Origin of the sequence: Prosthecobacter vanneervenii (assembly GCF_014203095.1) — a bacterium.
Taxonomy (GTDB): domain Bacteria; phylum Verrucomicrobiota; class Verrucomicrobiia; order Verrucomicrobiales; family Verrucomicrobiaceae; genus Prosthecobacter; species Prosthecobacter vanneervenii.
The window spans coordinates 346030-402886 of sequence record NZ_JACHIG010000001.1 but is presented as its reverse complement, the minus strand read 5'-3'; the positions used below and the strand labels follow the sequence as shown (position 1 = coordinate 402886).

The window sequence follows — 56857 nt, the reverse complement described above, 5'->3', positions numbered from 1 at the left end:
TCGAGCGAACCGAGGTGGAGGCCAAGATCGAATTCAAAGTGCCGCTGCAACGCCGCGAGGCCAAGGGTCGCGTGGACGTGGCGCAGGCGCAGATCGAGCGCCTGAACCAGGAGTTGCGCTTTGCTCGTGAGCGGATCGCCGCAGATGTGCGCGATGCCCATAGCGCATTGCACACCGCACACGAGGTGCTGCAGCAGACACGGCGGAACGTGGAACTGGCCCAGCAGCTTGCCAACGCTGAGGCCGAGCGCATGAAGCAGGGTGCCACCGACCTGCTGGCGTTGCAGATCCGTGAGCAGGCCAGCTTTGACGCCAAGGTGCTAGAGGTGGAAGCCCAAGCCGAATATTTCCGTGCCCTGGCCAATTACCGCGCTGCCATAGCGGCAAGGAACTGAGCGGCAGCGCTAGTCCTGAGAAAGTGTCAGCCTACCGCCTGCATTGATTTCGTCCGCCGCCAGATCATGAAGAGCCCCAGCGCTGCTGTCGCTGCGGAGATGAACTGGTAGCCGCTGAGCCCGAGCCAGATCTTGGGCGTGTCGCGCATGAATTCGTGTGCAAAACGGAAGCCCCCGTAGGCAGCAAGGTAGAGGAAAAACAGACGGTCCCGCAGCAGTCCGCGCTTTTGCAACAGCAGGATGATGGCAAGGATGACCACCTGGAACGCGCCCTCGACAAACGGTGCGGGCCAGCGCGTAACGCCATGCACATCCCGCATGGCAAAGACACCGGCCACCGGCCTGCCGAGGCAGCAGCCGTTAACATAGCAGCCCACGCGCCCGAGGAGGATGCCCACAGGCACGATGACGGCAAAGGCATCTCCTGTGGAGCTGCGGTGGCCCACGAGATGCTTCACCCACTCCACCCCGGCATATGCGCCTAACAGGCCGCCGAGCACGGACTTGCCCGTGGCCCAGCGCAGTAAACGGTCCGGCTGCTGCCACTCCAGCCAGCCCTCCGCCAGCAGGTAGGCCACCTTGGCCCCGGCAAAGCCGCCGATCAATGCGCCGAGGTAGATGAGCAGCATCTCGCTCTGGCCTTTCGCCCGCCGGTACCAGAACACCGCGCCGATCACCACGCCCAGCATCATGCACAGGGCATAGACCGGGCTGCCGGGAAGAAACTGATGCTGTGGGGAGGGATTCACAGGGCCTGGCGAGTGTCGGCAAAGCCGGAGTAGTAGCGGCAGAAGGAGTCCAGCTTGCCATCCGGGCGGATCACATGCGTGCAGCAGCGGTCGATGCGGTCCTCGTCCCAGGTCCAGGCATCCATGAAGGGCTTGACCATCAGACGAAAGGCCATGCTGCGCGTCTTTTCCATGGTTTTCAGCAGTTCGCCGAGCGGCTCGTTTTCACAGCCGCACTGGGCCAGGTCTGCCAGCGTATAGTGGATCTTGTCCTGCAAAAAGCCCTGCAGCTTGCTGAAGTCGAGGAAGTCACTCACATGCCACACCTGCCCCTCGCGGCGGATGAGGTAGCCGATGGTGGCGCAGTTGGGGTCTCCGCACGGAAGCGGCGTGAAGTCCTCGTAGCGGAGCTGCCCCTGGGATTGCTCCACGGCTGCCATGAGGATGTCTGCTGTGTTCAGGCGCTGCTTTGCGGTGGGCAAATGATTGCGCCCGCTGAGAAACTCCGGCTGAAAGGTGATGCCGTGGATGTTCGCATCCTCCAGGCCAAAGCGCACGGTCTGCCAAAGATGAGGCAGGTTTTCATGCGTCACGGTCATGGCGAGTGTGACGGGAATGTTTGCCGCGGCAAGATTGGCCAGCGCCTTCTGCTTCACCTCGCGAAGGTCGGCACCGCGCAGAGCCTTGTGCCCGGCCTCCTGCAGTCCATCAAACTGCAGATACACCTGCAGGCCGCCATTGTGGAAGATGGCTCCCAGCTCATGGCTCAGCTCGGGGTCTTTGGCAAAGCGCACACCGTTGGAGTTGATGAGCAGGAAGTCGATCTTCTCATGCGCCTTGGCCCAGCGGCAGAGTTCGGTGAGCTGTGGGTGCAGCGTGGGCTCGCCACCGGAGAGTTGGAGGATTTCGATCTTTCCTTTGCGTGCGATCACGCCATCCACCCGCGCCTGGATGTCCGCCACCGGGATGGCGTCCACCTTGGACCCAATGCCCACGGGCGAATCCGCGTAGCAGGTGGGGCACGCGAGATTGCAGGAGTTGACGATCTCGATCAGCGCCAGGCAGGTGGAGAGCGTTTCGATGGAATTGGTCCCCCGCCCTTCCGCGTTGCGTCCCATCGTGCCGGCGGACGTTCCCTCCGCCGTGCAGCACGCACCGCCGGAGCAGCAGCGGTTTTCCTCCTTGCCCTGTGCCAACCAGTAAAAGCGCGCATCACTGGCAATGCAGGCACTAAACTCTCCATGCGCGATGCAGCGGCGCTTCAGATACACTTTGCCGTCCTGCTGCTCCACCGTGGCCGGGCAAGGCCGGTGGCACTGCGGACAGCGTGAGGTGGTACGTTTGAGCAGTGTTGCGGTCATCGGTGGCTCATGTTGTTCATCATCGACACACAGCCCACAAAAAAGGAGGTTAGCATGAGCAACCAGCCGCCAAACGTCAGCGCCACAGCCATGCAGCCCGAGCGATTCCTGCCAAGTTTGACAGAAGCGACGATGTGCAAAATCAGGATGGCTGCTGCGGCCGTCCAGCATGATGCCACGCTGATCTCAGTAGGCGGCAAACCATTGGAGACAGGCACCGCAGCACCGGGAGCGATCACGGTGGCGATAATCCACGCCAGCCACCAGACACCTTCGGCGGGTGGTGGCGCAGGCTGCGACGACGGTGGGAGCGGAGGTGGGGAGTCGGACATGACCTGAGTTTAGCGTATCGCCATAAGCACGCAGCCAGCGAAAAATGACGCCGCCATGAGCACCCAGCCGCCGACTGCCAGAAAAAAGGACAGACAGGTAAGCTCAGGAGCCAGCCGGATGCATGCCCCCAAATGCAGGCCTAAGCTGGCGCAAACCAGCAGCAGCATGCATACATAAGCGTAGACCGATCCCACACTCAAAAAAAGCCCCGCCACTGATGGCAAGACCATAGTGGAGAGCAGCCATGCCGCCCACAGGCGTCCGGCCTCAGGGGGCACGGGCTTTGCCGGAGAAGGTGGTGGTGCAGATTCTTCGGTCATTGTTCAAGGATGTGTTCTGCCTACGAGGCAGCCTGAGTAAAAAGATGAAACTATCAACACCCCGCCACCAAACATCAAAAAGAAGTACAGCCAGCTCTTCGGCGGAGCCAGCTTTTTGCACGCCCACTCATGCACCATCAGGTCCGCCAGGCCTAGCGCAAAGATAAAGAACCCAAAGACCTCTCCAAACAGAGACCCCAAAGCGCCGACCACGGCAGGCAGGATGAGGGTGGTGGCCAGCCATATCTTCCACCAGCGGCCTGTAGCGCGTGGGTTGGATCGCGGAATCTCATTTTCGTCCATCCCCGTCATTCAACCACCTGCCCCACCTTCTGGCAAGATGCCATGCGGCGCCGGCGTTCCCATGCGCCCAACCATGCTCATGATACGCCGTCTTTTTCTTTCGTTGCTTGCCCTGCCCAGCTTTCTCGTGGCCGCCGATGCGCAGCCGCCGCCAAACATCGTCATGATCATCTCAGATGATCATTTGTACAGCGACTATGGCTTCATGGGAAACAAAGTCATCCAGACGCCGAACCTGGACCGCCTGGCCTCGGAGAGCCTCACCTTCACACGTGGCTACGTGCCTTGCAGCCTGTGCTGCCCCAGCCTGGCCACGATGATCACCGGGCTGTATCCGCATCAGCACAAAGTCACCAGCAATGACCCGCCCATTCCCGCTGGAATGAAACCGCGTGAGTTTCAAAGCAGCCTGCAGTTTGAGGCAGGACGCGAGGTGATGAGCAAGCACCTGGAAGAAGCCGGCACGCTGCCGACGATGTTGAAGCAAAAGGGCTATCTGAGCCTGCAGACCGGCAAGTGGTGGCAGAAAAGCTACGAGCGAGGTGGCTTCACCCACGGCATGACGCACGGCGGCCGCCACGGCGATGCGGGACTGGACATCGGCCGCAAGACCATGCAGCCCATCTATGACTTCATCGCCACGGCACAGAAGGAGAAGAAGCCCTTCTTTGTGTGGTATGCGCCCATGATGCCGCACGATCCCCACACGCCGCCGCAGCGACTCTTTGACAAGTACAAGGACAAAACGCCCAGCCCCCACGTGGCCAGGTACTGGGCCATGGTGGAGTGGTTTGACGAAACCTGCGGCGAGCTGATCAAGCACATCGACGACAACGGGATGAAGGAAAACACCATCTTTGTCTATCTCAGCGACAACGGCTGGATCACCAACCCGAAGACCGGCCGATATGCGGACAAGTCCAAGCAAAGCCAGTATGACGGTGGCCTGCGTACGCCCATCATGGTGCGCTGGCCCGGCCATGTGCAGCCGAAGATGAGTGATGAGCTGGCGCAGTCCATCGACCTCGTGCCCACGCTGCTCAAGGCTGTCGGTATCCCGCCGACGAAGCCCTTTCCTGGCATCGACCTTCTGGACACCACTGCCGTCAGCGCCCGCAAGACGCTCTACGGCGAGTGCTTCACGCACAACTTTGTGGACCTCAACGTGCCCGCCACCAGCCTGCGCTGGCGCTGGATCGTCGATGGACACGATAAGCTCATCATCCCCAACGCGGCCAACCAGCCCAAGGACGTGGTGGAGCTCTATGACCTGAAAGCGGACCCGCAGGAGGAGAAAAACTTGGCAGCGGAGAATGCTGACAAAGTGAAAGTTCTCAGCGCCAAACTGGATGCCTGGTGGAAGCCGTGACAAACACCCGGCGCATCCGTCTTGATTTCTGCCTCCAACGGCGTTAGTCAGAGGGGTTCACCCCAATATAAAACACTCACGCTTTATGATCGGCTGGCTGGTTGCCTTCATCTCTTTTGCCATCGGCTTATTCAACTTCTGCCTGCTCAAAGGCTGGTTGGTGGTGCATCCGCTGGACCTGGAGTACTCGGAGGCCTGGATTCAGAAGCACCGCTTCACCACGCTGATCACCGCCCTGATCACCACGGGCGCCGGTGTCATGTGCGTGCTGCATGCCACGGGGACGGTGCAGTTCTTTGCTGCAAAGGCGTGAGTTCGCAAACAGGGTGCTCTGTTACTCGTTAGGTGGGGCGTTTATCCCGCGCTGATCGACGAGCAGGAGTGACCATCGTACTGGATCAATCCAGAAACCGGAACTCCGGTGTGGACCAGAGATCCTGGATGAAGCGAGCCCAGAGATCGCGGATGTCTTCCGGGGTGGCGTTGCCGGACTGGCTGGACTCAATGAACTCGCGCACGAGAGCGCGCTCTTTTTCCGTGGGCTGGCGCTGCAGGGAGTTGCGAAAGGCGGTACCGATGCGCGTATCCGTGTCAGGCGCGGACTTGAGCACCACATCAGCAGCGCTGCGGGCCTGCTCGATCACCTTGGGGGAGTTCATGAGGAAGAGCGCCTGCGTAGCCACGGTGCTGGTAGTGCGCTGTGCGATGGGCTGGTTGATGTCCGCAAAGTCAAAGACCTCAAAAAGCGGGTGGCGCACGTTGCGGAAGGCGGCTGTGTACAGGCTGCGGCGGGTGTCCTGGAAAGCGTAGCCGTATTCCAGATTCTGAATCTTCTGATCGTTGGCATCCACGGCCTTGGCCTCACTGATGCCCTGGCCGCCAAAGCTGCGGTCCAGCGTGCCAGCAGCACTGAGCATGGCATCGCGCAGGCACTCGGCATCCATGCGCTTGCGGTTCATGTGGCTCAGCAGGCGGTTGTCCGGATCGGTGGTGGCTGCATGTGTGGAGGCCATGCGGTAGGTGTGGCTCATGACCATCTGCTTGATGAGATGCTTGAGGCTCCATCCATCCTCCATAAAGCGCACGGCCAGATGGTCCAGCAGTTCGGGGTGGCTGGGGGCCTCTCCCGTGGAACCGAAGTTGTCCGTGGTGCGCACAATGCCCGCTCCATAGATCCAGTGCCAGATGCGATTGACCATGACGCGCGCGGTCAGAGGATTGTCACGGGAGGTGAGCCACTGCGCCAGTTGCAGGCGGCCGCTGGCGTTGGTGGGAATAGCGGGCGCGGTGCCATGCAGAGCAGCCTGGATGAAGCCGCGCGGCACGACGGCTCCGAGATTGCGGATGCTGCCACGGATGTGGATCTTGGCGTCTTCCGGCGCGGTGTCTTCCGCCACAGACATGGCCTCGGGGCGGTCCTGTCCGCCTTTCTGCACGGCCTTCAGCTCCTTTTCCAGCTCTGCCAGCTGCTTCTTGAGCTTCACGGCGGTGGGAGATTCCTTGTCCTTCTCTTTCTTTGCCACCACGTCGTCCACGGTCTCGTCTGCCGGGAGAAACTGCACCGCATCCACGGTCACGAAACCCTGAGAGGAGGCATTGGAAACCAGCACAAACCCCTGGCCGTTCGCTTCAAAGCGATAGGTGCCCAGAGAGGCAAATTGCAGCCCCTTGAGGGAATCCGTGACCATCTTCACCGCTTTCAGTTCCTCGCCGTCGGCATGCAGGATGGTCACAGTGGCGCTTTCTGCACGGTTGGGACCGGCATTGAAAGCCAGGCGCACCTCATAGCGCCCGGTCTTGGGAATCTTGGGGGTGAAGGACACGGTCTTCTCCCCCTTGCCTTCGTTGTTGTCGCTCAAGTAACCGCTGCCGATGTAGGGCGCGTAGCTGGTGGACTGCTTCCACATGCCCACCTTCTGCGCGGCGGTGTCATCCACTACGATGCCGGGAAGATCACTGATGGAAATCGTTCTGCGCGTGCGCAGATCCGCGCTGCCGGCATCCCGCAGGCTGTCCTTGATCGTAGCGATCTGCTCCTTGAGCGCGCCCACCTGCTTTTCGTGTTTCTGCAGTGCCACCTCTGCCTCGCCATCCATGGGCAGCGGTGTGTCGATCCAGTGCGCCACGTTGTCGGTGTAGTTGCGCAGCGTCTTGGTGCTGCGCAGGATTCCAGCCAGTGCGTAGTAGTCCCGTGCGGAGATGGGGTCAAACTTGTGATCGTGGCAGCGTGCGCAGCCGAGCGTCATGCCGAGGAAAGCACGGCCCATGGTGTCGAGCTGCTCATCCACGATGTCCATGCGCAGCATGCCCTTGTCCTGCTCTTCGTAGTTGGTGGGGCCCAGGGCAAGGAAACCGGTGGCAGTCACCTGCCTGCGGCGTGCGGCGGCATCGGCGGCTGGGAGAATGTCTCCCGCCAGATGCTCGGTGATCATGCGGTCCAGCGGCACATTGTCGCGAATGGCCTCGATGACGTAGTCGCGGAAGCGCCAGGCATCTTTGAAGGGTAGCGAACGCCCGCCGCCGGAGGATTCCGCAAAACGGGTGATGTCCAGCCAGTGAGAGGCAAAGCGCTCGGCAAAGGCGGTGGAGGCCAGCAACTCGTCCACGCGCTTTTCATACTCCGCAAGCGTCTGCGGCGCAGGCTGGGAGAGATCAGGTGGCAGCCCGGTGAGGTCAAAGGCCAGACGGCGCTGCAGCACGGCGGGACTGGCATCAGGCGCGGGCTGCATCTGCTGCGACTCCAGCTTTGCCAGAATATACCGGTCGATGTCGTTCGCAGGCCAGTCGGTGTTTAGTACTGCAGGCGGTGGCACATCGCGTGGAGGCTGGAAGGACCAGAAACTGGCGTCTGCACGTGCGGATTTTCCTTTGGTGCTGCCGGCCACCTCATCGCGCGGATCAGGCGCACCCGATTCGATCCAGAGTTTCAGATCGGAGATCTCGCTGTCCTTGAGCTTGCGCTTGGGCGGCATCTTCAGGTCGCGGTCCAGGTAGGAGACGGCGTGCCAGAGCTTGCTTTCGTCCAGCTTTCCAGGCACCAGCGCGGGGCCGGAGTCGCCGCCGGTCTGCCATCCGGCGCGGGAGTCGAGGCGCAGGCCGCCCTTCTGCTTGTCCGGGCCGTGGCACTCGATGCAGTTCTCAATGAGCAGCGGGCGGATGCGCTGCTCAAAGTGCGTCAGGTCCGCAGCACCTGCGGCGGAAAGACATGCGGAGGCTAGGAGTGCGCGGCGGATCATCTGGGGGTGGTGAGCCTAGGCAAACGAGCCGCGCGCAGAGCCTCTTTCATCAGGCGACAAAGCGCAGGATGTGATGCTGCCGGTAGCTGCCTATCACCGCAGGTGCCTTGAGATCGGCCTGCTGCGCCATCTGCGCGATGTCGGCCAGCGTTTCAGGAAAATCATAGGCCTCAACGTGCGCACAGGCTTCGTTCAGATGCTCGGGGTGCACTTCCCGCCATTCGTTGCGCATGAAGCCAAGGTAGCCCTCCAGATACTGCTCGCGGGTCTGCCCTTCGTCGCGCAGCACATCCACCAGGATGAGCTGCCCTCCAGGGACCAGGCGCTCGGCGCAGGCGGTGAGCAGGCGCTGCTTGTCCGCAGCATTCAGATGATGCACGGCAAAGCCGGAGAAGATCACATCAAAGGCGCAGTCGGTGTCCTCCACAGCCTGCAGCATGTCCTTGTGATGCAGCGCGGTGTTGGACATACCCTTTAGGTAGCCGCGGGCTTCCTCCAGCGCTGAGGCGGAGAGGTCCACGCCATCATAGCTGGCAGGCGGCGCGGTTTTCAGGCACGGGGCGAGAAAGCGTGCATTGCCACAGCCGAGGTCCAAAAGGTGGTAGGGCCCCTGCGCATGGCGCTGCTGCAGGAGGTCGGATACATGACCGTAAATCTCCTGGTGGAACATGTAGTTCTTCTCGGAGATGGCGTCGTATAGGGTCCATGCTTTGCGAAAGAGCGCGGTATTGTCGTCTTGAGAGAGGCTCATTGAATAAACAGCGAAAGGCGTCAGCGCCCCGGTCCGGCAGCACGGCCAAAGCGTGCTGCCGAAGGGCGGTCGGGCCGCATGAGAGCATCATTCACGCGGCGCGCCAGTGTTCGCTTTCAGTCCGGATTAAAACGGACGCGGGCAGATGATGTGCCCGCCGCCATGCGGACGATACCACACGCCACGGTGCGTGTAGTAGCGCACACCGCCGTGGTAGTAAGGCCTTGCGCCCACAGGGATAATCACTGGTGCCGGCACCGGACGCACGACAGGACGACCGTAGACAGGACGATAGGCTGGGCCGTAGTAGCAGGAACTCAGGGTGAGCACGATGAGAGAGGCGGAGATGACGCGTTGGAGTTTCATGGTGGGAAGTGGGTGGTTGCCCCGCCGAAACAGACGCTTACACCCCAAAATTGCTTCAATCTTTTCCCGTCCATTCCGCGAAAGGGAGCGTTTTTCACTTTCGTTTGTTACCTCCCTTCTCAAAGTACGCCTTCCAATCACCCTGCCCCCCCATGACCCCAGACGAAGCCAAAGCCCAGCTCGACAACCAAGTCCGTGAAATCATCAACTGGCACTTCTCCCCCGAGACCGGCTGCCAGTTCTGGCTGGAATGGGCCAAGAAGAACTTCGACCCGCGTGGCAAGGTGAACAGCTATGAGGACACCGTGGCCCAGTTCCCCCATTTCCAGGATGAGTGGCTGCGTGACCTGCAGCCCGAGGTCTGGGTGCCCGCCGCCTTCAAGGGCAAGCCCTTCAACATCTTCGAAACCGGCGGCACCACCGGCATGCCCAAGCAGCGCATCGGCTGGAACGACTTCCGCGTGGACTACGAGGAATTCAGCCACAAGCTGGACGACAAGCACTTCCCCCCGGGTGAATCCTGGATCATGGTCGGCCCTACCGGCCCCCGCCGCCTGCGCCTGGCCGTGGAGCATCTGGCCAACTATCGCGGCAGTTCCTGCTACTTCGTCGATCTCGACCCCCGCTTCGTGAAGAAGCTCATCTCCAACAAGCAGTTCGACGTGGCGCGCCAGTACATGGACCACGTGGTGGATCAAGCCGTGCTGCTGCTGAAAAACCGCAAGATCTCCGCTATCTTCACCACGCCCAAGCTTCTGGAAGCCCTGGCCGAGAAGGTCGACCTCTACGACGCCGGCATCCGTGGCTGCTTCGTGGGCGGCACCACCATGACGCCACAGTATGTGCGCTTCATCGTTGAAGAGGTGCTGGAAAACCGCATCGGCTTCTACCCCACTTATGGCAACACTCTCATGGGCCTGGCCGCCAGCGTGCCCATCCAGCCCGAGGACAACTTCTCCGTGACCTACTACGCTCCTCAGCCGCGTGCTGTGCTGCGCGTGGTGGATCCGAAGCAGACCGACACCACCGTGGAATACGACGCCTGGGGCCGCGTGGAGCTGACCACTCTGACCAAAGAGTTCTTCATGCCCCGCTTCCTGGAGCGTGATGAAGCCATGCGCCGCAAGCCCCGCGCGCCCTACGCCTGGGATGGCGTGGCCGATGTGCGCCCCTTTGGTGCCATGGAAAAGACCATCGTGGAAGGCGTATACTAAGCGTCCCATACCAGCTCATTTTTCAACGGGAGTGCGGACGCCGCGCTCCCGTTTTTTGTGTCTGCGACGCCAAACAATGCAGGGCCTGAAACGGGAAAATTTAAACCTTCTTCCCATATGAATTGGCCCGTAAAGAGGCCTCATTAGGTTCCCTTCATCCCCCCACATCTGTGGGAGTTTTCGGGATTTCCAAAGAGAACGAGAAGTAAGGCCTCATGAAAACAGCCATACTATCCATCCTGCTCACCGCCACAACGCTGCCTGCCAGCGCCGAACTCATCATCACCTACGCGGAGAATCCAGAGTCGAACCTCTCCACCCTGAAAAACACCAATGTCTTCACTTTTGACGATCTGAAGACCGGGGTGGACAAAAACGTCTCCTGGAGCGGTGTGGGCAGCTTTGACCAGCTCTACGTCAAAAATGCCGACATCTACGGCGGTGCCGCCAGTGCAGCCAATCCGAACGGCACCAAATATTCTCTGCAGGGAGCCGGCACCGGTGTGCTCAGCAGCACGCTGACGCTCAACAAAGACTCCTCCTATTTCGGCATGTGGTGGTCTGCCGGAGACTCCAGCAATGTGCTGAAGTTTTACGAAAACTCCACGCTGGTGGGCACCTTCACCACCAGCAGCCTCATGAACCTCCTGCCCTCAAGTTACGATGGCAATCCCAAGGATCGCTCACAGGACCGAAACGAGCCCTTTGCCTTTATCAACTTCTTTGGGGATGCCAACACGGCCTGGAACAAGGTGGTGCTGACCAACAATAACTCCTCCGGCTTCGAGTCAGACAATTACACCAGCCGCACCACAGCATGGAATCCGCTGGTGGACGGTGCGCTGCCCGGCATTCCTGTGGCCATCGTAAACGGGACTACCACCACCAAGGTCACCAAGGACACCCTGGCAGGCACCAAATGGAGTCTGGGACAGACCGCCGTGGCAGCCGCTCCCGGAGCCCCCGCTCCGCCGGTCACTCTGCTGGCCGCCTTTGCCGGTGTCATCGGCCTTCGCCAGGTGCGCGCACGTCGGAAGCAGGCGGCGTAAGCCTGAAATACCCGTCAAACATCACCACCCACCACCGCCATGGCCTTCCGCCCCACTGCCGCCAGCTTGCGCACCACGATTGCCGCCGTGGCGGTGGCGGCTGCGGTGCACCTCACGCAGTCAAAGGACATGGTGGTGGATTTTACACGCCCCATCGTCCTGCACGCGCTGCAGTGGCTGGGCAACGATGCGGCTGACTGCGGCGATGAGCTGCGCGTGGGCCGCCTTATGGTACCCTGGACACGTGACTGCGCCGGGATCAATCTCCTGCTCATCCTCCTGGCGCTGGCGGTGTGGGTCAACCGCCGTGAGAACCGAGCCTGGCGCTTCTGGCTCTGCATGGCGGGCATGGTGCCGGCTGCCGTGGCGGCCAATGTACTGCGCGTGCTCACGCTGCTGACCTACCGCACCGTGGCCTATCCCGGTGTGGAGAGCCCGCAGACGCATTACTTCATGGGCTTTATGTGGCTGGTGCCGTTTATCGCCCTCATCACACCTAGAGACCACCGTCCTGCCTCCGCTGGTCTGATGGAAACCCTGCACGCCGCTGCGGTGGTGGCGCTGCTGGCCCCCATGGCGGGCACCCCCAATGCAACGCTGCTGACTCTGGCGGCCATCATCAGCCTTTCCCACTGTCGGCTGGTCGAGGGCAGCGCCCGCTTCGCGACATGGCCGCTGGCTGCTTGGGTGGTTGCGGGCTTGGGTATCGCCGTGGTGGGCATGGAATCCTTTTGGCTGCCCTGGCTGCTGATATGCCCCCTGCTGGTACAGAAGCACTGGGTTTTCAGCATTCCTGGTGCCGCCTGCCTGGCCTGCACCCACTCTTTGGTGGCCATGCAATCGTGGTCGTGGGCTGTGGCAGGAGTGGGGCTGGCATGGGCTTGGCGGTCTGGTGAAAGTCCCGCCCAACCTGCCGCCCCAGCCTCTGTCCCAGCGCCGGAGCCGCAGCCTGAGCCTGTGCACCTCGGGGCATATCTAGCCGCCCGGGCTGGCCAGACCGTATTCATGGCCTGCTTGGCCCTGCCTTTTTTAGCCTCCACTTTGCTGGCCTTTGGCCTCAAAAACTGGGAGCCCCCGGCTGGCATGCTCTCCCGTTGTATCTCGCCCAACTGCTACGAGGTCCGCCTGCCCGGCCAACCGGACGAGATCGGTCTGGCCTGCTACAGCTCCGCCAGCCGCGACCGCCACCACACTCTGAATGTGTGCCTGAAATACCGGGGCATCGAGCTGCAACCGGTGGAAGGCAGCCCCGATGTGCTCACTGATGGCAAAAACTGGTTCCGTGAGTTCTTCCTGCAGGACGGCCACCTGCTGCCGGACTACCCCGCTTATGTGCGCGCTACTTTCCGCCCGTGGTCGGACCCAGGCGTGCATCTCATCTTTGTCTCCAGACAGCAGGCCCAGCATCCCGGCGCCTTTAATGCAGCCTGCGAAGAGCTGGCGCAGAAGTTCTACCAGAAGTGCCTGAGTGTGCAGGAAATGCAGGTGGCGGAACGGAGCAGCAGGTAAGGCCCCATACACAGCGCCCCGGCGCAATACGGCCTGTTTTCCGTGCTGAAAGCGCAACCATTGCACTCATGCTCAGTTTTTGACTTCATGGTCAAAAAAACTCCCGTTTGCATTCCCGCCTCTGCGCGCTTTAGGACTCGTAACTCGATACTCTTGAAGACTCTCACGCAACCGCAGGAATGAAGATCGCACTGGATGTCATGGGGGGCGACTTCGCCCCGCAAAACCCCATCGGCGGCGTCAAACTCGCCCTCGAATCGCTGCCTGCCATCACCAAGCTCTTTCTGGTGGGCGATCCGGCCGCCATTGAAAAAGAACTGAAGGCCCAGGGAGTCTCCAGCCCCAAGCTGGAAATCGTCCCCGCCAGCCAGGTGGTGGACATGGCGGACAGCGGCCTGGACGCCGTCCGCAAAAAGAAAGACAGCTCCATCAGTGTGGCCGTGAACCTGGTAAAGGATGGCAAGGCAGAAGCCGTGGTCAGCGCCGGGCATACCGGTGCCGCCGTGACCGCCTCCCTCATCAAGCTGCGCACCCTCACCCACATCGAGCGGCCCGCCATCGCCTCCATCATGCCCTCGTTGACCAAGCACTGGGTGCTCATCGACGCTGGGGCCAATCCCGACAGCGAGCCCGCCCATCTGGTGCAAAACGCCATCATGGGCAGCGCCTTTGCCCGGCATGTGCTGGGACGTGACAACCCCACCGTGGGTCTCATGTCCAACGGCACCGAGGAGGAAAAAGGCAACGCCCTCTGCAAGGAGACCAGCAAGCTGCTGCGCCACACCGCAGGCATCAATTTCATCGGCAATGTGGAAGGTCACGACGTGTGGGACACCCCGCCAGACGTCGTCGTGTGCGACGGCTTCACCGGAAATGTCATCCTCAAAAACGCCGAGGCCCTGGCCCACTCCATCTTCAGCATGGTGAAGAGTGAAATTAAGAGTTCCTTCTGGACCAAAATCGGTGGCCTCCTGGCCAAGCCTGCCTTCAAGCGCGTACACACTCGCACCAACCCCGACGAGGTCGGCGGCATGCCGCTCCTAGGCCTGCGGGGCATCACCATCATCGCCCATGGCAGTGCATCTCCATTTGCCATGAAGAACGCCATACGGCAGGCTTGCGAATCCATCCAACACCAGGTGGGGCCCCACATCGAGGCCGCCGCCACCGCCCATTCCATCTCCCTCCATGCCCGCTCCTAGTTCCCAGCCCTTCTGCGCCTCCAGCATCATTGGCACCGGCAGTTACATGCCCGAGAAAGTCCTGACCAACGATGATCTGTCCAAAATCGTGGACACTTCCGATGAGTGGATCACCTCCCGCACAGGCATCAAGGAGCGCCGCATCGCCGCAGCTGAGCAGGCCACCAGCGACCTGGCCGCCGAGGCCGCCCGCAAGGCCATGGAAAGCGCCGGAGTCTCCCCTGAGGAAATCCAGCTCATCATCGTGGCCACCGTGACGCCGGACATGTTCTTCCCCTCCACCGCCTGCTTTGTGCAGAAGAAGATCGGGGCCAGCAACGCCGTGTGCTTTGACGTTTCCGCCGCCTGCTCCGGCTTCCTGTATGCCCTCCAGGTGGCGCGCCATTTCATCAACACTGGCAACCGCACCACCGCCCTGGTCATCGGCGCTGAAAAGCTCAGCAGCCTGATCAACTGGAAGGACCGCAATACCTGCGTACTCTTTGGCGACGGCGCAGGTGCCGTGGTCATCCGCCGTGCCGACGAGGAAACGGACGCTCCTGGCCGCGTGCTCTCCACCGTGATGGGCACCGACGGCACCCTGGCCGATGTGCTCAAGGTCCCCGGCGGCGGCTCTGCCTGCCCGATCACTCCGGAAAACGTCGAGTCCCATCCCAATACCATCCACATGGAAGGGCGCGAGACCTTCAAGCATGCCGTGACCCGCATGCTGGAGGCCTCCCAGCAGGCTCTGGAAATGGCCGGACTAAGCGCCTCTGACGTGGCCCTCGTCATCCCGCATCAGGCCAATGCGCGCATCATCAGCGCCATCGCCGAGCGCCTGAACCTGCCGCTGGAGCGTGTGTTCATGAACCTGGACAAATACGGCAACACCAGCGCCGCCACCATCCCCGTGGCCCTGGACGAAGCCAACAAGGCCGGACGCCTCAAGAAAGGCGATGTCGTCCTGCTCGTAGCCTTCGGCGGCGGCTTCACCTGGGCCAGCTCCGTGGTGCGGTGGTAAGCTGACGATTGGCCACAAAGAAGCGCAAAAAAGGAACAAAAACTCAGGGCCATTCGGCTTCTGAGTTTTTTGCCAAATCTGCAGCCTGCTTTGCCCTAGCTTGGCCTGTGCATAGGTATGCTTACCTTTTGTGAGTTTTTGCGCCTTTTTGAGGCCAACCCTCCGGCATTTGCCCTTTGCATCGCAGCACAGCCTGCCATATTCGCCGCCCCTTTTTGCCACCTCCAGACTTCTCATGTCCCCCAAGCGCATTGTTCTCAAATTCGGCTCCGGCATCCTCACGCGCAAAGACGCGCCTGAACCCGATCCCGTGCAGCTGCGCAAGCTGGTGGAGGCTGTGGCCTTGCTGCGGCGTGCCGGGCACAGCGTTGTGGTGGTCAGCAGCGGTGCCGTGGCCTCGGGGTTGAAACCGCTGGAGTTCAAGCAGCGCCCCACAGACGTGACCACCCTGCAGGCGCTGGCAGCCGTGGGCCAGACACACCTCATGCACGCCTACGAGTCCCTGCTGCGGGATCACGGCCTGCACGTGGCCCAGCTTCTCGTCACGCACGAGGACTTTGAAAACGAAGACCGCGCCCCGCGTGTGAAGGCGGTGCTGGACCGCCTCATTGAGTTCACCCAGGTGGTGCCCGTCATCAATGAAAACGACTCGGTGGCCATCGAGGAGCTGCGCTATGGAGACAATGACAAGCTCTCTTCCCGCGTGGCCCGTTTCTGGGGAGCCGACGTGCTCATCCTGCTGACCAGCGCCCCCGGCCTGCTGCGCGACATGAAGAAGCCCGAGGAAGGCCCCATCCCCGTGGTGGCGGATGTGGACGAAGTGATCCACCACGCCGAAGAGGAAAAATCCGCCCTCGGCACCGGCGGCATGATCTCCAAGCTGCGCGCTGTGCAGGATGCCGTACACGGCGGTGTGGAGTGCATCATCGCCTCCGGCCGCCACGCCGAGCAGATCCCCAGCCTAATCGACGGGCACGGAATCTGCACCCGTTTCCCCGCTGCCGCTCGTTCTTAATTTTCCCGTCCCCTTCCCGCCATGGCCTCAAAAGACATCGCCACCCTCCTCATTCACTGCCCCGACCGCCCCGGCCTGGTGCACGATGTCACCGGCTTCATCTTCTCGCATCAGGGGAATATCATCGACCTCCAGCAGCACATCGACTCCGAGCAGGATGCCTTCTTCATGCGCCTGGAATGGAGCCTGGAAAACTTCACGCTGGAGAATGATGAGATCGAGGCCCGCCTGCAGCCCCTGGCACGCCGGCACGAGATGCAGATGCGCCTGAGCTTTGCCAGCCAGCGCAAGCGCATCGCCCTCTTTGTCACCAAGGAGAACCACTGCCTCTACGACCTGCTGGCCCGCCATGAATCCGGCGACCTGCCTGTGGACATCCCGCTCATCGTGGCCAATCACGAGACACTGCGCCCCGCTGCGGAGCGCTTCGGCATCCCCTTCCACTACTTCCCCATCACCAAGGAGAACAAGCTGGAACAGGAGGCCGCGCAGATCGAGCTGCTGCGCCAGCAGCGCATCGACACCGTGGTGCTCGCGCGCTACATGCAGATCATCAGCCCGGCGATGATCGCGGAGTTCCCGCACCGCATCCTCAACATCCACCACAGCTTCCTGCCCGCCTTTGTGGGAGCCAAACCCTACCACCAGGCCTTCCAGCGTGGTGTGAAGATCATCGGCGCCACCAGCCACTACGTCACCGCCGACCTCGACGAAGGCCCCATCATCCACCAGGACGTGATGCGTGTGAGCCACGAAGACAGCGTGCACGACCTCGTGCGCCTGGGTCGCGACCTGGAGAAAACCGTGCTCGCCAAAGCCCTGTGGTGGCACGTCCGCGAGCGCGTGCTGGTCTTCAAGAACAAGACCGTGGTGTTCGATTGAGCCGCTGAGCCTGGCCTCCAGCCCGAAGTCCCGTGCCAGCCGAAATGTTGCATGTTGCACGTCCTATACACGGCAACATGGCAACATTCCCACTTTAGCCGCCAAAAGGGATGGCATCCTGTGGCACAGCATGGCAGCCCGTGGCAGCAGAGGGAAGGCGTGGCGTGAAATCATGGCAACATTTTGAGGGCTATCAATGAGACCCCTGGCAACATTTTGGAGGCCTCAAACGGGGCCAATGAGGATAGCCCACCCACCTGCCAGCGAGAGACAGCCCTGGCCTGACTTCTCCGCCCTACGCCTCTGCTGCGGCGCAGGCCCTCTGGCAAGCATGTAATGACCATCAAGCAAGGAGACCTGTGTCGGGCGGCAGCAAACTGGTCCGCACAGTCCCCTGTGCGGTTCGAGCAGCCCAGGACTTACTTTCTTCCATAAACTTCGCGAAATGCCCACTCACACTGCGGATTCATCTTTTCTAAACACGCAATGCCCCCGCCTGCGCGAAGAGGCTGCTACGAGAGTAAATGCAGCACCCATGCGCACAGACTTCTGCGCTGCCTGCGGGTGAATGGTGCATCAGGGGCTGGCGAGCCGCACAGAGGACTATGCGGACCACTCTGCCCCCATCTTTTACAGGTCATAATATACCATGTTCTATGATTACATTCACATGTCACCCACATGAAGCATCTCATCACTTGACGCAGGCCCTTACCTCTCGCAGGCGCGAGCCCGCTCCGGCCAAAATGTTGCCATATTGCAAGTATAGGATGTGCAACATGCAACATTTCACCTTTCAGCCGCTGGTGGTGGCAGCATGACAGCGCAGGTCATGGCATGAGATGGCATGCAGAGGAATGGCCAGCTCCAAAAACACGCCAAATGCCGGCAACATTTTGGGTGCTCATTGAAGAGCTGCGGCAACATTTTTGAGGTTGAGGGGGCCGCTTTGCATGGTTCGGGCTTTCCTTCACCGCTCAAAGATCAAACTCTCCCCCCGGTCTGCGACCTTGAGGTAGCGGTAGTAAACCTCCAGTTGCAGAGTGCAGAGGCACTGGCGGTAGATGGCATCGGCGGCATCGCCTGCTGGCCAGTTGGGGCGGCCACGTTTGAAGGAACCATCGGCATTCTGCGCGCCGAGGATCTGTGGCAGAAACTGTGAGTTGTAGAACTTCCAGTCGTCACCGCCTGCCTGGAAGAAGGCCTGGGTGTAGTAGTACCAGCAGTAGAGGTTGCAGTTGCGCTCCCAGTCCAGAGGCTCGCTGCTGAGGAACTCGCGCAGAAAGCGGATGCCTTTCTTCACAGCGGTGGCCTTGTGATCCGCCAGCGTCTGCAGGCCCAGCACGCCGCAGCCGGTGAGGCTCCACTGGTTGTAGTGCTCGTCGCGGTTGGTTTTGCCAAAGCCGCCGTCCTTCGTCTGCTTGGACTCCAGGTAGTCACAACAGCGCTTGATAGCGGCATCCAGCCCCTCAATCTTGAGCCCCGTATGCTTCGCGGCCTTGAGTGCCTGAAACTGCCAGCCGCTCACGGAAAGGTCCTCGCTGCTGCTTTCTTTGTTGTAGGCATAAGTTAGTCCAGCGTCCTTGCCGCCGTAGGTCCAGGCACCGCGCGGGTTCTGCTGGTCGATGATGAGGCGCACGCCTTTCTCAAACGCCTCCCGCAGTCCGGGCAAACTGCTGTTTCCAAGGCGGTAAAACGAATACAGCTCCCCCAGCGCATAGGTGGCGATGCCGTGCTCATAGGTGGCGGAATTGGCCAGCGGCTGCTCGGATACGAGGCCGTGCGGATTCCTCCGCGCCAGCTCCACCAGATAGAGCAGGCCGTTGCGCACGTTCTCGCCGTAGAAGGGCGACTCCGGCGTCTCGCAGCGCCCCAGGTAGCAGAGCAGCGTGAGGCCCGTCATGGCGGCCTTGTTGGTGCGGCCCCAGGAGCCATCGGCATTTTGCTGCGACTGAAGCCACGCCAGTGAGCGCGACACCGCCAGCTCACATTCCGGCGTGCCGCCATTCTGCCGGAGTTTTTCGAGGCGTGTTTGCATGGAACAGCGACCGCTGAATATGCTGGGCCCACGAAACACGGCAGCAGACGGCCCAAGGCCATCCAAACTGGATCTGCCAACAAACACCTGAGTGCTCACCTTGACACCAGCCACCACAATCCCTGGCCCTGCGTCAGGCAAAGGCATGTCATAGGCATTCATTAGTCTGGGGCCTTCACTTGGCTCCACAACAACGCGCGACTGCGGCGGTTTTCTCATCATCGTGGCATGGTTCTTCGTGCTCACGCGATATTCCAGCGTGCGTGCAGCTTCCTTGCTTGCCTTGCTCACTCCTGCAGGAATGAAATCCACCTCAGGCTTCACGATCTGGCTGCCGACGATGAACAAACCCGCCAGCAGCAGCGAACCCACATGCACCGCGATGCTGAGCATGAGCGAACCACCACCCATCTGCCGCCAGCAGCGCAACCAGGCCGGGGTGCGCGGGTGTGAGAATGCTGGAGGTATGCGAGGCTGTGGGGCAGACTCCTCAACCATCACCGCCTGCAGCACTGGCTCCGCCACATGCGGCGGCTGAAACCGCTCCCAGCCCGGAGGCACCTGATGACCTGACTCGGACGAATGATGTGGATCGTGAGTACTCATGGTGGCGTGATTGGATTTCACGCTGCATGACGATGAACCGAAGGCTTTCTTGGGATAGGGGGCGTCAAATTACAGCGGCCCAGCGGGTGCATTGATGAAAGCACCAGTGCTAGTCTTCTGCGGCACCGCATCCGCCGGCACCACGAGGACCGGACATTCCGCATGTTTCAAAATATCGTCCGAAACGCTGCCGACTAACAGCCTGTAAAAAGCACTGTGGTGGTTTGAGCCAAGCATCACCATGTCCGCATGCAGCGTCTTGATCTCGGCCAGCACGGCCTCAAGGTCCGCCCCCTCCAGCTGCCGGACAACGGCATCCACGCCAAATTTCATCATGGAGTCCCGCATTTCCAGAAGCTGCTCATATTGCATCTGCACCCGCTCTTCTTCCGGCTCCTGCATCACCTTGGGTGCCATCACTCCCATGTCGACCACCACCGGCTCCAGCGGCACGACATGCAGAATGACCACCTGCGCCTTGAGCGCAGCCGCAAGCTGATGCGCCAGCTTGAGAATTTTGAAAGCGAGATCAGACAGATCGACAAGAGCAACAATCGTTTTCATGGCCGCAGCTGGGGTTGTTCCATGATAATACGGAACTCCCCGTGCAAACACGTGTCAGAAATGCACCGCCATCTGCTGCCTGCTTCAATCAGTCGCGCTTTAAATGCCTGTATGGCAGCGCCTTCAGATTGCTGCTGCATGGTCCAGGCGTATCCACCCAAAGCATGCGGGCGGCGATTTTGTCATAGGCGCGGCGGTGGGCCACGGCGGCTTTGACGGCCACGACGGAGAGCTTTTCCACGGCAATGCCCCGGCTGTGCCACTGGCCGAGATCGAAGGGCGGCGTCTTCACGCTGGTGATGAGAATGGTGATGCCTGCATGCCGCACCACAGCGCAGCGGCCCATGTCGAAGACATCCCCGCACATGCTGGCGAGATGGCTGTTTTTATCCTCCAGTTCAAAGCGGCCATCGTCATGGAGCGCCACGAGTTCCACCTCCAGCTCCAGCGGGCCAGGGTCAAGGCGGCTGCCTTTGCCGCCGAGTTTGATCGTGCGCTCTCCAGCAGCCAGAGCCTCCACTGATTCGTGATCGGCGATGCAGATGGCGGCATCTTGAATACCGTGGCGAATGAGCGCACGCAGCAGCCCTGTGCAGTCTCCAGGTGCACCGCCGCCGATGTTGTCGGCAGGCTCCACCAGCACGGTGAGGCCCGAAGGCTGGGGCTTGAGCTGCACCAGCACCTCGTCAGCAGATGGGTCGGTGATCTGTCCCAAGTGCGTGAGTTTCTGTGCAGTCTGCGCCAGCGCCTCCAATTGCGGCGTGGCATCTGCCGTGGTGCAGGCCACAAAGCTCACGCCGGTGTCCGGTGTGTCGGCAAAGCTGAATCCGGCGACGATGTTCATGGCCCAGAGCGATTCATCCGCTCCCTCAAACTCACGCGCCATGCGCTCCAGCGTGAGCATGGGATCTGCCGCCGTGGCTGTGCCAGTAGGTGGCCAGTTAAGGCCAGGCTGGTGGAGCTGCATACGCGGGCGCTGCCCTGTGGTGAGGCAGCGCTGCAGCAGCCGCGCGGCGATGAGGCCCGCCTCACGAGCATCGGTGTGCGGATTTTCGCGGTAGCCCACGAGGCAGTCTGCCAGCGCGGCCATCTGCGGGGAGAAATTAGCGTGCAGATCAAAGACGCCAAAGATGGGTACGCTCGTGTGTGTGCGCAGGCGGCGGAGGATTTCCCCTTCCACATCCAAGATCGTCTGAGAGACCATGGCCCCATGCAGCACGAGGTAGATGGCGTCGTAATCTGCCCTCGCCACAGCAGGCTCGAGATCCTTCCAAAACTGCTCGATCACCTCGTCAGCCACAGTGGCCGAAGGCTGCGCGCGGTAGTCGGTGGCGGGGATCATCTGCCAGCCATATTCATCCGCCAGCTCCAGCACACCACCCAGCGGCGAGGAGTCACCCTTGCTGCCCCACAGCTCCTCACCGCGCCGGATTTGGAAATCAGAGAGCGTGGTGAGACCGTCGAGAAAGGTGTGGGTCTCATGAAAGAGACCGGCGATGAGGATGCGCATGGTGAGAGATTAACGCACGATCACCCGCGTTCCTGGCCGGATAAGAGTGGGCAGGCGTATGGCGTCCCAGTTGGCAAAGCGCACACACCCGGCGCTGCGGGTGCGTCCGATGGTGCGCGGCTGTGCCGTGCCGTGCAGGCCGATGCCCGATTTGCTCAGTCCGCACCAGATCACACCGATGGGGCTGTTGGGACCCGGCGGGATTTGAAAGGCTTCCTCCCCGCGCACGCCTTCCTCCAGAAACTGCTTGTCGTAGCGAAAGGTGGGCGTGGTCACCATGCTCTGCACCTTCCACGTGCCCACGGGGATGAACTGCGGCTTGCCCGGTGTGATGGGAAAGGCCGCCAGCATGACCTCCTTGTCATCATACACCGCCGCCATGCGCTCCGTGGTGTCCACCACGATGGTGCGTGCACTGAGTGCAGGATCTGCCTTGAAGCCCTGCATGGGCTTGATGTCCTCGATGCGGAAGGACTTCACGTTTGGCACCACGACAATGTCACCGGGCTTCAGCGCGGAGAGGTCCTTCTTGGGATTGAGCACAGCCACGAAGGACTCGTCTGTGTGAAAGCGCTCGGCGATCAGCTCCAGCATGCTGCGGTAGGCCATGTAGGGGTAGGCCGAGGCTTTTTCATAGTCCTCTGGCAGCTCGGTGGTGACGTACTTCACCAGTACGGGCTGGATCTTAAAGGCGGCATAGACCACGGGCACCTCGGCCTCAGCAGCTTCCTGGATGCGCGCCCAGTTGTAGATGTCCTTGAAGCCGTGGGCGTAGTTGTAGTTCACCACCGCCTTGTAGGTGAACTCTCCCACCGCGCCATCCAGCTTGCCTGGGCCGTAGAGGTGCTTGTCCAAAAAGATCTGGATGCGCAGAATCGTGTCGCGATCCTTCGGCACCGAGGGATCATTCTTGGCCGGTCCGGTGTCCTGAGCGCGGACCCCGGCCACGAAAAGGCAGCAGAGCAGGAGGAGGTGTTTCAGCATGCGACCGCATGCTAGTGCGCCTTCGGCCATGAGCAAGGAGGTGAGAGGAAAGACTACTCCCGCAAAGACTGCATCCAGCGGTCTAGCTGCTGCATGAGCTCCGGCGGGCCGTCTTCGGGGAAGTTCTGGATCAGCCAGCCCACGTCTTCGCGGGCACCGGCTTTTTCGCCAAGGCGCTGGCGCATCTGTGCGCGGGTCAGGCGCTCGGCGGCGGCCTGGGGATCAATGGCCAGCACGAGGTTCAGATACGGCAGTGAATCACGCAGGGAGCGGCTGTCGTCAAAGACGCTGCTCATGAGGTTCCGCAGCATGCGCAGCAGGATGGCCTGCTTGGTGGTGGGGGCCAGCGCAGCCTCGGGAAAGCGGCCATCTTCGGTCAGATCCAGTGCCGCCTGCTCCACGGTGACGAGCTTGCCATGCTCAAAGACATCCACCAGTTGCAGCTCGCCCTCTGGACCATCGCGATAGCCCACCATGAACTTCCCCGGCAGCGGCACGCCGAAGACGCCCTGCACCCCCAAGGCAGATGCCAGCTCGATGTAGAGCACACTCAGCGTGATGGGCAGCCCCTCTCGGTCATCGATGACTTCATTCAGGTAGCTGTTGGAGCGGTTGCTGTAGTCGCCACGGCTGCCATGGAATCCGTTCTCCTCAAACAGGTAACGATTCAGGCGTTTCACCGCTGCAATGGTGCCCTTCTTAATCTCAGGGTCATCCTTGAGATCCAGCACCATGGCTTTGAAGCTGCTCATGTAAGTGCTGATGTCGATCTCTGGATTGTCATGCCGCGCCAGCAGCAGGGAGCAGCGCAGCAGGTTGATCTCAGGCTCAGGCTTGGCCAACTCTGCGAGGATGTCCTTGGTCATGGCGCGGCGGTGCAGCTCGCGCTCCAGATCTCGCAGCCTGACGGCTTCCTCCTCCAGCCTGCGGCGCTGCTCCACCAGCACGCGGCGTGCAGCCCCGGGATTTTCCAGCAGGCCTTCGAGAGTCTGGTCCGTCGTGGCGGCAGTGGCCACATACTCCTGCACCTTGGAGCGCAGCCGGGAGGCCAGTTCGGGCTGCAGCGGCTTCTCAGCCAGATCGGTGCCGATGCGGAAATTGCGAAACTCCGCCACTGTCGTCCGGAATTTGCACAATCCGGCTGCACCAGCGCGAATACCGGTGTCGTCGCTCTCGATGACCTGCTTTCCATTCACATAGCAGACGATTCGCTCTGGCTCCACGCGCACGCGCAAGGTGTTCCAGTCGCCGGATTTATAGGCATCGCTGGGCACATCGGCCAGAATGGTCCAGGAATACACATCGGGGCCGTTGAAGCGGGTGAGGCGCAGCTTTCCTCCTGAGGGGTAAAAACCATAGTGCTTGTCCCCGCCATCGGAGCAGAAGGTCAGGCCCGCAGCGCCGGATTCATCATCCATCTTCACCGTGGCTGCGATCTCAAAGGTCTCTTCCGGGACCTTCTGTGTGGAAAGGCACAGCGCACGCCCGCCAAAGCCAGAGCCGGGAAATTCGGAGCGGATCACCCCGGCATGCTGCGTCCACTGCGCCCCCAGGTGCGAGTGCCACAGTTTGGGATTTAGCGCGCCGATCGTGAGCCAGCGGGACATGGGCACCGGGTTCGGCTTTTCGATGAGGTTTTTGAGCTCATTCACCGGCATGGCAAAGCCGAGATTGTCCGTCTTGAGGGACTTCAGCGTCAGGAGGCCTAGCACCCTGCCCTGCATGTCCAGCAGCGGGCCGCCGCTGTTTCCTTTTTCGATAGGCACGGCCACCTGCAGCATCTCCAGCCCGTCCACCTCGCGCGTGGCGGAGAGCACACCCTGCACGATGCTGAAGGCCAGCCCCTCAGGCGCGCCCATGGCCACAATGGGCTCTCCCTGCTGCACCTTGCTGGAGTCTCCCAGAGGCAGCGGCTTGAGCCCCTTGGCCTCGATTTTGAGCAAAGCGAGATCGTGGTGATTGTCGCTGGCCTGTACCACGGAGACATCGTGGGTCTTGCCATCGTGCATCTCGATCTGAAGCCTGCGGGCCTCTCCAATGACGTGCAGATTGGTGGCGATGAGCCCGTCCTCGCTGACCACAAAGCCGGAGCCGATGCCGTCCGTGCCCTCGCGCCCGATCTGGGTGATCTTTACCAAAGATGGGCGGATGGCCGCTGCCAGCTCGGCAGCGGTGCGGGCTGCGGGTGCAGCGGGCTTGGTGGCCGAAGCAGGCACCTTCGGTTTGGAAGCCGCGTGCGCCTGACCAAGCAGCAGGCTGGTGAGTAGCAAAAGGTAAACCGGGCGCATGGGGGAATGGTAATGCAGGAAACGCGCCAGACGAGCGATTCCATGCATCAGAGATCAACGCCGCTGCAACGCCGCAAGCCATCCTTTCAATTGGATTCAAAATATGTAGCCTGCGCTTTTCCTGCCAGCTTTGCCTTCCTGTTTGCGATTTAGTCTTCCCCGATTCAAAGAACCTCCATGCGCCCGATCACGCTGCTCTCCTGCCTTGCCTTCATCTCCGCCCTGCACGCGGAGGAGTTTCCCAAACCCTTCAACACCGAGAAGGGCGACCCCATGCCGGCCGAGGAGGTGGCGCGGACGATGGAGCTGCCGAAGGGCTTTAAGTGCGTGGTGTTTGCCGCGGAGCCGGATGTGCAGCAGCCCATTGCCATGAGCTGGGACAGCAAGGGCCGCCTCTGGGTGGCGGAAAACTACACCTATGCGGAGAACCCCATGCGCTGGGACACCAAACTCCGGGACCGCATCATCATTCTGGAAGACAAGGACGGCGATGGCAAACACGACGGCCGCAAGGTATTCTGGGAAGGCGGCAGCTACCTGACCAGCGTGGAGATCGGCTACGGCGGCGTGTGGGTGCTAAACAACGGCACACTGAGCTTCATCGCTGACAAAAACGGTGACGACATCCCCGATGGCGAGCCCGAGGTGCTGCTGGATGGATTCAATGTGAAGACCATCGGCCACAACATCGTCAACGGCCTTCGTTGGGGCCCGGACGGCTGGCTGTATGGCCGCCACGGCATCACCGACACCTCAAGCGTAGGCGCTCCCGGCACGCCTGCGGACAAGCGCGTGCGAATGAACTGCGCCATCTGGCGCTACCACCCCACGCAGAAGATTCTGGAAACCGTCTGCCACGGCGGCACCAACTCCTGGGGCCATGACTGGACAGCAGATGGTGAGCTCTTTTTCATCAATACGGTGATCGGCCACCTCTGGCACGCCATCCCCGGCGCGTACTACCGCCGAATGTTTGGCACGCATCTGAACCCGCATGTGTATGAAATCATCGAGCAAACCGCCGATCACTTCCACTGGGACAGCGGTTCCGAGAAGTGGGACACCATCCGCAAAGGTGGTGCCAGCCCCAAGACCGATGAACTCGGCGGCGGCCACGCGCACGTGGGCATGCTCATCTACCAGGGCGGCCTGTGGCCCAAGGAATACCAAGGCGCCGTGCTCACCTGCAATCTGCATGGCAACCGCATCAACGTGGACAAGCTGGAGCGCCAGGGCTGCGGATTTGTAGGCAAGCACACCCCTGATTTCATGAAGGCCAAGGACAAGTGGTTCCGCGGCATCGACCTCCTCACCTGCCCAGATGGCAACGTGATCGTCTCCGACTGGAGCGACGGCGGCGAATGCCACGACAACGATGGCGTGCACCGGACGAGCGGACGCATTTACAAGATTGTATACGGGGAGTCGAAGAAGGGCGAGCGCACCGCAGATAACAACTGGTGGGCCCGCATGGACCTGCAGAAGCAGTATGAAAGCGGCACAGGCCCTGCATCACGCGCACTGTGTGGTCTTGCCGACGCTGGCAGCAAAGACGGTCTTGTGCGCCTGCATACCGCATCTGACATGCAGCGCCTACCTATTGAATCCCGCTGGCCCATCGCCACCGCTTTGGCCAAGCACGAAGAAGACGCCAACGACCGTCAGCAGCCTCTCATGATCTGGTATGGCATCGAGCCTGCCGTGGCGGCAGATCCGATGAAGGGCGTGGAATTGATCAAAGAAGCGAAGCTGCCCACCGTGCGCCGACTGGTGGCACGCCGGATTGCGGAGATGATCGAGGCAAAGCCTGAAGCGGTGGATGCGCTGGTGGCGCTGATGACGAACAGCATCGAAGCGCAGGAAGACGTGCTCGCGGGCATCACCGCCGGGCTCGATGGCTTCAGCTCCGCCAAGAAGCCGAAGGGCTGGGATGAGTTTGTGGCCAAGGCTTCTGCTGACAAAACTGGAGACGCCGAACACGCCAAATCACGCGCCTCCAGCATTCAGGCTCTATCCATGGTCTTCGGCAGCGGCCGCGCCTCAGACGAGTTGATCGCCATCGTGAAAAACACGGACGGCGATGCCAACGCACGCCTCAATGCCTTCAAGAGCCTGACCCGCACCGCCAAGCCGGAGCTGCTCTCCGTAATCCGCAGCCAGATCAATGACAAGGTGCTGGGCACCGATGCACGCAAGGCGCTGGCTGCATATGATGACCCGAACATCCCCAAGGCCATGCTGAATCCCTGGCCGGGCCGCAGCGAGGAGCAGCAAGCAGCCACCGTAGCCACGCTGACCACACGCGCCAGCTATGCCAAGGCGCTGCTGGAAGCCATGCGTGACAAAAAGGTGCCCACCTCCGTGCTCTCCCCCTTCCAGGCACGTCAGATCCGCAGCCTGGGTGATGAATCCGTGACCAAGCTGCTGGTCGAAGCCTGGGGCGAGATCCGCGACACCCCAGAGGCGAAGAAGGCCGAGTTCACCAAATGGGAAGGACTGCTGACGAAAGATGCGCTGGCCAAGGCTGATCCCTCCAAAGGCCGCATGCTCTTCACCGCCGTGTGCAGCGCCTGCCATAAGATGTATGGCCAGGGCGGTGCCATCGGCCCCGAACTGACCGGCAGCGACCGCCACAACCTGAAGTACCTGCTCGAAAACATCCTGGACCCCAGCGCCGTGGTGCCTGCGGACTTCCGCGTGAGCGTGCTCAATCTCAAAGACGGCCGCACCATCACCGGTGTCATCCCCGAGCAGACAGAGCGCACCCTCACCGTGCAAACGCCTGCTGAGCGTATCACCATCGAGCGCACCCAGATCGTAAAGCAGGAACAGCTGCCAATGTCGCTCATGCCCGAAGGCCTGCTCTCCGCGCTGGGAGATGAAAACGTGAAGAACCTGATCTCCTACCTGATGTCGAACGGGCAGGTGGAGATGCCGAAATAAGAAGGACGAACGCCTGATTCCGAATGACGAATTGATTGCGGTCTCGCAGTCATTCGTCATTGATTCGCTTCGCTCACCCTTTGGGCAGCCTTTGGCTGTCTGTCTCGCTTCGCTCGGCTCTGCATTTGTTATTCCTCTTTATGCCCAACCTTCTCGACTGGATCGCCGCCGCACGCCCCAAGACCCTCGGAGCCGCCATCGCGCCTGTGGTGGTGGGATGTGCGCTGGGGGCCAGGATCTCGGGGCATTTTGACGGGTGGCTGGCCTTCTGCACGCTGGGCAGCTGTGGGGCGCTGCAGGTGGCCACGAATTTCTTCAACGACGCGCTGGACTCCATCAAGGGAGCGGACACGGCGGCGCGCATCGGCCCACGACGCATCACGGCCAGCGGTGCGGCGTCTGCCAGAACGGTCAAACTGGCCGCCTGGCTCATGCTGGGTGTGGCCACGCTGCTGGCGCTGCCGCTTTTTGCCGCGCGCGGGCTGCCCATCCTTTTCATCGGCATTCCATCGCTGTACTTCTGCTTTGGCTACACCGGTGGACCAGTGCCGCTGGCCTATCGCGGTCTGGGCGAGCTGTTTGTGATTTTGTTCTTCGGCTTTGTGGCGGTAACCGGCACTGTCTTTGTGCAGACGGGAGAGTGGCGCGAGGCCGCTGTGGTGGCCGGATTCCAGATCGGCTGCCTGAGCACCGTGCTCATCGCCATCAACAATCTGCGAGATGTGGCCGAGGATGGTCAGACCGGCAAAAAGACGCTGGCGGTGCGCTTTGGCGTGGGCTTTGCGCGTACAGAGATCGTACTGCTGCTGGTGGCAGCGCATGCGGCAGGCATCTACTGGTGGCAGCAGGGCTGGCCGCGTGCCTTTGCACTGCCGCTCGTCACCCTGCCACTCGGTCTTCTGATTGCATGGAAGGTTGTCACCCAGCCGCCCGGACCGGGCCACAACCGCCTGCTGGCCATGAGCGGTGCTCAGCTTCTGGCTTTCTCCGGCCTCATGAGCTGGGCCATCGCCAACGGACCACGAGGAATGTGATGACCTGAAAGGCTCTTCTGGCACAGGCCGGGAGCGTCGTCTATGACGTATAGGATCTGTGCTTCCCATGTCCTCGCCCATCTACGTCCACGAATACCTCCTGCGCAGCGGCGTGGCGCTGAATGCGGTGTCCATGCGCCGTGTCTTTGCCGGGGCATTGATCTTCGTGGATGGCGGCTACGGCTGCATCCACCCCTGGCCCGAGTTTGGCGATGCGCCTGTGGAGGAGCAGCTGCGCCTGCTCAGCGAGGGTGTGACCACACCCGTTACGGCTATGGCGCTGCGCTGTGCGGAGATCGACGGCGCGGCGCGGCGGGCTGGCGTGAGCCTGTTTGAGGGGCTGGAAATACCGCGCAGCCACTACTCCTGGAGCTTTGCCAGCGACACCGAGCCGCAGATGCAGCGCGTACTGGAAGAAGGCTGGCCCGCCATCAAAGCCAAGGGCTTTGCCAACTACGGTGAGACGACACGCTTTCTCGAAGCCTGCTCCAAACGCTTCGAAGCCCAGGGCATACGCCTGCGCGTGGACTTCAATGGCGTGCTGGACCGGCTGACGTTTGAGAAGTTCATCGAGTTCATGCCGCTGCGTGTGTACCGTGCGCTGGATTTTGTGGAAGACCCCTTCCCCTATGACGCCGCCGCCTGGGAGTCCATGAGGCAGCGCTGGGGGGTGAAGCTGGCTCTGGACAAAGGCTGGAAAGACGGCACGCAGGGCTTTGACGCTGTGGTGGTGAAGCCCGCACGGCGGGACTGGCGCACCGTGGCGCAGACGCACCCACACAGCCCGCTGGTGCTCACCTCGGCCATGGATCACGCCCTGGGGCAGATGTTTGCAGCCTACGAGGCGGCGGTGGCTTTGTCAGAAGGACAGTCGCTGGACTTCTGCGGCTTGTGCACGGAGCACCTGTTTGAAAAAGACGCCTTCTTTGAGCGTGTGAGCTCCCACGGTGGCCACCTCACGGCAGACCGCAGTGGAGGCGGCCTGGGCTTTGGAGAAGTTTTGCAGTCACTGCCATGGAGACGCTTGTAAAAATCGGGCCAGAATTCTGGACAGACGGTAGTGTGTGCATCGCGGAGGCTGCACCTACGGCCGAAGGCGCCTCATTGGCGGCGTATGCAAAGCACACACTGCAGGCGCATGACTGGTGCTTTTTCCAAACCAGCGGCACCGAGGGAGCGCGAAAATGGGTAGGTCTGACCAAGGAATCTCTGCGCATCTCCGCGCGCGCGGTGAATACGCATTTTCACATCACCGCTCAAGACCACTGGCTGCTCGCTCTGCCCACGCATCATGTGGGCGGCTTCGGCATCCTGGTGCGTGCGCACCTCAGCGGTAGCGCCATCACGAGGCTGGAGGGCAAATGGAATGCGCGGGCCTTTGTGCAAAAGTGCCTAGAGACAGGTGCCACGCTGGCTTCACTGGTGCCCACGCAGATCTTTGACCTCGTGTCAGCCCAATTGCGTGCGCCCGAGTCCTTGCGTGCCGTACTGGTAGGGGGCGCTGCCTTGAATGCCGAGCTTGAAGCCGCAGCCCTGGGCCTTGGCTGGCAGGTGCACCGCACCTATGCCATGACAGAAACCGGTTCCACCCTGGCCGTGCAGCCGCAGCCGGGCGCAGAGCTGGAGGTGCTGCCGATATGGCAGGCAAGCACCGATGCCGAGAGCGTGCTTACAGTGCAAGGGCCTGCTCTCGCTCAAGGCTACGCCATCTTTGAAAAAGGCCGCTGGCACTGGGAGCCGATACCTGAAGAAGGTCTGCGCACACGAGACCGCGTCGAGATCAGCGCCGCAGCAGATGGAGCACGTTTTCTGCGCTTTATAGGACGTGAGGCGGGCATGGTGAAAATCCTCGGAGAGCTCGTCTCCCTCAGTCCTATTCAGGATCGCATTGAGGCGTTAAAACTTAGCTTGGGAGTGCAGCATGCTGATGCAGCAGTGTGCGATGTCCCCGACAGCCGCAAAGAAAGCCGCCTCGTTCTCGTCGTAAGCGGCATCAATGACGACGAAGCCACCCAAATGCAAAAGGGCCTCAACGAAACGTTGAGGCCCTTCGAACAGATTCTTGATGTGCGGTTTGTGTCAGCCATACCGCGCAGTGAGCTCGGCAAAGTGCGACTGGCCGAGCTGCGTGCGCTGCTGCACTGGAGAATTACTCCTTGGGAGCCGAGCCATCCAGCGGAGTGATGACAGGGCGGTCCTTCATCTCAGGAGAGATCAGGTAATTCTTCGGATTCGCAGGATCCGGCACGAACGAAATGAGGAAGAGCTCCTCGATACGGTCGGTGAGTGTCTCCTGTGAGGTGCGCACAGTTACATGCACGTAACCCTTGTCCTTTTCTTCTGCGAGACCGAGGACAGTGATTTTGAGGGTTTCCTGCTTACGCTTGGTGGCCTCAGGAGTCAGCTTGAGCTTCTTGTGCCACGCTTCACGGTCCACTTGGTAGAATTCCTGCGGAGTCATCTTTTCCAGATCGCCAACACCCTTCACGTTGTATCCGGCGAGCATGTTTTCCTCGTCGGTCATGGTCGGGGCGGATTTGATGATGCTGACGGTTTCCCGCTGGCGGCGTTCCAGGGAAGAAGGAAGCAGCATCTGTGCCGCAGTTTTCCAATCTTGCTGCACCACAGCAGCCAGATATTTCTTCACCATTCCGGCGCATGGGTGGTCGGAGGGAAGCTGCTCAGCACGCACAGGCTGTGCTACGAAACTGAAAAATGAAACGGCCAATAGGCTACGAAGTAGAAAACGCACTTGCATAAAAGGAGATGAAATCGGGGGACGGGGCGGTTTGTAATCGCAGGCGCAAAGCCCGTCAAATAAAGAAACCCGGTCCGGACAACCGAAAGCAAAGCGCTCATTCAGAATAGAAACTTGCGCCAGAGCGTAGGAATTTTCTTTTCTTTATGAACAATTGGAGCCTATTTTGCGACAAAGCTGATTGCTTTGACAGCACAACACACACTCCTATGAAACACATCCTCCTCTCCATCGTTACTGCTGCTACCATCACTTCCTGCGCCTCCGGACCTGCTGCTCAGCAGGGAGCCGTCATCGGCGGACTCGGCGGCGCTGCTGTCGGCGGTATCATCGGCTCCCAGAGCGGTCGCGGTCTTGAAGGTGCCGCTATCGGCGGCGCACTCGGCGCACTGGGCGGCAATGCCATCGGCAATGCCAAGGACCAGCGTCGTCGCGGGTACTACTACTAAATCGTGCTCTACATCGCGTCCGATTCGTATTACTCCTGAAATCGAAACGACATGAAAAACACCCTCATTACTGCTCTCTCCGCGCTCTCGCTTGTTTCGTGTGCCACGGGCCCTAACGCGCAGACTGGTTCTGTGCTTGGTGCCTTGGGTGGTGCCGCTGTCGGCGGCATCATTGGCTCCCAGAGCCACCGCGGGCTGGAAGGCGCGGCCATCGGCGGCGCTCTCGGCGCTCTCGGCGGCAATGCTCTCGGCAATGCCCGCGACCAGCGCAATGGATACGGCTACGGCCAACAGCCCCCTCCGCCTCAGCAGCAGGGCGGCTACTATGACAACCGTGGCAACTGGCGTCAGGGACCGCCTCCTCAACGCGGCGGTTACTACGACAACAACGGCAACTACCGTTACTACTAGTAGTCGCATCATTTGCTTGCACAGCAGCAATCCCCGGAGAGCCTCACTCGATGACAAAAATCGGTGAGGCTCTTCAATTTTTCCGTGAAAACAGCTGGCGTTCCATTCTTGCGAGACTGAACTCTCGCGACACGCATCCCTTCATTCAGTTCATCAAATACACCATTTGCGGTGTAGGCTCGCTGACTGTCACCACGGCGATCTTTGTGGCCCTTTCCAAGTGGGGCATGTTTCCAGCCTTGGACAGCAGCCTGCCCAACGAGGTGCGCGCGCTCAACAGCACGTACAACAACCTCATCTCCTTCTTCTTCGGGAACATCTTTGCTTATGTGACCAATTCCCTCTGGGTCTTCACCCCGGGGCGTCACCACCGCGTCCTGGAGTTCATCTACTTCACAGCGGTAAGCACCACAGGCTTCACCATCGGTCTTCTCTCAGGGCCGCTGCTCATCAAGATGTACGGCATCAGCACCCTGGCGGCGCAGCTTCTGCTCATCGTTTCCTCCACGATGGTGAATTTCGTGTGCCGGAAGTTCTTCGTTTTTAAAGGCTGAGTTGCACGAACGATGCTGCACATCGTCCTCTTCCAGCCGGAGATCCCACACAATACGGGGGCGATCGGTCGGCTTTGCCTGGCAGCCGGAGCGCGACTTCACCTGATCAAGCCGCTGGGCTTCAGCCTGGACGACAAGCAGCTCAAACGCGCCGGGCTGGACTACTGGCAGGAAGTGGACGTGCACGTGTGGGAGCGCTGGGAGGATCTGCGCACCTCCATGCCCCTGGATGCAGTCCTCTATTTCATCGAGTGCCAGGGTGAAAAAACCTACTGGGACACCAGCCTCTCCGCTGAGGATCTCTATCTCGTCTTTGGCCCGGAGACACGTGGCATCCCGCCCTCCGTCATCCGCACGGAGCAGTGCCTGAGCATTCCCATGCAGGGCACCCGCAGCCTGAATCTGGCCACTGCTGCCGGCATTGTCATGTATGAGGCGCTGCGGCAGCGTACACTAGCGGGCATCATGCCTTGACGCCGCGTGGCATCTGCGGAGCGTATGCTTACCTCTTTTTCATGAGCCAGCAAGCCGCCCCACTCGCCGCACAGGATGTGCATCGTACCTACCACCTCGCCGGGCATGACCTGCCGGTGCTAAAGGGGGTGAATCTCGAAGTCGCTGCTGGGGAGAAGGTTTTTCTCTGCGGCCAGTCCGGCGCGGGCAAGACCACCCTGCTCTACGTGCTCGGCGGCCTGGAGCAGCCCACCTCCGGAGATGTGATGGTGCACGGGCGCTCGCTCTATCACACCGCTGCGGAAGAGCGCGCACGTACGCGTAACCAGGTCATGGGCTTCGTCTTTCAGCATTACTTCCTGCTGCCAGAACTCACTGCATTGGAAAATGTGATGCTGCCCTCCATGATCGGCGGCCGCAAGGCCGAGGCCCGCGCCCGCGAACTGCTGGACAAGGTGGGCCTGAGCGCACGCCTGCAGCATCTGCCCACCGAACTCTCTGGCGGCGAGCAGCAGCGTGTGGCCATTGCCCGCGCTCTGATCAACAATCCCGGCATCATCTACGCCGACGAGCCTACCGGAAATCTCGACGCCAGCACCGGTGGCGGCGTGATCGACATGCTCATGCAAGTGGTGGACGAGGCTAAAAAGACCCTCGTCGTGGTCACGCATGACCAGACCCTGGCCAAGCGTGGAGACCGCCGGCTTATCCTCAAGGAAGGCCGCCTGGAGGAAGGCTGACGATGACGACGCGCTCGCCACGGCGCTGAAACGTGGTTACATTTTAGCGCACGTATGTCTTTGGAATCTCCTCAATCCGCCACTGACGGCCAGTCCACCGCCACAGCCAGCCCGACGCCCAAAAAGCGCGGCTGCCTCAGCTCGCTTATCCGCACGGTGTTTTTGCTGACTCTGCTCACCGCGCTGGTGCTGCCCTTCACCCCCTTTGCGGGCAAGATCAAACGCGGCATCCAGGACATTGTGGCTTCCGCACGCGGGGCCAAAGAGCGCATCGTCACCCGCGATGTGCTGCGGGACGTGATCAAAGAAGTTCCTGTGGTCAAGGAAGTGACCAGGGAGGTCATCCGCGAGGTGCAGCCACCGCTGCCGGAGAAGTTCATCGCACGCAAAGATGTGGACGTGGCCACGCTTTTCAATGGAATCACCGTCAAGACCAACCTCATCACTGAGGAAGGCGGCTTTGCCAGCCTGGAGCGTCTGGACCCCGAAGCCTACAAGGCGGAGTTTCAGCTCAGCATTCGTGTACCAAAGGCCAACCAGACGATGGCCGAACTCTCGCGTATCAACAAGAACCTGCCCACCATGCTGCCGGGATTGGAGACCATGCTCAGCAGCGCCAAGGTCAGCGGCTTCTACCACAAGCTATACGAAAACAAGACTCACCGCGTTCAGAACGATCTCACACGCCTGAACAAGATCCTGGACCGTCACAACTTCTATGACACCGAGACCATCCTGGAGATGACCCATCCTGCCACCCAGCGCCGAGCCCTCCTCATCCAATCTGAGATGGACGTGGTAGCCGACGGCTCCGACGGCGACCGCATGCCCACGCTGGATGAATACATCTACCTCTCGGATTACTACCAGCCCTTTACCAGCTACGCCTGGGCCAAGACCTCCAAGACGCCCAACCCGCTGCAGGCCAAATGGGAGGAGCGCCTGCAAAAAGCACAGGATGAATTTTCCAAGAAAGGACTCAGCGCCGCGCGCAATCGGGAGCTGAAGGTCATGATCGACCAGCTCAAGCTCGAGATCAGCGATTTCAAAGCCCGCAGCAGCCTCATTGCGGAGAAAGACCCCTTCATTGTGCTCTCCTTGCTCTTCCGCGGCTATGCGGACCAGAACAAGCACACCCCGCAGATCGGCGACTACGCCGCCGTCATTCACGAAGGCAAAATCTACCCCGCCATCTGCGGTGACTACGGCCCCAGCTTCAAGATGGGTGAGGCCTCTCTGCTCATGGCCAAGACCATCAACCCCAAGGCCACCCCCTATATCCGCCCGGAGAGCGATCTCAAGGTGACCTATCTCATCTTCCCCGGCACTGCGGATAAAGAGCGCGGGCCACCCGACCTTGTGAAGTGGAAGGAAAAATGCCTCTCGCTCATTGGAGAAGTCGGCGGTCTCGGTGCAGGCTACGAGCTCTATACGTGGGAGGACCCGTTCAAGAAGCCCGAGCCGCCTCCTGCGCCTACAGCCACCACCGCACCAGCAATCCCTGGCACAGCCCCCACTACGACTGCCTCACCTGGAACTCCCGCTACTGCCATCCCGCCTCCTGCGGCTCCAGGATCTCCAACCAGCCCGCCTGCGAGCAGCATGCCGCCATTAGGCGCACCGCCGGCCACACCTGCGCCTACAGGAACCTCACCCCCAGCCCCTGCCCCCATCTCTCCCGAGCCTCCGGCTGAGCCCGTAAAATCTGGCACAACCAAAACCGGCGGCACCAAAGCAAAGTCGAAGAAGAAGTAGCTCAGCGCCACGCAGCCGACCACTGCTTGGCAAAATAGGTCAGAATCATGTCCGCCCCTGCGCGGCGAATGCCGATGAGAGACTCGTTCACGATCTTGGTTTCGTCGATCCAGCCACCGGCAGCACCGGCCTTGATCATGAGATATTCTCCGCTCACCTGATATGCCGCGATGGGCAGCGGGCTGGCGGCACGGAGTTTGGCGATGATGTCAAGATACGGACCAGCAGGCTTCACCATGAGGATGTCTGCGCCCTCCTCTTCATCCAGTGCAGCCTCACGCAATGCCTCGCGCACATTGGCAGGGTCCATCTGGTAGGTCTTCTTGTCACCTGCTTTGGGGGCCGAATCCAGCGCACCACGGAACGGGCCGTAGTAGGCGCTGGCATATTTGGCGGTGTAACTCATGATCGAGACAGCTTGGAAGCCGGCACCATCCAGTGCGGCACGCAGCGCGGCCACACGACCGTCCATCATATCGCTTGGGGCCACGATATCCGCGCCCGCTCGCGCATGACAGAGAGCCTGCTGGCAGAGCACGGCCACGGTCTCATCATTCAAGATGCGGCCATCATCGGAAACGAGACCGTCGTGACCGTCGCTGTTGTAAGGATCCAGCGCCACATCGGTGATCACGGCCAAGGTAGGATGGGCGCTTTTCAGCGCACGGATAGCGCGTGGCACCAGACCATCGTCGGCATGGCAGGCCTCGGCGCCACGCGTCTTGAGCTCATCCGGAATGCGTGGAAACAAAACCACAGCCGGAACCCCCAGCGCATGGGCTTCCCCTGCCTCCTTCACCAGCCCCTGGATGCTCCAGCGGGTGCATCCAGGCATGGAATCAATCGGTGTGTTGGCGTCGCCTTCCTGAATGAAGAGCGGGTAGATCAGATGACCTGGTGTGAGCTCAGTCTCACGGACGAGGTCACGGATGGCCGGAGATTGACGGTTACGACGGGGGCGGATCGGAAGGTTCATTGGAAGTGTAAAAGCAATCTAACAGCTCGAACGGCAAAGAGTGCCTGGCATTTCAGCCATGCCAGTCTCTTGTCATGTTAAAGCCAGCAGTCCGGACTCTTAGTAGGGGGCACCGTTGCTCAGCCCTGCGCCATAGCCACCGCCATAAGGCGAACTGGTGGAAGGATTCTGCATCAGAGCGGAATTCATGCGATAGGAGGAGCCTTGATTGATCTGGGTGGCGGTTTGATTGAGGGCGGAAGAAGAGTACTGAAGCGCAGCTGCTCGCTCTTCGGCCTCACGCTCCTTCTGTGCCTCTACTTCGGCGATCATGAGCTGCCGTACCTTTTCGGTAATCTGGCCACGATTAGCAGCCCGGTTAATCGCCACCACACGGGGATTCTCCTCGATGTAACGACTGATGTAGCGCTCGATCTTCTGAGCGTCCCATTTGCCCTCCTGCGGCTTCCCTGCAGACTTGTCGGCGATCAGTTCGGCTTCGGTGGACTTGGGGGCCACGCCCGTCTCCACCGCACGCTTCACGTAGGCTTTGGCCTCTGCGGCGCTGCCCGCCTGATAGTCAGGGAGGGTGCTCTGGCAGGAGACTAGCAGGGCCGCACTCAAAAGAAGAACGATGTGTTTCATGGTTGACCGCTGAATCTGGAGAAGGTTTCCCGCATCACAAGCCAAACTCGTGGCTGTCTGGCTGTCCCGCCCGGCAGGACAAAGTAGTTGAGAGCGTGGGCCCGCTCTGGAAAATTCCCTTCCCCCATGATGCCTTCTCCCCTCACCTTCCTCGTACTGCTTGGCACCGCCACTCTGGCCTACGCTGCCAAGCCGGTGTTTGAAAGCCCGAAGATCACCAGCACCAGCGCCCCACGTCTGCAAAAGGTGGAGGCATCTCTCAAGGGAGCCAAGGAACTCTTCCTGGTGGTGACGGATGAAGGAGGCATCAGCTGCGACTGGGCGGACTGGATCGACCCCAAGCTCATCATGGCAGATGGCAGCACCAAGGACCTGACCAAGCTCAAGTGGAAAACCAGCAGCCAGGGCTCAGGCGGCACAAACGTGGGCAAATCCGCCATGGGCAAGCCCCTGCTGATCAACGGGCAGAGCTACACCACTGGCATCGGCACCCATGCCTACTCGGTCATAGCCTTCGATCTGCCGCCGGGGGTGCAAGGCTTCACGGCGCAGGTGGCACTGGATGACGGCGGTATGATCCGTGGTGGCAAACCCAGCGATGCCTCGATCAAATTTCAGGTGTACACCGAAACACCTCCCGGCGCGCCCAAGCCCCCGCCACCCCTCGTGGATGATGGCAAGACCGAGGTGCCTGCGGATCTTTTCTCGGTGCCCGAAGGGCTGGAGGTCACAGTCTGGGCCACCTCTCCGGCTTTGTTTAACCCCACCAACATCGACTTCGATGCCCAGGGCCGCCTCTGGGTGGCTGAAGGTGTAAACTACCGCAGCAAGGGGAGCCGCAGGCCCGAAGGCGACCGCATCGTAATTCTCGAAGACACCACCGGCTCAGGTCGTGCGGACAAGAGCACCGTCTTTGTGCAGGAGCCCGCATTAGCTGCACCGCTGGGTGTGGCGGTGCTGGGAAACAAGATCGTCGTCTCCCAGCCCCCTGATCTGCTGGTGTACACCGACGTGAATAGCGATGGCAAATTTGATCCCACCGTGGACAAGCGCGAGGCCCTGCTCACCGGCTTTGGCGGCCGCCAGCACGACCACAGCTTGCACAGTGTGACCGCCGGGCCTGACGGCCAGTGGTACTGGAACCAGGGAAACACTGGCGCGAAATTCACCGACCGCTCCGGCAAGACCTTCAGCATGGGCAGCCCCTACATGATGCAGGAACTGGCCGGCCTGAAAAGCGACGACGGCCATGTGTGGATCGGCGGCTTTGGCGCGCGCATGAATCCCGATGGCACAGGGGTGACGATCATCGGCCACAATTACCGAAACAGCTACGAGCAAACCGTCACCTCCTTTGGTGATGTGTTCCAGAGCGACAATGACGACCCGCCCGCCTGCCGCATCACCCCCGTGATGGAGGGGGGCAATGCAGGCTTTGCCTCCGCCGACGGCCTGCGCTCCTGGGGGGCCGACAAGCGCCCCGGTCAGGATACGCCCACCGCTGAGTGGCGTCAGGAAGACCCCGGCACCATGCCAGCAGGAGATGTTTATGGCGGCGGCTCGCCCACAGGCGTGGCCTTTTATGAAAACGGCGCGCTCGATAAAAAATGGAACGGCCTTCTTCTTGCCTGCGAGGCGGGCAAGAACGTCGTCTTTGGCTACCTGCCCAAGCACGATGGCGCAGGCTGGAAGCTGGAGCGTTTTGATTTCATGACCTCCAACAAGGAGAAGGAATTCGCCGGCTCCGATTTCCTCGGCGGCAAGCCCTCTGGCGAACTCAAGACGCGCTTCCGCCCCAGCGATGTGACGGTGGGCCCCGATGGTGCCATTTATGTAGCTGACTGGTTTGACGCCCGCGTGGGCGGCCACGGAACGCTGGACGAGCGCTACACCGGCACGATCTACCGGATCGCGCCAAAGGGTTTTATCTCCAATGTGCCTGCGCTGAAGCTGGACACCACCGAAGGCCAGATCGCCGCCCTGAAAAGCCCCGCGCCGAATGTGCGCTTCAGCGGCTTCAACGCGCTCAAATCCCAGGGTGCCAAAGCTGTGCCTGCCGTCGCTGCATTGCTCAAAGATGACAATGCCTACATCGCCGCCCGTGCCGCGTGGCTGCTCGCCCAGATGGGAAAAGAAGGAGTGGCCCAGGTGAAACCCTGGCTGGAGTCGAAGTCTGAAGAGCAGCGCCTCGTAGCTTACCGTGCCCTGCGCCGTGCCGGTGTGGATGTGCTGAGCATGGCCTCCACGATGGTCAATGATTCCTCCGCCGCCGTCCGTCGCGAAGTGGCGCTGACGCTGCGGGAGGTGCCAGAGGCTCAAAGCCTGCCGCTGCTCGTAAAGCTGGCTCAGCAGTTTGACGGCAAAGACCGTGCCTACCTCGAAGCACTTGGCCTCGGTGCCGAAGGCAAAGAGGCTGGACTCTATGCGGCCATCTGCCAGGACAAGCCAGCCACCTGGACAGAGGCTCAGGCCTGGACCGCGTGGCGCCTGCACCCGACTACGGCCGTGGAGGCCTTCAAAGCACGCGCTCTCGACAGCACACTGACCGAAGCCCAACGCAAGCTCATGATTACCGGACTGGCCTTCGTGAAAAGCCGCGAAGCCGCCGGTGCCATGATGGAGCTGGCCGTGGCAAAAAACTTCCCCATGCAAGAGCTGGCCAAATGGTGGCTGCTCAACCGCAAGGGCAACGACTGGCAGGCCTACGATGTGGACAACGGCCTCAAAACACTGGGCCTGTATGACCCGGCAAAAGTGAAGCTCCTTGCCGTAGAAATGCCGCCAGAACTCAAAGGAGTGCCCGAACTCCCCACGGGGGCGGAGATCGCCAAGCTGGCAGGAGACGTGCAGCGCGGACAGGCCGCGATAGCCGTTTGCTTCACATGTCACAAGGTGGGCCAGCAAGGCGTGGAATTCGGCCCCGATCTCACCGCCTTCGGCCGCCAGCAGCCGGTGGAGGTCATCGCCAATGCCATCGCCAATCCCTCCGCCGACATCTCGCACGGCTACGAGGGCAGCGAAATCAAGACCAAGAACGGCCTCACCATTACCGGCATGATCCTTTCCAGCGGAGACCCCGTCATGATCAAATGCATGGGCGGGCTGGTGCAGACCGTGCCCAAGGACCGCATCGCCAGCCAGAAGAAGATGAGCCGATCCCTGATGTACCAGCCTCAGCAGCTCGGCCTCACACCGCAGTCCATCCGGGACATTGTGGCCTATCTAAAGAGCCTGTAAGGAGCCAGCGGCCGGCGCCATTTGCTGACTTTTGCCGAGGAAATCTCTGAACCATGCGCCGTCTGGCGCACGTATCTGGTGGCATCAGACAACCGCATGGACATTTTGTCGAAGACATTCTCTGCCAAAGGCTTTGTGCTCCCGCACACTCTCCCAATGATTGTGCTCGACGAGTGCTACCACTTTCCGGGTTGCTTCCTGCCCCTCTTCATTTTTGAAGATCGCTACCGCCGCATGCTCGACCACGCCCTGCGTACAGACCGCATGTTCTGCGTAGGCGTGTCAGACGGGCATGACGGCGTGCTCCCGGTCGTTACAGCCGGACTGATCCGCGCCTCGGTTAAGAACCCGGATGGCACCTCTCAGGTGATGCTGTACGGAGTGTGCCGTGTCCGCATCACGGGCTGGGAGCAACTAACGCCTTTCCGCATCGCGCAGGTGGAGCCCGTGCTCACGCAGCCAGCTCCTATCAAAACCTTGCGCGAGCTCAAGGCTCAGGCTCTGGAACTCCTGCCCCCGCCCACTGACGACAGTTGTGCTTCCATGATGCAGCTGCGCACGGACTTGGAAGACATGGACGAGCCCGAATCGGTGTGTGACATCCTGGCATTTCACTTCGTCCACAACAAATCTGCACTCCGCCGTCTCTTGGAAGAGTGCTGCCCCCGCCGCCGCTACGAGATGCTCATCTGCGAACTGGAGAAGGCACAGGGCTGCTGAAAGTTGGGAGCTTTTCAGGCCTCGTCCCGCACTGGATTTGTCAGCGCGCCGATCTTCTCGATCTCGACGCTCACGCTGTCCCCATCCCTCATAAAGACTGGTGGTGTGCGAGCTGCGCCCACACCATGAGGCGTGCCGGTAAGGATGACTGTGCCAGGCATCAGCGTGGTGCTGCCACTGAGAAATTCGATCAGCGTCGGGACATCAAAAATCATGTCGTTGGTGTTCCAGTCCTGCATCGTATGGCCGTTGAGTATGGTTTTGATGCCCAGACTGTTCGGATTGGGAATCTCGTCCGCCGTCACCAGCACAGGCCCCAACGGGCAGAAGGTGTCAAAGGACTTGCCCCGGCACCACTGGCCGCCGCCGCCATGCTTCTGCCAGTCGCGGGCGCTCACGTCGTTGGCGCAGGTGTAACCCAGCACGTAGTTAAGCGCATCGGCCTTGCTCACGTTCTTTGCCCTCTTGCCAATCACGACCGCCAGCTCCGCCTCGTAGTCGACTTTGTCGCTCTTCAGCTTGGTGGGCAGCAGGATCGGCTCGCCGGGGTGCTGCACCACGTTCGGCAGTTTCATGAACACTACCGGATGCTTCGGAAGCTCCGCCTTCGTCTCCTCTGCATGCTTTTTGTAATTGAGCCCGATGCACACAATGGCAAATGGCTGCACAGGTGCCAGCAGCTTCACCACCTCCGCCTTGCGGTTTGTCACGCAGTGCTCGCCGAAGATGTCTCCCTCAATCACCAGCGCCGAGCCATCGGCCTGCTGCGCTGCATGTGCGATGTTCCCTTGAGAGTCGGAGTAGCGGATGATTTTCATGGCTGGAGTAGCGCGGGCAATCCTGCGCGCGAATCGAGCTTTCTCAATGGGCAAGATTGCCCGTACTACTTCACGCGCCGATTCCAGGCCACCAGCTCCTCATACTTTGCGCCGGAGCCACCAAAGAGATCTAGCGCACTGCCCACCGTGCCGTCCACGCGGCCATGGCTTAGCTCGTCGATGCGCTTCAAATCATCCAAGTGCCGGATGCCGCCTGCATAGGTCATGGGAATGGGCGAGTGCTCGCCGAGAAACCGCACCAGCGCCTCATCAATGCCCTCGCACTTGCCCTCCACATCTACGGCATGAATTAAAAACTCCGCGCACTGCCCGGCCAGAAAACGCAGGGACTCCGGCGTGACCTCCAACGTGGTGAGCGTCTGCCAGCGGTTCATCGCCACCGTCCAGCCCGTGGCCGTCGTCTTGCAGCTCAGGTCGATGACCAACCGGTCCTTGCCAGCAGCAGCCACCATGGCATCCAGCTTTGACTGATTGAACGTGCCGTCCGCTTCAAACAGATAGCTCGTCACGATCACATGGCTGGCTCCTGCATCTAGATACTCCGCCGCATTCTCCGGGCGGATACCCCCGCCCACCTGCAGCCCGCCAGGATAGGCTCCAGTCGCCGCTTTGGCCGCCGCCTCGTTACCCTTCCCCAGCAGGATCACATGCCCGCCCTTAAGCCCGTCGCGTTTGTAAAGATCGCCATACCAAGCCGCCTCGCGATCACTCACAAAATTCGTCTTCAGCCCCGAGCCATCATCCCGCAAAGATGAACCGACGATCTGTTTGACGCGGCCATCGTGGAGATCAATGCAGGGGCGGAACTGGGTCATGAGGTGGGTTGGGGAATCTTCTTCTTCCTCCTACTCCTACTCTTCCTCCCTTCAAGGTGGTATATCACCATTGAGTGACAGACTGGCCATCCAGCCCCCTCTTGACTACTCTCCCTTCCCTGCTTTGATACCTCCATCATGACCGCGCCCGCCAAGGCTCTCCTTCTTCTCTCCCTGCGACTTACGCTAGGGTAGGCGGCCCGTGTTTCCTCGTCATGCCCTTTGCCGTCACGTCGCGGCTGTTTCTCTCAGGTCAGGAAAATCCATCCTGCGCACGCCTGAAATCTCGCTAATCCTTTTCATTCTGTTTTTGTCATGTTGAAGAATCCGTCCTCCAAGTATCAGCCCTTTCCGCTGATCAACATCCCGAATCGTCAATGGCCGAGCCGCCATCTGACCCACGCGCCCATCTGGTGCAGTGTCGATCTGCGCGATGGCAACCAGGCGCTCGCCGTGCCGATGAATGTCTCACAGAAGCTGGACATGTTTGATGCGCTGGTGCAATGCGGCTTCAAGGAAATCGAAGTCGGCTTTCCCTCCGCCTCCAACACGGAGTTTCAGTTCAACCGCCGCCTCATTGAGGAAAAGCGCATCCCAGAGGATGTGACAATCCAGTGCCTGGTGCAGGCGCGCGAGGATTTGATCGAGAAGACCGTGGAAAGTCTGATCGGCGCCAAGCAGGTCGTCATCCACATGTACAACTCCACCTCGCCTGCGCAGCGCAAGTATGTGTTTGGCAAGAGCAAGGAGGAGATCATCGCCGTGGCGGTGAAAGGCGCGCAGATGATCAAGGACCGACTGCACCGCCTGACCGCAGGTGGCACCAAGGTGACCCTGCAGTACTCCCCCGAAAGCTTCAGCGCCACGGAAGTGGAATTTGCCAAGGAGATCAGCGAAGCCGTGATGGATGTGTGGCAGCCTACGCCGGAGAACAAGATGATCCTGAACCTGCCGGACACGGTGGAGGTGGCCATGCCGAATGTGTATGCCGACCAGATCGAATGGATCTGCACGAACATCAAAAACCGCGAGAGCCTGATCATCAGCCTGCACACGCACAACGACCGCGGCACCGGCACCGCTGCCACCGAACTGGGCCTGCTGGCCGGAGCCGACCGCGTTGAAGGCACCCTGTTTGGCAATGGCGAGCGCACCGGCAATCTGGACATCGTGCAGGTGGCCATGAACCTCTACATGCATGGCATCGATCCCAAGCTGGACTTCAGCGACATGAGCGGCCTCATCAGCATGTACGAGCGCACCACCGGCATGACTGTGCCTCCCCGCCAGCCCTACGCAGGCGAGCTGGTTTTCACCGCCTTCAGCGGCAGTCACCAGGACGCAATCAAAAAGGGACTGGCTGGCTACGAACAGCACAAGTCCATCTGGGACGTCCCCTACCTGACCATTGATCCCGAGGACATCGGCCGCGAGTACCGCGAGGTCATCCGCGTCAATTCGCAGAGCGGCAAAGGGGGCGTGGCCTACCTGCTGGAGAGCGAATTCGGCATCGAACTGCCCAAAGACATGCAGCGCGAGTTTGGCCCGCTGGCCAATGACATCGTGGACAAGCTGGGTCGCGAAGTCACCGCCGCAGAGCTCAAGGGCATGTTCTGGAAGGAATACATCGAGCGCGAGTCCCCTTACTCCCTGCATCACTTCCACGCAGACGGTGTGGATGGCGTTTTCACCTGCCGCTGTAGCCTGGTCATCAACGGCAAGGAGCGCGGCATTACCGGCAAAGGCAACGGCCCCATCGCCGCTTTTGCCCAGGCCCTCATTCAGGAGGCCGGAGCCCCTGCCTTTGAAGTGGCCACCTACCGCGAGCAGAGCCTCAGCTCAGGCACGGAGGCCAGCGCGCTGGCCTACATCCAGATCAAGACGACCAGTGGCAAGACTATCTGGGGAGCCGGTGTGGACACCAACATCGAACTCGCCTCCATCAAGGCAGTGCTGAGTGCGGTGAACCGGGCGGCGTGATGCCCCCCAGGCCCTGTCTTCCGCGTAGATGCGGAAGACGGTCTGCGGGATGCAGGCACTCCAGCCGAAAAGTTGGTTGCTGCCCGCTGCCGAGTGAGGTTTATCCACACACCCCATGTCCCTGCAAATCCCCGACTACCCTTTTCAAGCCTACATCTTCGACTGTGACGGCACGCTCGTTGATTCAATGCCACTGCACTACATTGCGTGGGTCGAGGCGCTGAAGCAGCATGATGCGCCGTATGAGTTTACCGAAGAGGAATTCTATGCGCATGCGGGCATGAAGGAGCAGGATGTGGTGAAGCTGCTGAATGCAAAGCATGGTGCCAATGTCGATCCAGTGAGTGTCGATGAGCTGAAGATGGAGATCTTTGCCCGGCGCATCCCCGAAGTACAGGCGGTGCGCCCGGTGGCGGAGTTTGCGCGCTCACTCGAAGGCCGCTTTCCCATGGCCGTGGCTTCCGGCAGCGAGGAATCCACCGTGCGCGGCTGCCTGACCGCCACCGGTCTGATCGACCTCTTTCCTATCATCATCACACCCAGGAAAGTAAAGCAAGGCAAGCCTGCGCCCGACATGTTCCTCCTGGCCGCCGAGCAGATGGGCATCGCCCCCAGTGAGTGTCTTGTACTGGAAGATGGCAACAGCGGCATCCAGGCGGCCAAAGCCGCAGGCATGCAGCATGTCTTTGTGCCACGGACGCTGAGGTGAAACAAAGTGCGGCGCGCGAGCTAGAACGTGCGAGCACTTTTCACTTCCTCCACGCCTTCCAGCACGTCACAAAGCCCTTGGCGAAATCCTGCGGCCGAGCGTCCACCCAGGCGTCAATGTCTTTGGGCTTGAACCATTCGCCCGTGGCAATCTCCTCGGGCAGGCAGCGCACGGGGCCGTCGTGATGGGCGAGGCGGAGCTCGACGAATTCGTGATCGGTGTTGTCTCCGGCCGGGATCTGTGCGGCGAGTTCGGTGGACGGCACGTGGATGCCGATCTCCTCGCCCAGTTCGCGCACAGCGGCGGTGGCGTAGTCTTCTCCGGCATCCAGATGTCCTGCAGCGCTGCTGTCCCACTTCAGCGGGGACACATCTTTGAGATGCGAACGCTGCTGCAGGTAGATCTGTCCACGCTTGTTGATGACGAAGATGTGCACCGCACGGTGCAGCAGCTTGCGCTTGTGCACTTCACCACGGGTCAGCTGGCCGATGACCTCGTTGCTCTCGTTCACCACATCGAACATCTCGCTGGCCTTCTGGCCTGCATCCGCCTCATGGCGCTGCTCATAATGGCGGGCAATTTGAATCCACTGCGCCAGAGACAGCGCCTCAGCACGCACGGTGGGGGAGACGCCGAGCGCCTGAATAAGAGAGTCCCAGCCGCCAGGGGCATCTGGCAGCAGGTTTTTGAGCTGCTTGCGCCGCTGGGAGAAACCCATGCGCACCAGGCGGTCAAACAGCACGTGGTCAAACACCGGCAGCGTGGCTGGATCTCGCGGAGTCAGGCGGATGATGGCGCTGTCCACCTTGGGTTTGGGATTGAAGACCTCCGGCGGCACCACGCGCAGCATCTCCACATTCCAGTCCTTCTGCACCAGCAGACTCAGTGCGCCGTAGGAGTCGTCTTCGCAGGTGGCTGCAAGGCGGTCGCACACCTCCTTTTGCAGCATAAAGACGGCGCAGCTCACCGGTGTGGGCGGGGTGAGCCAGTGCTTCAAGATCTCGCCGCCAACGGAATAAGGCAGATTGCCCACGAGCTTCAGAGGACCATGACGGAACCACGGCCGGAGATCAATGCGCGTGGCGTCATTGTGAATGACCTCCACGTCACCACGTCCTTCAAACTGCCCTTGCAGTTCCGGGCCGAGCTGGGCGTCTTTTTCGATGAGAATGAGCTTTTTAGGGCGCCCTACGAGATGCTTGGTCAGAGCCCCCATGCCAGGACCGATCTCCACCACGAGGTCAGCACCATCTGGCTGCACCTGATCGCCGATCCAGCGGGAGATCTCCTCATCCTGAAGGAAGTTCTGCCCCATGCTCTTGCGCGGGGTGAAGTTCTGGCGTGCGGGGGCGGATTCGGAGCGGCGTTGGTCGCGGTATCTCATCACTGCATAGAGTCACCAAAACAGCCTCACATCAAGCAGCCAGCGACATCCCGTGCGAGATCGCAGAAAGCAGGCTGCGGATAGCGTTTTTCCTTGCGCATCATTTCTTGACCCCCGGCCCAGATGGCGCACTCTGCGCTGTGCTCAGAACCCTCCTCAAATCCAAGCTCCACCGCGCCGCCATTACCGATGCCAACATCGCCTATGAAGGCAGCATCACCATCCCCACAGATCTCATGGAAAAAGCCGACCTGTGGAACGGCGAGAAAGTGCTGGTGACCTCGATCACCAACGGCGCCCGCTTGGAAACGTATGTCATTCCCGGCCCCAGCGGCTCGGGCCAGATCGTCGTCAATGGTGCCGCCGCCCACCTGATCAACACGGGCCACCGCGTCACCATCATGGCCTGGGGCGAAAGTGAAAATCCCATCATCCCCAAGCGCCTGCTGCTCAATGAGCGGAATGAGGTGGTGAATGACACCGTTTTGTGAGGCTTGAGACGGGCACCCCGTCACAAGAATACCACCATGGGCCACTTTCGGCTTTTGATGCCGTCGGAGGGGACCGTATGATCTGGGCATGATCCAGACTGCCGCCTGCTCCCTCACGCTGCTGCTAGCCTTCAGTTCCTCGCTTTTCGCCCAGGCGGACGGCATCAAGACGAAGACCACCTACGCCAAGGCCTACGGTGAAACCAAAAACGCCGTGGCCGTGGATCCCGCCAAGGATCTGCCGCGCTACCCCGCCGTGGAGCCCAAGGACGCCATCGGCACCTGGCAGGTGAAAAAGGGCTTCAAGCTCCAACTGGCCGCCAATGAGCCGCAGGTGCGCAGCCCCATCGCCGTGTGCTTTGACGAAAACGGCCGCATGTTTGTGTGCGAGATGATCGACTACAGCGAGATGCGCGATGTGACCCCGCACCTGGGCCGCATCTCCATGCTGGAGGACAAGGACGGCGACGGCCACTTTGAAACCAGCACCGTCTTTGCCGATGACCTCCCCTGGCCCACCGGCCTTGTGTGGGCGAATGGTGGCCTGTTTGTGGGAGCCACACCGGACATATGGCGCTTTGAGGACACAGATGGCGATGGCAGGGCCGAGGTGCGCGAGAAGGTCTTCACGGGCTTTGGCACCGGTTTGAAGATCCTCAATGTGCAGGGCCTGATGAACAGCTTTCAGTGGGGACAGGACAACCGCATCCACATCCTCGCAGGTGGTGGAAATCGCGGCGTGATCACCTGCCTCAAACGCTCAAATGACAAAGGCATCGAGCTCGGCGGCAAGGACTTCTGGTTTGATCCTCTCACGCTGGAGTTTGGTCTGGAAGGCGGCGGCGCGCAGTATGGCATGAGCTTTGACAACTACGGTCGCAAGTTTGGCTGCTCCAACAGTGACCATCTACAGTATTGGGTCTACGATGACAAGTATGCGAACCGCAATCCCTACTACGCCATGCCGCCTGCCAAGCAGAGCATCGCAGTGGATGGCGGTGCGGCGGAGGTCTTCCGCATCAGCCCGGATGAACCCTGGCGCATTATCCGCACGCGCTGGCGCATCGCCGGTGTGGTGAAAGGTGCCGTGGAAGGCGGTGGCCGTGTGAGCGGCTACTTCACCGGAGCCACCGGCACGACGATCTACCGTGGCGATGCCTATGGACCGGACTTCGTAAACAACAGCTTCACTGGAGACGCAGGCGGCCAGCTTGTGCATCGCAAGCTCATCAAGCCCAGCGCGGACGGCATCAGCCTCATTGGCGAGCGCCCGGCAGACGAGCATGGCTTTGAGTTCGCCGCCAGCAAAGACACCTGGGTACGCGTGGTGAACTTTGCCAACGCGCCCGACGGCTGTCTGCACATCTGCGACATGTATCGCGAGGTGATCGAGCACCCTTGGAGCATCCCGGACGAGATCAAAAAACACATCGACCTCAACAGCGGCAACGACCGCGGCCGCATCTACCGCATCGTGCCGGAGGGAGGCGCGGAGCGCATCGGCCAGAAGGTGGCTCTGGGAAAAGCCAGCACCGAAGAACTCGTGAAAACCCTTGGCCACCCCAACGGCTGGCACCGCGACACCGCGCAGCGCCTGCTCTATGAGCGCAAGGACAAGGCTGCTGTGCCGCTGCTGGAGAAAGTGCTGAGCGGAGACAATGCCCTGGCCAAGCTGCATGCGCTGGGGGCTTTGGCTGGCTTGGGAGTGCTGAGCGAAGATCACATTCTCACGGCACTGAAAGATGGCAGCTCTGCTGTGACAGAGCGTGCCTGCATTCTCGCCGAATCTCTCGTCTTCAAGAAGGCGAAGTCTGCAGATGACATTGTGCCACTGATGCTCAAGCTTACAGGCAAAGAAACAGCCGCACGCACGCGATATCAGGCTCTTCTCAGCCTCGGCAGTGTTGGACACCAGAACTACGGCACCAAACCGGATGCACTGGATGCCAGCATCGAGACTTCATTCGCCGAAACGATGCAGGATGACACGCTGAGAAGCTCGAAGAGCTGGGTAGCAGCAGTAGCGGGTGCACGGCCTCTGATTACTCAGCACACGCTGCTCCTGCTGCTGAAAAAGGATGCCGCCAAAGCCCCCCCCCCCTTGATCGAAGCCGTGGCCGCCATGAAACTTGAGCCAGGTGATCTCAACATTTTGATTTCATCCATCAGCAGCCTGCCAGCGAGCGCACTGGCGGGTGCTATTCAACCTCTGGCCAGCGGCTTGAAGCGCGCTGGCACCAGCATCGAGAAAGTGGACCATGAGCACAAGCTCGCCGCCGTCTTCACCAAAGCAGCTGCAAGCGCCGCAGATGCCAAGGCCACCGAATCCACCCGCCTGGAATCCATCGAGTTGCTCGGCCTCACATCCTCCAAAGAAGCCAGCGACGCTTTGATTCAATGCCTGACCAAAGGTCAACCGGATGCGGTACAGGCGGCGGCGGTGCGCACGCTGGCGCAGAGCGGAGCTGCTGCGGTGACGAAGACGCTGATCACAGGATGGGCCGGGTATGGACCGACGGCCAAAGAAGCGGCGCTGACGGCTCTGCTGGCGCGTGAAGATCGCGCACTGGCGCTGCTGGAATCCAATGTCGTAATGCCCACGGAGTTCTCCGCCTCACAGGTGCAAGCACTGCTCAAGCACAAGTCTCCCAAGGTCGCCGCTGCGGCCAAAACGGCGCTGGCATCTGTCATTCCACCATCTCGCGAGGAGGTCACGGCCAAGTTCCAGCCCGCCATCACGGCCAAGGGAGATGCCACCAAAGGCCAGGCGCAATACATGGCGCGTTGCATGGCCTGCCACCGTGCCGGAACGATGGGCATGCAGGTGGGCCCAGATTTGATTACGGTAAAAACCAAGGGCCGTGAGGCGTTGCTTACGGCAATTTTGGATCCTCACAAGGAAGTAGCATCACAGTTTATCGCTTATACGGTCAACACTAAGGATGGCCAGACGCTGGCCGGAATTATTACAAATGACACTGCTTCAAGCATGACCCTGAAGATGATGGGCGGCGTCGAAAAGACGCTGCAACGTGCTGAAATCAAAGGAAGCACGTCCACAGGGCAGAGCCTCATGCCTGAGGGGATCGAGACCGGAATGAGCGTCTCAGACATGGCTGATTTGCTTAGCTTCATCGAGGGACAGTAAAGCCCCCTCATTGCGGAGTCGTTTTTTCTTTGCAGCGGAGCGCACTCCGCGCTCCTGTGACCTTTCATGAAGACCACTCCCGTAACCTTTGAAGATCTGCAGTCCTCCGTCATCGCCGTGCCTCCGCTGTGCCGGAACAAAGATCTGTCCCTGGCCAAGTCGCAGAACAGCCGCTTGATCAAGCACATGTACAAAGGCGGCATCCGCACGCTGCTTTATGGGGGAAACGCTAATCTCTACAACATCGCCCCAAGTGAGTACCACGCGCTGCTGAAGATGCTGGTGGACATCTCTCCGGACGACATGTGGGTCGTTCCCTCCGTAGGCCCGATGTACGGCACGGCCATGGATCAGGCCAAGATCCTCAGCGAGTTCGCCTTCCCGACGGCGATGCTGCTGCCCACGCTCTTCCCTTCCAAGCCTGCAGGCGTGGCCACAGCCATCCGTCACTTTGTGGAAAAGTCCGGCATCAAGGCCGTGCTCTACATCAAGGACGGCGCCTACATTACTCCTGAGCTCGCCGCCGAGCTGGTGAATGACGGCCTCATCTCCTGGATCAAGTACGCCATCGTCGAGCCAGATCCGAAGAAGGATCCCTATCTCAAGAAGCTAACCAAGCTGGTGGACACCAAGCTCATCGTCAGCGGCATCGGCGAGCAGCCGGCCATCATTCACCTGCGCGACTTCGGCGTCACCGGCTTCACCGCAGGCTGCGTTTGCATCGCCCCAAGCCGCTCCACCGCCATGCTGCAGGCCATCCTGAAGAAGGACTGGGACACCGCCGAGAAGATCCGTGAGGAATTCGTGGCCCTTGAAGACCTGCGCAATGCCCACAGCCCCATCCTCGTGCTGCACCACGCAGTCGAGCTGGCTGGTGTGGCGCAGACCGGTCCCGTGCTGCCGCTGCTCACTGAGTTGCCAGCCAACCTCCTCACCAAGATCGAGAAGGCGGCCAAGGCACTACTGGCCAAGAACGGCTGAGAAAGGCGTTAGTCTCCGCTAAATGCCGACAGGTTTGAATTGACGGTTTGTGACAACTCACGTCATGCTCGTGCGTATTCTCACGCCATGACCTCACGCCGTCACTTCATCCAGACTCTTTCCTCCACCGCTCTTTTCGCCGCCTCGGGTGGCATCATGGCCCAAGAAGCCGCCAAGCCCGCACGCAAGCTGCGCAAGGCCATCATGGGTGGCACCCTGGGCATCAAGGGCACGCTGGTGGAGAAATACAAGGCGGCCAAAGAGGCTGGATACGAAGGCGTTGAGCCCGCCGGTGGGATGAATAATCAAGAGGTTATCGACGCCCTCGGCCAGTCCGGTCTGCAAGCCGCCAGCGTCTGCTGCCACACCCACTGGAAGCAGACGCTCACCCATGATGATCCCAAGATCCGCGAAGAAGGCCTGCAGGGTGTGCTAACAACGCTGCGCGATGCCAAGGCCTACGGCGCCGATTCCATCCTCGTGGTGCCAGGAGTGGTGAGCGAGACCGTCCCTTACGATGTGGCCTGGGAGCGCTCCATCACCGAAATCAAGAAGGCCGTGCCGCTGGCCAAGGAGCTGGGCGTCAAGATATCCATCGAAAACGTCTGGAACAACTTCATCCTCAGCCCCCTGGAAGCCGTGCGCTATCTCGACGAGGTGGGCGATCCCATCGTGGGCTGGCATTTCGACATCGGCAATGTGCTCCGCTACGGCTGGCCGGAACAGTGGATCAAGGTGCTGGGCAAACGCATCAACCGCATCCACGTCAAAGAATACAGCACCAAGAAGATGAAGGAGGAAGGCGTGTGGAAGGGCTTTGACTGCGATCTCACCGAAGGAGACAACAACTGGCCCGCCATCATGAAAGCTCTCGACACCGCTGGCTACAGCGGCTGGGCCATCAGCGAGCAGCGCGGAGGAATTAATTCCGGCGGCCTCAAGATGCTGACCGAGCGCATGGACAAGATTTTCGCAATGTAAGCAATCGTTCTCGATTTGCCCATCATTTGCCATTCATCATTTACTCCATGCCTTCCGCACTCGCCATCTTCGCCCATCCTGACGACATCGAATTCGTCGCCGCCGGAACCCTGCTGCAGCTTCAGGCTCGTGGCTGGGACATCCACTACATCAATCTCTGCACCGGCAATGGAGGCTCCGTGCAGATGGACGGCCCGACCACAACGAAGAAGCGTCTCGAAGAAGCCCAGGAAGCCGCACGCATCCTGGGGGCCTCGTTTTACCCGCCGATCTGCGATGACCTGGAGCTGACGTATTCCGTCCCCTACCTGCGCAAGGTGGCGGCCGTGGTACGCATGGCCAAACCCAGCATCGTGCTCACGCATGCCCCCTCAGATTATATGGAGGACCACATGCAGGCCTGCCGGCTGGCAGTCACAGCGGCGTTTTCCCACTGCATCCCCAATTTTCAAACAGATCCCCATCTGCCCTCCTATTCTCACGATGTGACAGTTTACCACGCCATGCCGCATGGCCTGTGCGATCCTCTGCGTCAGAAGCTTATGGCTGGCCAGTATGTGGACACCACCAGCGTGCATGCCCGCAAACGCGAATCTCTCGCCGCCCATGAAAGCCAGAAGCACTGGCTGGACGTGAGCCAGGGCATGGACTCCTACCTCATCAGCATGGACGAGGCCTCCCGTGCCGTGGGCAGACTTTCCGGCAAATTTGAATACGCCGAAGGCTGGCGCAGGCACTTGCATCTGGGCTTTAGCGCCAAAGAAATCGATCCGCTCAAGGACGCCCTGGGCGATCTCTGCCTCATCAATGAGGAGTACGAAAAGGCGAAGGCCGTGCCTGTTTGAGTTTCGAATTTCGAGTTGCAGGTGAAAAGTTTAAAGTTGGCCGCGTGAGCGCTCCCCACTTGAAACCTTGAACTTTGAATCTTTAACTCGGACCTATGCCCGCCTCGCTCACGTACCTGCTCGTTGACGGCCACAGCGTCATACACGCATGGCCGGAGCTGCTGCGAGAGCATCGGGTGGCCTCGCGCCGCCACCTGGCTCGGACGGAGCTGCTCAAGCGGCTGCGAAATCTCCAGGACATGAGCGGCATGCAAGGGGTGGTGGTCTTTGACGGCGCCAAGCAGGGCACCAATGAGGAGCGCGAGCCCCAGGGGCTGCAGATCATCTACGCAGATCCCGGCACCACGGCGGATACCATCATCGAGCGCCTGGTGGCCAGGTATGGCAAGGAGCGCCCCATGCGGGTGGTCTCCGCGGATGGCATGGTGCGTGAAACAATTCTGTCACTTGGAGCCGAGTGGATCAGCCCCGAAATCCTGCGTGGCATGTGTGACAGCGCTGAAACGAGCATGCGCGCCCGCCTTGCCTGATCCTAATTCACGTTCTAACATCATTGCATTCATCATGAGATTTTTCCCCGCCTGTCTTTTCCTGATTCTTGGACTCTCCGCAGCACTGGCCCAGGAGGCTCCTAAAGTCACCCCCATGTCAGATGAGGTCAAAAAGCTGCTGTTGGAGGCCCGAGACATGCGGGTAAAGCAGCGTTACAGTGATGCCCTGGAAAAACTGGATGCCGCTGAGAAACTGGCACCCAACGTGCCGGACATCTACGCCCTGCGTGGAGACATCTACCTGGCCCCGCGCCGCCGAGATTTTGATCTGGCCCAGGCTCAATTTGAGAAAGCCGCCCAGCTCCAGCCGGACAGCCCGCTGCCCAAGTTCAACCTGGCCGAATTCCACTTTGTGAAACACGAGTTTGACGTGGCCCTGCAGTCTTTCACCAAGCTGACCACCGACTACCCCAAGCTGCCCATGGTCGTCCGCCATCTGGTGCACTACAAGCGCTTCCTCTGCGAGCTCAAGCTGGGGCACCATCCTGCCGCCAATCAGATCCTCGCGGATCACTTCACCTTCATGGACGACACTCCCGCCTACTATTTCTGCAAGGCGGCTCTGGGTTTTGATGCCGGAGACACGGCCAAGGCCAACGAGTGGGTAGCCCGTGCCGTGGCCGTTTTCAAAGGGCCTAACTGCGAGCCCTATTACGATGCTTTCAAGGAGCTGCGCTGGGTGCCGGACCTGGACTTTTCCGCCGCTCCAGATACGCCTAAAAAACCGTGATGTGGCGCATCGCAGCTGATACGGGTGGCACCTTCACCGACTGCCACGCACTCGACCCACAGGGGCAAGAGTCGCGTTGCAAAGTGCTCTCCACCGGTCATCTGCGTGCGGTGGTAGCCGGTGGCACGGATGCGGTGTTTCAGCTCTCCGGGCTCCCCCCCCTGCCAGCGGGTCTGCTGAATGGGTTTCAGGTCAACACGGTCGGCATGTCGGATGCACGCACCATCACGGCGCATGACAGCGCCACGGGCCAGATCACCCTTGATGCCACGGCAGCCTGGCACCCTGGCACCCTGCTGGAGCTGACCACTGGCGAGGAGGCGCCCGTTTTGGGCGCCCGCATCCTCACCCGCACGCCACCTGACGGGGATTTCCCCCCCATGAAGCTGCGCATCGCCACCACGCGGGCCACGAACGCCCTGCTGGAGCACAAAGGCGGGCGCATCGCCCTTTTCATTACCCAGGGGTTTGGCGACCTTCTGCAAATCGGCGACCAGCGCCGCAGCGATCTCTTTGCGCTGAAGCATGAACCGCGTGTGCTTTTCCACGAGGTCGTCTGCGAGGTACCCGAGCGCATCAGCCTCACAGGAGAAGTCATTGAGCCGCTCGATGAAGCCAGCGTGCGCTCTGCGGCGTGCGAGTTCATCACAAGTGGCATCACCACCGCCGCCATCTCTCTGCTGCATGGGCATGCACAGCCGCAGCATGAGCTGCGCGTGGCCGCCATTTTACGTGAGTGTGGGTTCACCCATCTGACACTCTCTCATCAGACCGCAGCCTTTGCCAAGCTGCTGCCTCGCACCCAGAGCACCGTGGCGGACGCCTATCTGCATGCCCCGGTGCAGTCCTTCCTCAATGGCATCCGAAAGGTGTCGCCAGACATGCAGGTGATGACCAGCGCAGGCGGGCTCAAGACTGCCGATGACATCCGGCCCAAGGACATGCTGCTCAGCGGCCCTGCTGGGGGTGCCATCGGTGCGGCGAATGCCGCACGGCTCCTGGGTATCTCCAAGATCATCACGCTCGACATGGGCGGCACCAGCACTGACGTGGCGCGCATCGACTCACGGCCGGGCTACCGCTTTTCTCAAAACGTGGCAGGCATGCAACTGCTCGCTCCTTGCGTGGCCATCGAGACGGTGGCCGCTGGCGGGGGCTCCATCTGCCATCTGACGCATCATGGTCTGGCGGTGGGACCGCAAAGCGCTGGCTCAAATCCCGGCCCCGCCTGCTATGGCAAGGGCGGCCCGCTGACCATCACGGATGTGAACCTGCTGCTCGGCCGCTTTGACCCGGCGCGGGCGCCCATTCCCCTGGATATGGATGCGGCACGGCGGCGCCTCAGCGAACTGCATGCACAGACCGGCAGTGCCGGCACCGAGACCGAGCTGCTGCACTCGCTGCTGCGTCTGGCCGTGGAGCACATGACCGATGCCATTCGCCGCATCTCTATTGGAGAAGGCTACGACCCCGCCGAGCACGCGCTGCTGGCCTTTGGCGGTGCCGGACCTCAGCACGCCTGTGCCGTGGCCGAGGCACTCGGCATGCAGACTATCCTTGTGCCAGAGCATGCCGGCATCCTTAGCGCCGTCGGTTTGCAGGAGGCTGTGCCTGAGCAGATCTTTGAGAAAGAAATCCGTCAGCCGCTGGAATCCGCACTGGCCATTCTGCCAGCCGTGCTTGCAGCACTGCCTCCCGGTGAGCGCACACAGATAGCCGAATT

At 60.8% G+C, this 56857-nt stretch carries 51 protein-coding genes (2 of these 51 running past the window's edge); 32 read left to right on the top strand and 19 right to left on the bottom strand.

Annotation, left to right across the window (positions count from 1 at the left end):
* Positions 1-395: the 3' portion of a TolC family protein gene (locus HNQ65_RS01400; RefSeq protein WP_184337630.1), read on the top strand. It extends 1072 nt beyond the left edge of the window; only the last 395 of its 1467 coding nucleotides appear in the window; the start codon falls outside the window, past its left edge; the stop codon is at positions 393-395.
* 26 nt (positions 396-421) lie between these two features.
* Here HNQ65_RS01400 and HNQ65_RS01395 read toward each other — a convergent pair whose 3' ends face one another.
* Genes HNQ65_RS01395 through HNQ65_RS01375 form a run of 5 tightly spaced genes read right to left on the bottom strand, consistent with a single transcriptional unit; the run spans position 422 to position 3440 of the window.
* Positions 422-1144, bottom strand: coding sequence for a prolipoprotein diacylglyceryl transferase family protein (locus HNQ65_RS01395; protein WP_184337628.1), 723 nt, complete (start codon positions 1142-1144; stop codon positions 422-424).
* Positions 1141-2484 (bottom strand): radical SAM protein, encoded by a 1344-nt coding sequence (locus HNQ65_RS01390; protein ID WP_184337626.1) that lies wholly within the window; start codon positions 2482-2484, stop codon positions 1141-1143. The genes HNQ65_RS01395 and HNQ65_RS01390 overlap by 4 nt, the downstream gene beginning before the upstream one ends.
* A complete protein-coding gene (locus HNQ65_RS01385) occupies positions 2481-2816 on the bottom strand; it encodes a hypothetical protein (protein ID WP_184337624.1) in 336 nt (111 codons plus the stop codon). The genes HNQ65_RS01390 and HNQ65_RS01385 overlap by 4 nt, the downstream gene beginning before the upstream one ends.
* A gap of 9 nt (positions 2817-2825) precedes the next feature.
* Positions 2826-3137 carry a hypothetical protein gene (locus HNQ65_RS01380; protein WP_184337622.1) on the bottom strand — a complete coding sequence of 104 codons (312 nt, stop codon included), beginning with the start codon at positions 3135-3137 and terminating at the stop codon, positions 2826-2828.
* 3 nt (positions 3138-3140) lie between these two features.
* Positions 3141-3440 carry a hypothetical protein gene (locus tag HNQ65_RS01375; protein ID WP_184337620.1) on the bottom strand — a complete coding sequence of 100 codons (300 nt, stop codon included), beginning with the start codon at positions 3438-3440 and terminating at the stop codon, positions 3141-3143.
* A gap of 79 nt (positions 3441-3519) precedes the next feature.
* Here HNQ65_RS01375 and HNQ65_RS01370 point away from each other — a divergent pair, with 79 nt between their 5' ends.
* Positions 3520-4809 carry a sulfatase family protein gene (locus HNQ65_RS01370; protein WP_246437471.1) on the top strand — a complete coding sequence of 430 codons (1290 nt, stop codon included), beginning with the start codon at positions 3520-3522 and terminating at the stop codon, positions 4807-4809.
* Between the two features lie 85 nt (positions 4810-4894).
* Positions 4895-5122 carry a hypothetical protein gene (locus HNQ65_RS01365; protein WP_184337616.1) on the top strand — a complete coding sequence of 76 codons (228 nt, stop codon included), beginning with the start codon at positions 4895-4897 and terminating at the stop codon, positions 5120-5122.
* A gap of 85 nt (positions 5123-5207) precedes the next feature.
* Here HNQ65_RS01365 and HNQ65_RS01360 read toward each other — a convergent pair whose 3' ends face one another.
* From HNQ65_RS01360 to HNQ65_RS01350, 3 genes are all read right to left on the bottom strand, one after another.
* A complete protein-coding gene (locus HNQ65_RS01360; protein WP_184337613.1) occupies positions 5208-8045 on the bottom strand; it encodes a DUF1553 domain-containing protein in 2838 nt (945 codons plus the stop codon).
* Between the two features lie 49 nt (positions 8046-8094).
* Positions 8095-8796, bottom strand: a complete 702-nt coding sequence (locus HNQ65_RS01355; protein WP_184337612.1) for a class I SAM-dependent methyltransferase — start codon at positions 8794-8796, stop codon at positions 8095-8097.
* Positions 8797-8922: 126 nt separating this feature from the next.
* A complete protein-coding gene (locus tag HNQ65_RS01350; protein ID WP_184337610.1) occupies positions 8923-9162 on the bottom strand; it encodes a hypothetical protein in 240 nt (79 codons plus the stop codon).
* 152 nt (positions 9163-9314) lie between these two features.
* On the opposite strand from HNQ65_RS01350, the gene HNQ65_RS01345 reads away from it, so the two are divergent.
* The 7 genes from HNQ65_RS01345 (at position 9315) to purU (ending at position 17036) form a co-directional block, all read left to right on the top strand.
* Positions 9315-10376, top strand: a complete 1062-nt coding sequence (locus tag HNQ65_RS01345) for a hypothetical protein (protein ID WP_184337608.1) — start codon at positions 9315-9317, stop codon at positions 10374-10376.
* A 215-nt stretch (positions 10377-10591) separates the two neighbouring features.
* Positions 10592-11425 carry an Npun_F0296 family exosortase-dependent surface protein gene (locus tag HNQ65_RS01340; protein WP_184337606.1) on the top strand — a complete coding sequence of 278 codons (834 nt, stop codon included), beginning with the start codon at positions 10592-10594 and terminating at the stop codon, positions 11423-11425.
* Between the two features lie 39 nt (positions 11426-11464).
* On the top strand, positions 11465-12934 hold the full coding sequence (xrtZ, locus tag HNQ65_RS01335; protein WP_184337604.1) for an exosortase Z: 1470 nt from the start codon (positions 11465-11467) through the stop codon (positions 12932-12934).
* A 179-nt stretch (positions 12935-13113) separates the two neighbouring features.
* Complete coding sequence (gene plsX / locus HNQ65_RS01330) at positions 13114-14136, top strand: phosphate acyltransferase PlsX (RefSeq protein WP_184337602.1); 1023 nt, start codon at positions 13114-13116, stop codon at positions 14134-14136.
* The gene (locus tag HNQ65_RS01325; RefSeq protein WP_184337600.1) at positions 14123-15139 is read left to right on the top strand and encodes a beta-ketoacyl-ACP synthase III; all 1017 of its coding nucleotides are present in this window, start codon (positions 14123-14125) and stop codon (positions 15137-15139) included. Before plsX ends, HNQ65_RS01325 begins: the two co-directional genes overlap by 14 nt.
* Positions 15140-15374: 235 nt before the next feature.
* Positions 15375-16154, top strand: coding sequence for a glutamate 5-kinase (gene proB / locus HNQ65_RS01320; RefSeq protein ID WP_184337598.1), 780 nt, complete (start codon positions 15375-15377; stop codon positions 16152-16154).
* 21 nt (positions 16155-16175) lie between these two features.
* Complete coding sequence (gene purU, locus HNQ65_RS01315; protein WP_184337596.1) at positions 16176-17036, top strand: formyltetrahydrofolate deformylase; 861 nt, start codon at positions 16176-16178, stop codon at positions 17034-17036.
* Positions 17037-18006: 970 nt separating this feature from the next.
* Here the strand turns inward: purU and HNQ65_RS01310 are convergent.
* The 5 genes from HNQ65_RS01310 to HNQ65_RS01290 all read right to left on the bottom strand — a co-directional run bounded on the left by HNQ65_RS01310 (position 18007) and on the right by HNQ65_RS01290 (position 25026).
* On the bottom strand, positions 18007-19680 hold the full coding sequence (locus HNQ65_RS01310; RefSeq protein WP_184337595.1) for a prenyltransferase/squalene oxidase repeat-containing protein: 1674 nt from the start codon (positions 19678-19680) through the stop codon (positions 18007-18009).
* Between the two features lie 69 nt (positions 19681-19749).
* Positions 19750-20244, bottom strand: coding sequence for a universal stress protein (locus tag HNQ65_RS01305; protein WP_221306007.1), 495 nt, complete (start codon positions 20242-20244; stop codon positions 19750-19752).
* A gap of 88 nt (positions 20245-20332) precedes the next feature.
* Positions 20333-21754: a M81 family metallopeptidase gene (locus HNQ65_RS01300; protein ID WP_184337591.1), complete on the bottom strand. Its 1422-nt coding sequence runs from the start codon at positions 21752-21754 to the stop codon at positions 20333-20335.
* A 9-nt stretch (positions 21755-21763) separates the two neighbouring features.
* Positions 21764-22738: a L,D-transpeptidase gene (locus HNQ65_RS01295; protein ID WP_184337589.1), complete on the bottom strand. Its 975-nt coding sequence runs from the start codon at positions 22736-22738 to the stop codon at positions 21764-21766.
* Between the two features lie 53 nt (positions 22739-22791).
* Complete coding sequence (locus HNQ65_RS01290; protein WP_184337587.1) at positions 22792-25026, bottom strand: trypsin-like peptidase domain-containing protein; 2235 nt, start codon at positions 25024-25026, stop codon at positions 22792-22794.
* A 177-nt stretch (positions 25027-25203) separates the two neighbouring features.
* On the opposite strand from HNQ65_RS01290, the gene HNQ65_RS01285 reads away from it, so the two are divergent.
* The 4 genes from HNQ65_RS01285 to HNQ65_RS01270 all read left to right on the top strand — a co-directional run bounded on the left by HNQ65_RS01285 (position 25204) and on the right by HNQ65_RS01270 (position 31187).
* Positions 25204-27969, top strand: a complete 2766-nt coding sequence (locus HNQ65_RS01285; protein WP_184337585.1) for a PVC-type heme-binding CxxCH protein — start codon at positions 25204-25206, stop codon at positions 27967-27969.
* Between the two features lie 140 nt (positions 27970-28109).
* Positions 28110-29003 (top strand): 1,4-dihydroxy-2-naphthoate octaprenyltransferase, encoded by an 894-nt coding sequence (gene menA / locus HNQ65_RS01280; protein WP_184337584.1) that lies wholly within the window; start codon positions 28110-28112, stop codon positions 29001-29003.
* A gap of 67 nt (positions 29004-29070) precedes the next feature.
* Positions 29071-30033, top strand: a complete 963-nt coding sequence (locus HNQ65_RS01275) for a mandelate racemase/muconate lactonizing enzyme family protein (RefSeq protein ID WP_184337582.1) — start codon at positions 29071-29073, stop codon at positions 30031-30033.
* Complete coding sequence (locus HNQ65_RS01270) at positions 30018-31187, top strand: AMP-binding protein (protein WP_184337580.1); 1170 nt, start codon at positions 30018-30020, stop codon at positions 31185-31187. The genes HNQ65_RS01275 and HNQ65_RS01270 overlap by 16 nt, the downstream gene beginning before the upstream one ends.
* Here HNQ65_RS01270 and HNQ65_RS01265 read toward each other — a convergent pair.
* Positions 31153-31653 carry a hypothetical protein gene (locus HNQ65_RS01265; RefSeq protein ID WP_184337578.1) on the bottom strand — a complete coding sequence of 167 codons (501 nt, stop codon included), beginning with the start codon at positions 31651-31653 and terminating at the stop codon, positions 31153-31155. The genes HNQ65_RS01270 and HNQ65_RS01265 overlap by 35 nt on opposite strands.
* Positions 31654-31970: 317 nt before the next feature.
* Here HNQ65_RS01265 and HNQ65_RS01260 point away from each other — a divergent pair, with 317 nt between their 5' ends.
* Genes HNQ65_RS01260 through HNQ65_RS01235 form a run of 6 tightly spaced genes read left to right on the top strand, consistent with a single transcriptional unit; the run spans position 31971 to position 36123 of the window.
* Positions 31971-32210, top strand: coding sequence for a glycine zipper domain-containing protein (locus HNQ65_RS01260; protein ID WP_184337577.1), 240 nt, complete (start codon positions 31971-31973; stop codon positions 32208-32210).
* Positions 32211-32261: 51 nt separating this feature from the next.
* Entirely contained in the window at positions 32262-32621 is a 360-nt protein-coding gene (locus tag HNQ65_RS01255; RefSeq protein ID WP_184337575.1) for a glycine zipper domain-containing protein, read from the top strand.
* A 50-nt stretch (positions 32622-32671) separates the two neighbouring features.
* The gene (locus HNQ65_RS01250) at positions 32672-33175 is read left to right on the top strand and encodes a GtrA family protein (RefSeq protein WP_184337574.1); all 504 of its coding nucleotides are present in this window, start codon (positions 32672-32674) and stop codon (positions 33173-33175) included.
* 12 nt (positions 33176-33187) lie between these two features.
* Positions 33188-33649: a tRNA (cytidine(34)-2'-O)-methyltransferase gene (locus HNQ65_RS01245; protein WP_184337572.1), complete on the top strand. Its 462-nt coding sequence runs from the start codon at positions 33188-33190 to the stop codon at positions 33647-33649.
* 41 nt (positions 33650-33690) lie between these two features.
* Positions 33691-34368: an ABC transporter ATP-binding protein gene (locus tag HNQ65_RS01240; protein ID WP_184337570.1), complete on the top strand. Its 678-nt coding sequence runs from the start codon at positions 33691-33693 to the stop codon at positions 34366-34368.
* A gap of 54 nt (positions 34369-34422) precedes the next feature.
* Positions 34423-36123, top strand: coding sequence for a glycoside hydrolase family 75 protein (locus HNQ65_RS01235; protein ID WP_184337568.1), 1701 nt, complete (start codon positions 34423-34425; stop codon positions 36121-36123).
* Between the two features lies 1 nt (position 36124).
* Here HNQ65_RS01235 and hemB read toward each other — a convergent pair whose 3' ends face one another.
* A complete protein-coding gene (gene hemB, locus HNQ65_RS01230) occupies positions 36125-37099 on the bottom strand; it encodes a porphobilinogen synthase (protein WP_184337567.1) in 975 nt (324 codons plus the stop codon).
* 99 nt (positions 37100-37198) lie between these two features.
* Positions 37199-37723 carry a hypothetical protein gene (locus HNQ65_RS01225; RefSeq protein ID WP_184337565.1) on the bottom strand — a complete coding sequence of 175 codons (525 nt, stop codon included), beginning with the start codon at positions 37721-37723 and terminating at the stop codon, positions 37199-37201.
* A gap of 126 nt (positions 37724-37849) precedes the next feature.
* On the opposite strand from HNQ65_RS01225, the gene HNQ65_RS01220 reads away from it, so the two are divergent.
* On the top strand, positions 37850-40960 hold the full coding sequence (locus HNQ65_RS01220) for a PVC-type heme-binding CxxCH protein (protein ID WP_184337564.1): 3111 nt from the start codon (positions 37850-37852) through the stop codon (positions 40958-40960).
* A gap of 156 nt (positions 40961-41116) precedes the next feature.
* Entirely contained in the window at positions 41117-41680 is a 564-nt protein-coding gene (locus HNQ65_RS01215) for an LON peptidase substrate-binding domain-containing protein (RefSeq protein WP_184337562.1), read from the top strand.
* 14 nt (positions 41681-41694) lie between these two features.
* Here the strand turns inward: HNQ65_RS01215 and HNQ65_RS01210 are convergent, their stop codons facing one another.
* Together HNQ65_RS01210 and hisA are read right to left on the bottom strand one after the other, a co-directional pair.
* Positions 41695-42498: a fumarylacetoacetate hydrolase family protein gene (locus HNQ65_RS01210; RefSeq protein WP_184337561.1), complete on the bottom strand. Its 804-nt coding sequence runs from the start codon at positions 42496-42498 to the stop codon at positions 41695-41697.
* A gap of 65 nt (positions 42499-42563) precedes the next feature.
* Entirely contained in the window at positions 42564-43334 is a 771-nt protein-coding gene (gene hisA / locus HNQ65_RS01205; RefSeq protein WP_184337560.1) for a phosphoribosylformimino-5-aminoimidazole carboxamide ribotide isomerase, read from the bottom strand.
* 315 nt (positions 43335-43649) lie between these two features.
* Between hisA and leuA the strand changes: the two genes are divergently transcribed.
* Both leuA and HNQ65_RS01195 read left to right on the top strand, forming a co-directional pair.
* Complete coding sequence (gene leuA, locus HNQ65_RS01200; RefSeq protein WP_184337558.1) at positions 43650-45314, top strand: 2-isopropylmalate synthase; 1665 nt, start codon at positions 43650-43652, stop codon at positions 45312-45314.
* 115 nt (positions 45315-45429) lie between these two features.
* Positions 45430-46023 carry an HAD family hydrolase gene (locus HNQ65_RS01195; protein ID WP_184337556.1) on the top strand — a complete coding sequence of 198 codons (594 nt, stop codon included), beginning with the start codon at positions 45430-45432 and terminating at the stop codon, positions 46021-46023.
* Between the two features lie 40 nt (positions 46024-46063).
* Here the strand turns inward: HNQ65_RS01195 and rsmA are convergent, their stop codons facing one another.
* Positions 46064-47407 carry a 16S rRNA (adenine(1518)-N(6)/adenine(1519)-N(6))-dimethyltransferase RsmA gene (rsmA, locus tag HNQ65_RS01190; protein WP_184337555.1) on the bottom strand — a complete coding sequence of 448 codons (1344 nt, stop codon included), beginning with the start codon at positions 47405-47407 and terminating at the stop codon, positions 46064-46066.
* A gap of 140 nt (positions 47408-47547) precedes the next feature.
* Between rsmA and panD the strand changes: the two genes are divergently transcribed.
* The 8 genes from panD to HNQ65_RS01150 all read left to right on the top strand — a co-directional run.
* A complete protein-coding gene (gene panD / locus HNQ65_RS01185; protein WP_184337553.1) occupies positions 47548-47898 on the top strand; it encodes an aspartate 1-decarboxylase in 351 nt (116 codons plus the stop codon).
* An 88-nt stretch (positions 47899-47986) separates the two neighbouring features.
* A complete protein-coding gene (locus HNQ65_RS01180) occupies positions 47987-51046 on the top strand; it encodes a PVC-type heme-binding CxxCH protein (protein WP_184337551.1) in 3060 nt (1019 codons plus the stop codon).
* Positions 51047-51112: 66 nt separating this feature from the next.
* Positions 51113-52027 carry a dihydrodipicolinate synthase family protein gene (locus HNQ65_RS01175; RefSeq protein ID WP_184337549.1) on the top strand — a complete coding sequence of 305 codons (915 nt, stop codon included), beginning with the start codon at positions 51113-51115 and terminating at the stop codon, positions 52025-52027.
* Positions 52028-52114: 87 nt separating this feature from the next.
* Positions 52115-53008: a sugar phosphate isomerase/epimerase family protein gene (locus HNQ65_RS01170; protein WP_184337547.1), complete on the top strand. Its 894-nt coding sequence runs from the start codon at positions 52115-52117 to the stop codon at positions 53006-53008.
* A 47-nt stretch (positions 53009-53055) separates the two neighbouring features.
* Entirely contained in the window at positions 53056-53853 is a 798-nt protein-coding gene (locus tag HNQ65_RS01165; RefSeq protein WP_184337545.1) for a PIG-L deacetylase family protein, read from the top strand.
* 95 nt (positions 53854-53948) lie between these two features.
* Positions 53949-54383 carry an NYN domain-containing protein gene (locus HNQ65_RS01160; protein ID WP_184337543.1) on the top strand — a complete coding sequence of 145 codons (435 nt, stop codon included), beginning with the start codon at positions 53949-53951 and terminating at the stop codon, positions 54381-54383.
* Positions 54384-54417: 34 nt separating this feature from the next.
* Positions 54418-55134 carry a tetratricopeptide repeat protein gene (locus HNQ65_RS01155; RefSeq protein WP_184337541.1) on the top strand — a complete coding sequence of 239 codons (717 nt, stop codon included), beginning with the start codon at positions 54418-54420 and terminating at the stop codon, positions 55132-55134.
* Positions 55134-56857, top strand: the start of a protein-coding gene (locus tag HNQ65_RS01150; RefSeq protein WP_184337540.1) for a hydantoinase B/oxoprolinase family protein. It continues 1843 nt past the right edge of the window; only the first 1724 of its 3567 coding nucleotides appear in the window; its start codon is at positions 55134-55136; the stop codon falls past the right edge of the window. Before HNQ65_RS01155 ends, HNQ65_RS01150 begins: the two co-directional genes overlap by 1 nt.

What these genes read in the sequence shown, in the direction of transcription:
- HNQ65_RS01290 (WP_184337587.1), bottom strand. Translation starts at nt 25,026, where the DNA reads ATGCGCCCGGTTTACCTTTTGCTACTCACCAGCCTGCTGCTTGGTCAG.
- hisA (WP_184337560.1), bottom strand. Translation starts at nt 43,334, where the DNA reads ATGACCCAGTTCCGCCCCTGCATTGATCTCCACGATGGCCGCGTCAAA.
- HNQ65_RS01155 (WP_184337541.1), top strand. Translation starts at nt 54,418, where the DNA reads ATGAGATTTTTCCCCGCCTGTCTTTTCCTGATTCTTGGACTCTCCGCA.
- HNQ65_RS01215 (WP_184337562.1), top strand. Translation starts at nt 41,117, where the DNA reads ATGATTGTGCTCGACGAGTGCTACCACTTTCCGGGTTGCTTCCTGCCC.
- HNQ65_RS01275 (WP_184337582.1), top strand. Translation starts at nt 29,071, where the DNA reads ATGTCCTCGCCCATCTACGTCCACGAATACCTCCTGCGCAGCGGCGTG.
- HNQ65_RS01375 (WP_184337620.1), bottom strand. Translation starts at nt 3,440, where the DNA reads ATGGACGAAAATGAGATTCCGCGATCCAACCCACGCGCTACAGGCCGC.
- HNQ65_RS01220 (WP_184337564.1), top strand. Translation starts at nt 37,850, where the DNA reads ATGATGCCTTCTCCCCTCACCTTCCTCGTACTGCTTGGCACCGCCACT.
- HNQ65_RS01380 (WP_184337622.1), bottom strand. Translation starts at nt 3,137, where the DNA reads ATGACCGAAGAATCTGCACCACCACCTTCTCCGGCAAAGCCCGTGCCC.
- HNQ65_RS01265 (WP_184337578.1), bottom strand. Translation starts at nt 31,653, where the DNA reads ATGGTGAAGAAATATCTGGCTGCTGTGGTGCAGCAAGATTGGAAAACT.
- HNQ65_RS01355 (WP_184337612.1), bottom strand. Translation starts at nt 8,796, where the DNA reads ATGAGCCTCTCTCAAGACGACAATACCGCGCTCTTTCGCAAAGCATGG.
- HNQ65_RS01385 (WP_184337624.1), bottom strand. Translation starts at nt 2,816, where the DNA reads ATGTCCGACTCCCCACCTCCGCTCCCACCGTCGTCGCAGCCTGCGCCA.
- HNQ65_RS01180 (WP_184337551.1), top strand. Translation starts at nt 47,987, where the DNA reads ATGATCCAGACTGCCGCCTGCTCCCTCACGCTGCTGCTAGCCTTCAGT.
- HNQ65_RS01270 (WP_184337580.1), top strand. Translation starts at nt 30,018, where the DNA reads ATGGAGACGCTTGTAAAAATCGGGCCAGAATTCTGGACAGACGGTAGT.
- HNQ65_RS01300 (WP_184337591.1), bottom strand. Translation starts at nt 21,754, where the DNA reads ATGCGCATCCTCATCGCCGGTCTCTTTCATGAGACCCACACCTTTCTC.
- HNQ65_RS01225 (WP_184337565.1), bottom strand. Translation starts at nt 37,723, where the DNA reads ATGAAACACATCGTTCTTCTTTTGAGTGCGGCCCTGCTAGTCTCCTGC.
- proB (WP_184337598.1), top strand. Translation starts at nt 15,375, where the DNA reads ATGTCCCCCAAGCGCATTGTTCTCAAATTCGGCTCCGGCATCCTCACG.
- hemB (WP_184337567.1), bottom strand. Translation starts at nt 37,099, where the DNA reads ATGAACCTTCCGATCCGCCCCCGTCGTAACCGTCAATCTCCGGCCATC.
- HNQ65_RS01350 (WP_184337610.1), bottom strand. Translation starts at nt 9,162, where the DNA reads ATGAAACTCCAACGCGTCATCTCCGCCTCTCTCATCGTGCTCACCCTG.
- HNQ65_RS01255 (WP_184337575.1), top strand. Translation starts at nt 32,262, where the DNA reads ATGAAAAACACCCTCATTACTGCTCTCTCCGCGCTCTCGCTTGTTTCG.
- HNQ65_RS01370 (WP_246437471.1), top strand. Translation starts at nt 3,520, where the DNA reads ATGATACGCCGTCTTTTTCTTTCGTTGCTTGCCCTGCCCAGCTTTCTC.
- HNQ65_RS01295 (WP_184337589.1), bottom strand. Translation starts at nt 22,738, where the DNA reads ATGCTGAAACACCTCCTCCTGCTCTGCTGCCTTTTCGTGGCCGGGGTC.
- HNQ65_RS01390 (WP_184337626.1), bottom strand. Translation starts at nt 2,484, where the DNA reads ATGACCGCAACACTGCTCAAACGTACCACCTCACGCTGTCCGCAGTGC.
- HNQ65_RS01345 (WP_184337608.1), top strand. Translation starts at nt 9,315, where the DNA reads ATGACCCCAGACGAAGCCAAAGCCCAGCTCGACAACCAAGTCCGTGAA.
- HNQ65_RS01360 (WP_184337613.1), bottom strand. Translation starts at nt 8,045, where the DNA reads ATGATCCGCCGCGCACTCCTAGCCTCCGCATGTCTTTCCGCCGCAGGT.
- HNQ65_RS01235 (WP_184337568.1), top strand. Translation starts at nt 34,423, where the DNA reads ATGTCTTTGGAATCTCCTCAATCCGCCACTGACGGCCAGTCCACCGCC.
- HNQ65_RS01305 (WP_221306007.1), bottom strand. Translation starts at nt 20,244, where the DNA reads ATGAAAACGATTGTTGCTCTTGTCGATCTGTCTGATCTCGCTTTCAAA.
- HNQ65_RS01365 (WP_184337616.1), top strand. Translation starts at nt 4,895, where the DNA reads ATGATCGGCTGGCTGGTTGCCTTCATCTCTTTTGCCATCGGCTTATTC.
- HNQ65_RS01245 (WP_184337572.1), top strand. Translation starts at nt 33,188, where the DNA reads ATGCTGCACATCGTCCTCTTCCAGCCGGAGATCCCACACAATACGGGG.
- HNQ65_RS01210 (WP_184337561.1), bottom strand. Translation starts at nt 42,498, where the DNA reads ATGAAAATCATCCGCTACTCCGACTCTCAAGGGAACATCGCACATGCA.
- HNQ65_RS01175 (WP_184337549.1), top strand. Translation starts at nt 51,113, where the DNA reads ATGAAGACCACTCCCGTAACCTTTGAAGATCTGCAGTCCTCCGTCATC.
- HNQ65_RS01250 (WP_184337574.1), top strand. Translation starts at nt 32,672, where the DNA reads ATGACAAAAATCGGTGAGGCTCTTCAATTTTTCCGTGAAAACAGCTGG.
- HNQ65_RS01160 (WP_184337543.1), top strand. Translation starts at nt 53,949, where the DNA reads ATGCCCGCCTCGCTCACGTACCTGCTCGTTGACGGCCACAGCGTCATA.
- HNQ65_RS01260 (WP_184337577.1), top strand. Translation starts at nt 31,971, where the DNA reads ATGAAACACATCCTCCTCTCCATCGTTACTGCTGCTACCATCACTTCC.
- HNQ65_RS01325 (WP_184337600.1), top strand. Translation starts at nt 14,123, where the DNA reads ATGCCCGCTCCTAGTTCCCAGCCCTTCTGCGCCTCCAGCATCATTGGC.
- HNQ65_RS01310 (WP_184337595.1), bottom strand. Translation starts at nt 19,680, where the DNA reads ATGAGTACTCACGATCCACATCATTCGTCCGAGTCAGGTCATCAGGTG.
- purU (WP_184337596.1), top strand. Translation starts at nt 16,176, where the DNA reads ATGGCCTCAAAAGACATCGCCACCCTCCTCATTCACTGCCCCGACCGC.
- HNQ65_RS01165 (WP_184337545.1), top strand. Translation starts at nt 53,056, where the DNA reads ATGCCTTCCGCACTCGCCATCTTCGCCCATCCTGACGACATCGAATTC.
- menA (WP_184337584.1), top strand. Translation starts at nt 28,110, where the DNA reads ATGCCCAACCTTCTCGACTGGATCGCCGCCGCACGCCCCAAGACCCTC.
- HNQ65_RS01285 (WP_184337585.1), top strand. Translation starts at nt 25,204, where the DNA reads ATGCGCCCGATCACGCTGCTCTCCTGCCTTGCCTTCATCTCCGCCCTG.
- leuA (WP_184337558.1), top strand. Translation starts at nt 43,650, where the DNA reads ATGTTGAAGAATCCGTCCTCCAAGTATCAGCCCTTTCCGCTGATCAAC.
- plsX (WP_184337602.1), top strand. Translation starts at nt 13,114, where the DNA reads ATGAAGATCGCACTGGATGTCATGGGGGGCGACTTCGCCCCGCAAAAC.
- HNQ65_RS01195 (WP_184337556.1), top strand. Translation starts at nt 45,430, where the DNA reads ATGTCCCTGCAAATCCCCGACTACCCTTTTCAAGCCTACATCTTCGAC.
- xrtZ (WP_184337604.1), top strand. Translation starts at nt 11,465, where the DNA reads ATGGCCTTCCGCCCCACTGCCGCCAGCTTGCGCACCACGATTGCCGCC.
- HNQ65_RS01240 (WP_184337570.1), top strand. Translation starts at nt 33,691, where the DNA reads ATGAGCCAGCAAGCCGCCCCACTCGCCGCACAGGATGTGCATCGTACC.
- HNQ65_RS01170 (WP_184337547.1), top strand. Translation starts at nt 52,115, where the DNA reads ATGACCTCACGCCGTCACTTCATCCAGACTCTTTCCTCCACCGCTCTT.
- HNQ65_RS01340 (WP_184337606.1), top strand. Translation starts at nt 10,592, where the DNA reads ATGAAAACAGCCATACTATCCATCCTGCTCACCGCCACAACGCTGCCT.
- rsmA (WP_184337555.1), bottom strand. Translation starts at nt 47,407, where the DNA reads ATGAGATACCGCGACCAACGCCGCTCCGAATCCGCCCCCGCACGCCAG.